We start from the raw sequence: 57671 nt of genomic DNA, 5'->3' as shown, positions 1-57671 counted from the left end.
CACCTTGATCTCCGTGTCGCTATCGGAAATCTCGACGCTCGGCCAACCAGCACTGAAGGCGGTGCCGCTGCCAAACGACGGCAGGCCGGAACCGAAACCGCGGAAGACGTCGTCGAACAGACGGTTCACCTCGCGATGCAGCGACAGGAAGGGATCCCGATCGTCGTCGCGCAGGACACTCGGAACCTGGCTGCCATTGTTGCGGCCCCAGGGAATCAGATCACGAACACTCATAGTTTTCTCCTTTCTGTTGGTTCAGTGAACAAAGCTTCTCCGGTGGCGCCGGACGATGTGCCCGGCGCCGTCTTTGCTGACTGTGCTGTTGTTGGAGCTTAAGCCGCCTGCATATCGGCCGCGATCTGCTTCGTCTCGGCCTTTGGCAGAACCATGTCGGTCGAAATCGCGATCTGGCGCGGCTTCATCGCTTCCGGGATTTCGCGCTTGAGATCGACGGTCAACAGACCGTTGGCAAGGCCGGCTCCGACGACCTTGACGTGGTCGGCGAGCTCGAACCGGCGCTGGAACGAACGGCCCGCGATGCCGCGATGCAGATACTGCACATCGTCGGCATTTGCCTTCTGGCCCGATACGAAGAGCATGTTCTGCTCCTGGGTGATCGTCAGTTCGTCCTGCGTGAAGCCTGCCACTGCCATGTCGATGCGGTATTCGTCCTCACCGGACTTGACGATATCGTAAGGCGGCCAGTTGTCGATCGTGTCGACGCGGCTTGCAGCCTCGAGCGCATTCAACATTCGGTCGAAGCCGATGCTCGACCGGAATAGGGGAGAAAAATCGAGGTTTGTCCTCATAGCCATATCCTCCTTGTAAGCAACATGGATACAAGGAGACGCCAAGAGCACATGGCGCCTCCTGGACTATTCGATCCCCATCGGGCAATCGAACAATATTGATATAATTCAGCGGCTTGCAGTTTCAAGAGCTCTGGAGTTGCCGGGCGCAAAAAATTGATTTTTTCGTTTCAGTCTCCAGATTCGGGTGAGGCCAGATACAAATAAGTCCAGAAAGGAGCAATGGATATGACAATGACTTCCGACGACGTCATCGCCATCCTTGGGCCGGTCGATGAAACGCTGGTGGCTGAGGTCATCGCGACGGGTGCCACACAGGCTGAACTCGCCGAGGCATTGGCCTGGACCAAGAACGATGAAGCCTTGATGAGTGAGGGACGGCCGTTGCCCTCTGGCAGGACTGCCGCCCTGGTCGATCTGTTGGTTTCGGACGAAGACGAGCCGGAATAGGCAAGGCGGCAACTATGCCGCCTTGCAGATGCTGCCTGGTCTATGCCGTCGTGAGCACACGGATATCGCCGCGGCGGTTGACAACGTCGACCACGACACGGCGGCCGGATCGGCGGACCGCAACATCGGCTGAGCTATTGCCGACCTGCAGGCGCCGCAAGGTGACCTCGTTAAGGAAGGAGGGCAATTGCGGCTCGTTGAAGCCGATGCAGTGAGCATTCGGATCGAAGTCGAGGCCCAGGCAGGATTGCAGCAGGAAGAGTGGAGCCGCTGCTGCCCACGCCTGTGGCGAGCAGGCAACCGGATAGAAGGTCGGCCCTTGTGCGCGCTGACGCGGCAATCCGCAGAAGAGCTCCGGAAGCCGACGCAGGTCGATATAGGTCGAAGCCGCAAACAGGCCCTCGAAGATCCGCGCCGCTTCAGCGCGATAGCCATAGCGGGCAAGCCCGCTGGCGATCAGGGCATTGTCGTGTGGCCAGATAGAGCCGTTGTGATAGCTCATGGGATTATACCGCGCCTCGGTCGATGGGACCGTGCGGATACCCCAACCGCAGAAGGAGGAGGCGCTCATCAGCGTGCGGGCGACCTGTGCGGCTCGTTCAGGATAAGCGATTCCGGTAAACAGCGCATGGCCGGCGTTGGAGGAGCGGACCCTGCAAGGCTGTTTGTCCGCGTCGAGCGCCAGCACGTAGGTGCCGAGGTCCTCGTCAAAAAAACTCGCATCAAAAGCACGACGTAAGCCCTCTGCCCGGGCCAGGAACTTTGCCGCCCGTTCCGGCCGGCCAAGCTCCCGAAATATCTCGGCCGCCGCCTGCCAGGCGCCGTAGACATAGGCCTGAACCTCGGCGATCGCGATCGGTCCCCTCGCCAATGTGCCGTCAGCATGGAAGACCGCGTCCTGACTGTCCTTCCAGGCCTGGTTGATCAATCCTTCTTCCGTTAGGCGTCCATATTCGACAAAACCGTCGCCGTCACGATCGCCGTGCTCGTCGATCCAGGTCAGCGCCGCCTCGATATGCGGCAGGAGCCGCTCGATGGTGGCGAGATCTCCGGTCCGTTTGAGATACTTGCCGGCCAGCATCACGAAGAGTGGGGTGGAATCGATGCTGCCGTAATAGCGGCGGAAAGGAACCTCGCCGAGTTCGGCCATTTCGCCGCAGCGCACCTCATGCAGGATCTTTCCGGGCTCGGCATCCGAGGCGGGATCGACCTCCGTCGCCTGGTTGGCCGCCAGATGCCCGAGCACGCCGCGGGCGATCTGCGGGTCGAGCCAGAGCGTCTGAAGTGCGGTAATCAGCGCGTCGCGGCCGAAAACGGTGCTGAACCAGGGTATACCGGCATAGGGACATGGCCCTTCCGGCTTGTCGGTCATCAGCATGTAGAGATCGGAGACGTTCCGCCGCGCGACCTCGTTGAAGATCTCGTTGGACGTCACGATCGACGCCGCGCGCGAGGATGAGGCTCTCAACGCCCGGCGGGCATCTCGCAGGGCAAAGAAAAAAGAGCGATAGCCTGGGCGCTGGGTTGCCGTCTGGTCGCAACCGATCTCGATGAAGAGCGACCGGGTTTCGTGTGGCGCCAGGTCGAGATCATAGACGACATGATCGCTGCTAAGTTCATCCGGCTGCGGATCGAAGGACAGCCGCGTCGATCGTTTGCGGTTGTCCAAGCCTATATAGGAGAGCAGGATCGCATCCTGCTCCACGATGGCTGGAAGATGCCGTCCCCTCCTGGCTCTCACCGTTCCCCGCACCTCGAACAGATCGGCAAAATCAGCCCCAAATCCGATCTCGATGCGGACATGCTGCGGTCGATCGTCATAGTTCCTGACCGTCAGCCGCTCGTAGCAGCATGCATTCCAGAGGAAGCGGGTCCTGCGCAGATGGATCAGGTCGTGGCCAAGGGTGAGCTTGCCCTTGTCGTCGAAGTGATCGGGATTGGTCAGGTCGCACCTCAGGGTGGCGTTGTCGTCGCGCAATGTGGACGACAGCAGCAGTGGCCGCTTGCTGTTGATCGTCAGGTAGAAATGGGAGAGATAGCGCGTATCCCGGTGAAAGAGGCCTTCCGGGCTACCCGGCCCAGAAAGTGCATCACCATTGTGGTCGAAGACGGCGAAGGTATCGCCGTGCTTCAGGGTGCACGGCCGCCGCTCCTGCAACGAGGCGGCCGCCGGGATGAAGAATTGTGCCACCGGCGCGGCTGACCCTACCGATCCACCGGATGGCTTGCTGCCTACGGAAACGACCGACATGCTTTGTCTCCTATGCCACGACCTGCAGATCCAGATCTTGGCCGCTGGCGCGGCGAAGCGGCGCCGCCTTCGTGCAAACGCCAGGCAAGCTGCGATAGATATCGAGATAGTCCCGCGCCATCCGCTCTGCGCTGAAACGCTTCTCGAAGGCCGCACGAACTTTCCATCGATCCATCCTGAGCGCCCATTCGACGTTCTCGACCGCTTCCGTCACGCTGTCGACGAGAATGCCCGAGGCACCATTGTCGATGACCTCCGGCACGGAGCCGCATCCGAACGCGATCACCGGTGTACCACACGCCATCGCTTCGATCATGACCAGCCCGAAGGGCTCAGGCCAGTCGATCGGGAACAGCAGCGCGCGGGCGTTGCCGAGGAAGTCGGCTTTCTGGTGCTCGTTGATCTCGCCGATGAATTCGACATTCGGATGGCTCCTGACCATCGGTTCGATCACTGTTTCCCAATAGGCCTTGTCGGCATCATCGATTTTGGCTGCGATCTTCAGGGGCATGCCGACCTTTGCGGCGATCTGGATGGCCCGGTCCGGCCGCTTCTCCGGCGATATCCGTCCGAGGAAGGCAAGATAATCGCCTTTGGGTTTTTCGATGAAAGGCAACAGGTCGACCGGCAGGCCATGGTAAACCGTTCCGGCCCAGTTGACCGGCGGCATCGGGCGGCGCTGATCGTTGGAGATCGAAACCAGCGGAATATCGGGAAAAGCCTTGTAGAAGGGCTTGAGGTCCGGCAGGTCGAGGCGCCCATGCAACGTCGTGACCGTGCGGTCTGCGAAATCCCGAATCAGCGGAAAATGCAGGAGATCAATATGGAAATGCAGCACGTCGAATTTGTGCGCCCGCCGGCGGATCTCCTCCAGCATCACGACCTGATGCGGCAGGTGATCCCTGACAGCCGGGTTGAGCCTGAGTGCGACATCCGAGCATGCTACCAGGGTGGCCTCGGTAGTGGAGTCACCGCTAGCGAAAAGCGTGACGTCGTGTCCCTGGCGGACAAGTTCTTCAGTGAGATAGGAAACAATGCGCTCGGTTCCTCCATACAGCTTGGGCGGAACGCTTTCGGCGAGCGGTGCGATCTGAGCGATCTTCATCGGCAAAACCTCCTCAAATGAGCAAAGAGTCGTCGGCAAAAATCAGGGTCGCGTCCTCGAAGAGACGCGCGTCAAGTCAGATGGAATGTCTAGATCTCGAATGGCTGTCTGCGACGTTCTCCTTTCCGGTAGCTGCACAAACCGAGACCGCCAAACCGGCGCACTTGCGGTCGCCGTCTGCGGGTCCCGTGGACATTGAAGGAGCTGGGCGAGCCTTGCTCTCCGGATTGTTGATCGTCTTTATCCAAGGTCTTCAGCGCTTTGATGATTTCGTCATAGGAGACGGCCTCATCGGTACCCGGATACAGCCTAAGGGCTGGAACGGACTCGATGGCGAAGATGTCGGAAGCCCACGAGGCGAGAATAGCTCGTTTCTCTTCCTTGCCGATGCCGTCGGCGGCAAGCACGTCACGCGGGTGATCGAAATGTTTAGCCGGATGAAGCAGATGCCCGGCGCTGATCGTGGCGGTGGCTTCCTCCGGTATCGAATTGATGTTTTCCTTTCTCATAGCTTTGCTCCATTGATCTTGACCGATGGAACCCGAATGGTTGGACGGCGCGAAGAGAAGGCCCCGCCGGCAGAGGGCGCGGGCCTTCCCGACCGCTCTAGAAGTCCATGCCAGCGCCAGCCGGCAGTGCCGGTGCCGCGTCCTTCTTCGGCTTTTCGGCAATCATCGCTTCAGTCGTCACCAGCAGGCCCGCAACAGACGCGGCATCCTGAAGCGCCGTGCGCACCACCTTGGCCGGGTCGATGACGCCCTGGGCATAGAGATCACCATATTCGCCGGTCTGCGCGTTCCAGCCATAGGAGAAATCGGCCTTTTCCCGCAACTTACCGACGACGACCGACCCCTCGGCGCCCGAATTCTCGGCGATCTGACGAACCGGTGCTTCGATCGCCCGGCGAACGATGTCGACGCCGACGCGCTGGTCGTCGTTTTCGGTCTTCAGCCCGCCGAGCGCGTTGACGGCGCGCAGCAGCGCCACGCCACCACCCGGCAGGATACCTTCCTCGACCGCGGCCCGCGTCGCATGCAGTGCATCGTCGACGCGATCCTTCTTTTCCTTGACTTCGACTTCTGTCGAGCCACCGACGCGGATGACGGCAACGCCGCCAGCGAGCTTGGCAAGGCGTTCCTGCAGTTTTTCGCGGTCGTAATCGGAGGTGGTTTCTTCGATCTGGGCGCGGATCTGGGCAACACGCGCGTCGATCTCAGATTTCGAGCCGACGCCGTCGATAATCGTCGTGTTTTCCTTCTCGATGGTAACCCTCTTGGCCCGGCCGAGCATGTTCAACGTCACATTCTCGAGCTTGATGCCGAGGTCTTCGGAGATGACAGTGCCGCCCGCCAGGATGGCTATATCTTCGAGCATCGCCTTGCGGCGATCGCCGAAGCCCGGAGCCTTGACGGCAGCGATCTTCAGGCCACCGCGCAGCTTGTTGACGACGAGCGTAGCAAGGGCTTCACCTTCGACGTCTTCAGCGATGATAAGGAGCGGCTTCCCCGACTGTACTACGGCTTCAAGGATGGGCAGCATGGCCTGCAGATTCGACAGCTTCTTTTCATGTATGAGGATATAGGGATCCTCGAACTCGACCCGCATCTTTTCGGCATTGGTGACAAAATAGGGGCTGAGATAGCCGCGGTCGAACTGCATGCCTTCGACGACTTCGAGTTCGGTTTCGGCGGTTTTGGCTTCCTCGACCGTGATCACGCCGTCGTTTCCGACTTTCTCCATCGCCTCGGCCAGATATCGGCCGACTTCGGCATCGCCATTGGCGGAAATCGTACCAACCTGGGCAATCTCGGAATTATTGGAAATCTTGCGGGCATTGGTCTTCAGCTCCTTGACGACGGCTTCGACCGCGACATCGATGCCGCGCTTCAGATCCATCGGGTTCATGCCAGACGCGACAGCCTTGGCGCCTTCCTTGACGATCGCCTGGGCGAGCACGGTTGCTGTCGTGGTGCCGTCGCCAGCGATGTCGTTGGTCTTCGAAGCAACTTCGCGCAGCATCTGTGCGCCCATGTTTTCGAACTTGTCTTCGAGCTCGATTTCCTTGGCGACGGTGACGCCGTCCTTGGTGATGCGCGGTGCGCCGAAGGACTTGTCAATCACGACGTTACGACCCTTCGGGCCGAGCGTAACCTTCACGGCATTAGCGAGCACGTCGACCCCACGCAGCATGCGTTCACGTGCATCGGTGTGGAACTTGACTTCTTTCGCAGCCATTTCTTCAACTCCTCAATAGGCAGCTATCTGACTGGTGATTTCGGGTAGATGGCTCAAGCGGCAGTCTTCTGCTCGGCCTGGGTTTCGATGATGCCCATGACATCGCTTTCCTTCATGATCAGCAGATCTTCGCCATTGATCTTGATCTCGGTGCCGGACCATTTTCCAAACAGGATACGGTCGCCGGCCTTGACATCGAGCGCCTGGATCTGGCCGGCATCATTGCGCGCGCCGGGACCAACTGCGATAACCTCGCCCTCCTGCGGCTTTTCCTTGGCGGTGTCCGGAATGATGATACCGCCCTTGGTCTTTTCTTCCGATTCGACCCGGCGGACGAGAATGCGATCGTGAAGTGGTCGGAACGACATGTTTTCCTCCGATGGACAAACAATAGTGACGTTGTTCCCCTGGCCGGACCGGATGACCAGTCCGGGCGGGTGCAAAACCTCTTGTCGAGCGTTTGCGCAAAATGATCTGGTTTTGCGATTTTTCGAATTCAAGAGGCGAAGCGAAAAAATTAGCACTCATGTTCGTGCGCTGCTAACGCACTGGAAAGGAACAACAAACTGAGGGGCGGCGTTAAAAATTCCGTTGATGGCCACAAAATTTTGCGCCACCTTCGCAGTGTCATGAAACAGAGATGAAGTATGCAATTCTCATCGGATCTGGAACGTCAGCTCAATGGCTATGGGCTGACAACCGCGCACATTCTCTACCGAATTCCCGATTTCGAATCCGGCTCCAGACCTACTCTGGCAGGACTACTGTCTGGCTCCCGATTTTCCTGAGATGCACAAGTTCCTGGAGTTCTGGCAGGCGAGCCTGGATGGCCCGCTGCATTGCGTCCGCTATACCCATCAGCGCCTGATCGGACCCAATGAATGGCGCCGTGTCGAAGGCGAGTTCAAGCTTCACTGATCTTGAAACCGAAATTTTCCCTTCCTAGCTGTTTCGCAGCTGAGGCTCGATGAGCTCGGTCAGTATCGCACGTCTGTTCAGAGTGAGACCAAAATGGAAGAGAAGATCAAAATCATCAAGAACTTGAGCATCGAGGAACGCGAAGAGGTCTTTGTCGACATCGCGCGCGTCCTGGAGGGGACCGCACACGAGGCCTATGTCGAAGGCAACCGGCACTTTGCCGCGCTGTCGGCGAACATGGCTCAGGCAATCCGCATCAATGCCGATGAACTGGCGCGCGACGATGTTGAAAACGCCGAGCGGGTGTTGCTACAGGCCACGTCCATGATCTCGCAGTTCAATGCCGTTCATCCCTACCGGATGGTCAGTAAGGCCGTGCACTGACGATCACGGTGCCTTCCCTTCCTCGCGTGATCGTCGCACTATGACGATTGCGCTTTGGAAAGCCCGACCAGCGTGGCATGCAGGCCTCGCTTCGCCGCTGTATCCCTAATGACAGCGAGGACCAGATCCGGTGATCGGGGGATGACCAGGCGATTGACGACGTGAGCGATAATCTCCTTCCGGGAATGACCGCACATGACAGTCGAAGTTTTTTCTGCTGGCGCTCTTGAATCCGAAAATCGCAAAAACCAAATCGATTGCTGCCAGCCGCTGAGACAGGGCTGGCCGTGCTGGGAGCGGCGCTTTCGGCGCTCCCATACCCATGTTGCTTCAAGGAGGATATGGCTATGGCAACATCTTACGATTATGCACCCCTCTATCGTTCGAGCGTCGGCTTCGACCGGGTTTTTAATGTTTTGGAAAACGCCCAGCGCGCCCGTTCAGTCAGCGACTGGCCGCCCTACGACATCGTCAAGACCGACGATGACAGCTATCGGATTTCGATCGCTGTGGCCGGTTTCGAACAGAACGATCTCGACATCACCTTCCAGTCCAATCTTCTCACCGTCACCGGCAAGAAGCAGGAGATGGCGGCCGAAGGCTACCTTCATCGGGGCATCGCCGGCCGGCCGTTCGAGCACCGGTTCGAGCTCGCCGACCATGTCAGGGTGAACGGCGCCAATCTGAAGAACGGTCTTCTATCGATCGATCTGGTTCGGGAGGTCCCCGAAGCGCTGAAGCCGCGGAAGATAGACATCCAGACCAACCCGGCTCGGACCCAACCGGCTTCCCCGGCGCAGATCGAAGCGCAGAAGGCTGCTTAATCAGAACTGAGGAGTAAAGGGTGCCGTCGTGACGGCACCGCGTCGACATTCCGGGTTGGGAAGGAGAGCGTCATGAAACCCGACATGTTCAAGCAACCAGTGTCCATCCTCGTCGGCCTTGGCTTTCCGGCCAAGGTCCGCGGCGTCATGGATGCGTACAAGCGCCTTTGCGAATGGCCTGAATCGCTGAGGGATACCGCCCACTCCGTGGCACTGAAGGCGTGCGGTGCTGCGCTGCTCGGCGAGATCGAAGCGGAGACCGCGCGCGGTCTGTTCGCCGCATTTGCTGAGAAACACGATCTACTGGCGCCGGAGATCGATGCCATCGCCGCGTCTCACCTTCGGCGAGACAGAGATCCGCACCTGCGCTAAGGAGGGGTCGGAACAAGAGCGGTGCGAAATCGTACGCGGCCTTCATCAACCAAAGACAGCCACGGCGGATTAGATGGTAATGCCTCGGCTATGACTACGGCGCATTTGGCGGCCGGTAGCAGCGCGGATGACCTGCTGCAATTGTAGTGCAGGAGGTACGCGTGGCAGGCCAGGATCCGTCCGCGGCGAAACCGGAGAAGTTCGCAGAAACGGAGCCGACCGACGGGTTGTGGATCGACGACCAGAACCGCATCTATCTCAGCACCATGCAAAACGACGGCGTCAAAATCCTGGGCCGGACGGGAAGGTAACGCCAGTCCTCCAAGATAGTCCGGCTCCGCTGGCCCGATACCTTCTCGCAGGGACCGGATGGCACAATGTACATCACCGCATCGCACATCCAGGATTCGCCCTGGTTTCATCAGGGATGGAGGGATGATTCATTTACGTTGTTCAAAGTCACGTCGCGGAGATGAGTTGGGATAGAGAAGGAGGTTCTTGTCGGCTGCGATCGGAGCGACCGGGCTCATCGAACGTCAGCTACGATGATCCGGTCCTGGCAATCGATCGATGAGGGAGGACAAAGCCATCTCGAAATCACAGACAAGCCCGGTATGGGCGTAGTCCGCCACAACATGTCCTCCGAGTTCTGACGTCGTCACCGCCTTTATAAGGCGAGACCCAAAGCCCTGACGCGACGGAACAGTAACCGAAGGGCCGCCGCGCTCCTCCCATCGCAGGTTTAGCACTGGCCCGTCCGGGTCGCTGCTGTTGGCAACGGACCATCGAAGGAGTACCTGGCCGCCATCGACAGATAGGGCTCCGTACTTGGCCGCGTTGGTTCCAAGCTCATGAAGCACCAGGCTAAGCGGAAGAACTGCGCGAGCATTGACGAAGACCTCGTCACCTTCAACCTGGATGCTGTCCTCGGGATAGGGCGACATTGCTTTGCGGACGATGTCGTGCAAGCTCGCGCTCTCCCAGTTGGAAATCGTCAGGAGATCGTAGGCCTTGGCCAAGGCTTCCAGTCTGGCCTGAAGCACTGCCTCCTGACTATCTGGGGCAGCGGGACCTAACGTCTGGCGAACCACCGCGTTGACCGTTGCGAGCACATTTTTCACCCGATGCGTCAGCTCCCCAATCAAAAGGTTCTGCAGCCGCTCCGCTTCTTTTCGTTCGCTGATGTCTCGTGCGATCTTCGAGGCGCCGACAACGTATCCATTTTCATCATAAATCGGCGAGACCCTCAGCGAGACATGAACCTCGCTGCCGTTTTTATGGAGTCGCCGCGTCTCGTGCGGCTCCACATGGCCACCGGCCTTGATGCTGTCGATGATGACATTCTCTTCGTCGACGATGTCAGGCGGGAGGATGAGAGTGGCGGGCCGTCCGATGGCCTCCTCGGCAGAATAGCCATAGAGCTTCTCCGCGCCTCGGTTCCAGCTGCGTATGTTCAAGCCAAGGTCGATGCTGATGATGGCATCATCGGAGGAAGCAATGATGGCTGCGAGCTTACGCGCCTCCTCCTGGGCCCGTTTCCGTTCGGTCACATCTACGGTCACCGTCACGGCCTGTATTATCTGGCCGCTGTTGTCCCGGATGACGGATACCGAGTTGGACACCCATACAAGAGTGCCATCCCCTCGGACGTACCGTTTTTCGATGTCGAAGCTGCTGCCGGTCTCCACCATTCGATGGAATTGCTCAAGGTAGCCGGGCAGGTCGTCCGGGTGGGTGATATCCTGCATGCGCAACTTAAGCAGTTCCGTCTCCGGATACCCAACGATCTCGCAATACCTTTGATTGACGGTGACAAAGCAGCCATCGAGATCGGTCAGGGCTATGCCGCCCGTCGTCTGCGCAAAAATGGCTTGCAACCATGCGTCATTCTGCGTCAATCCGGCCTCCGCGACAGCACCCATCAAGGTGTAAGCAGCTTAAATGCCTACATACTAAGGACTAATTCCGACATCGAAGACATCGGGTCAAGCCCGCGATCCGTTTGATATCGATCATGCAGTGAGTTTATGGGCCCCTGTCGTTTGGCACTTAAACGGGCTCTTCCTCACTTTTGTGTGGTTAACAACTCGTTGGTGGTGACGGCGCTATGGCCGACGAAGCATCACGAAATGGCTAACGTTTGATTCCGCACCCGATCGACGCAGGCGCGCGCTAAAGCTTCGACTCTGGCCCGCACCATTGAACAGTCCTCTCGGGGGGCCCGGGAGTAGCTTCGACTTCACGACTTGAGGACTGTGCAGCTGAAAATTTCGGAGTAGATTCAGTCAGATGGGGTCGACAACCACAGATCTGCGGTTCAAGGCGACGGCGCGTATCGCTAATAGCCGTTGCTGCCGTTCATGATCCTCGTGTTCGTCGCCAAGACGGGTCGCCTGGTCGTGCTGCGGCTGGCCACGTTACAGTTCCTGGGGTGACCGCTTCCGGTGTGGGAACACCATCCGGTCGACTGTCTCGTCACGGACGATGAGCGTGTGCCAGGCCGCCGCGGCAAGGTGCAGCGCGACCATCGCCAGGATGATCCTCGAACCGATGACGTGATAGGGCGCGATCCCGAACCAGAAGTAGCTCGCGACGAATCCCATGCAGGCCTGCGTGATGATCGCTGCGTAGAAGGCGTGATGAAGTATCGCTGCCGCCCGCCCGGCCCACGTGCTGGGCGGGCTTGCCTGCGGCGGCTGGATGATACGAAGAGCCAGCCGTACGACCATCAGCAGGCCAATCGCCATTCCCGCGTAGTTGTGAAGATGGTGCTGGAGGACATCCCAATGTGATGGCGTCATGCCCATGTGCACGGCATGATGGGTTCTCTCGATGCTGCCGCCCGTCAGATACTGGACCGGCACCAGGAGGGCGACCAGCCAGTGAAGTCCTATCTGGGCCAGCGAATAACCGCCTTTCATCGATCCCCCCGCGCGAGAGCCGCAGACTAGCCGACGGCGGTTAACGTTCCATGCTCGTGATGGCGGCGTGATCGGGGACGGCGTCCGCCCTCTTGCTGCCCAGATGAGAACGAATATCCCGTGAAGCAACGGTACCCATAACAAAGTGACATGGCGGATTGGAACGCAACGTTTATGAGACAGACCACTTGCGTGAACGGGTTCGGATTCCTTGCCTTGATGGGCGCGTTCTTGACGACAGCGGTCCCGACGCCCGCCGCCGAAGACGTCGTCGCCCTTCGGCAGGTGGACATGAAGGCCATGGCCGCGCGGCGAAGACGATCTCGGGCATGTTCAAGGATCCGGCGAGCTACAAGGCCGCCGAGTTCAGGTGGGCGGCAGACACCATTCGCGACAGGTCGGGCGTTGTACTCGTCGGACACTTCGCATCCAAGGCCGCTAACCCCCAGTCGAAGGCCAAGCCGAACATCCTCGAGGAGCGCGATCGGTTCGACCGCCTCGCGGACGACCTGCGCGACTACGCCGTCGCTCTGGACGCCGCGGCGGAGAAAAATCCTGGGCCGATGCCCGCAAGCATGCGCATGAAACCTGGAGAGGCCATGGGCGGCGGCCCGCTAGGCACTCACGTCCGCGACCAGCAGGAGCTGTCGGGGATGCCGGCGGAACACGCGTTCCACCTTATGCTCCAGACCTGCACGACCTGTCATGCCAGATTCAGGATGGAATGACGGGACACTCGTCGCGTGGATTGCTCGCCTTGTGCAGGCCGTGGGTTGGCAAGTGGTCGGTAGCTGCCGACTGCGATAACCGGTCATCCAGTTTGCCCGGTGCCGACATCTATGACGACCATAAGGCCGCCGCCACCGTCCGTCTCGACGTTGTTATTCGTCGTGTGATGCGAGATATGACAGTGGATCAGCCACTTCCCTGGCTTTCGCGCCTGCCAGAGAACGTCGTACCGCTGACCCGGAGCGATGTTGACGGTATCGGCCATATATCGCGCGGTGGGCGCCAACGTCTCACCGTCGATCGCGGTGACCTCGAAGGGACCGCCATGGATATGCATCGGGTGGATGGCTGTCGTGTTGGTTCCGATGAACCGCACTTTCAGAGTCTGGCCGACCTTCATTCGGACTGTTTCCGTGGCAGGAAACGATTTGCCGTTGATCGTGAAAATAGTTGGGAAACGACTCTTCCATGGGCATGGATGGGAATGTGAGCCATTCCCGCCTTGTCCATTCCTGAAGCTGGACCACGTATTCCGCGTCTACTGCGATGGCGTCCGCCGGGTTTTTCGGATCGATGATGAGGGCTCCGTAGAGCCCCAGCGCCTGCTGGCGGTCGACGTGATCGTGCGTGTGGTAGAAGTAGGTCCCCCGTTGACCGACCGTGTATCCGTAGGAATAGGTCTGACCGGGTTCGATCGGCTTCTGCGTGATGTTCGCCGCTCCGTCCATTTCATTGGGCAGGATCAGGCCATGCCAGTGAACGGTCGTGCTCTCGGGCAGTTCGTTCCTGACGTTGATCCTGACGCGGTCGCCCTCTGTGACGCGGAGCGTCGGACCCGGCACTTGGTCGTTGTAGGCATAGGCGTCGACGGTCACGCCCGGAAGGATTGTCCAGCGGATGACCGAGGCGGTGAGATCGAATACCTTCACGCCGCCTTCCATCCTGGGCTCCAGAGCGGCAGCGCCACGGGCGTCGGCGGGCGCCTCGAAGCCGACGTCGCGCGGATCGACGGCCGCCATGTCCTTCATGGCGTCTGCAGGCGTATCGAACGTCATGATCATGCCGGGCGCCATGATCGATCTTCCAACCTCATGGGCACTGAGGCGCATGTTGACCAATGTGAATGGATAGGCGTAGCCCGCGGCCAGCATAATCAGAGTAAAGCACGCCATCGTCGCGAGCTGGGTCCGGGTGGGAGCGAGGGCCGGGGGCAGCTTTGTTCCGTGCTGGTGACCCCCATGAGACGCAGACGACCGCCGTGACGCGTGCTCAGCATGGTGAGCTTCCGGCGGATGGCCCATGCTGCTGCGGTCGGCCGGATGTTCGGAAGGCTCGCGGCTGGTCGCATCCCTTTTCTGATCGTCGCTGCGCGCCGTCATCAACCCATGCTTCAGCTCCTTGGAAACCAGCCAGACGTTGAAAGGATAGGCGGCAGCGAAGCCTATTCCGATCCCGAATGTCATGACACCCCAGAAGAGCATCTCTCCCGGCCACATCGCCCGCATGTCGCGGCCCATCATCAGGATCGCCATGACCGGCGCCATTCCCGCCATCATCGCATTCATGCTGATGAATTCGGGCATGAAAGAGTTGCGGACGTTCTGCCAGTAGCTTCCGCCCATCATGTTCTTCATGAAGAGCGCCTGGAACACGAACAGACCGACGGCGAATCCGGCAATATACTCGACGATGATGTCCAGCCACATCGGCAGACCGATGACAGCGGTGATCACCGCGGCAATGATGATCCCTGTTGCGTCGCCGGCGACGCAGTGGATGGTACTGCCGATTCCCTGTTTCCAGAGTGGCTTGACGAATTCCTCGTGGGTGTTCGGCCGAGGTTCCTTGTCCGCAAGCACGTAGAGCAGAAGGCCAACCGGACCGAGGTACAGCGTGACGAGGATGAAACCCCACTTCATCACGGCCGGTTCGGGATTGTTGCGGAACTGGTCCCAGGCGACGTAAGCGGTGCTCAGCGCAGCGAGGAGAAACCAGGCGGCAAGAAGATAATCGATCGGCTGGATGAACAACAGCAGTTCTCCTGGACGTTATCTGCACAGGTTGCGGCTTGCCATCATTGCAAGGTCAAGAGAGTCTGCCAGGGGAAATAGGGCCTTTGGATTGACCGAAAAGGTGAGCTTCACCGTTTCATGACTCTCGATCGCGGAGATCACATTAGCCTGGGCGACGCTGCGCGGTCACCATAGCGGCGATCGCGGGCGTTGCTCATCTGGTGGCTTGGTTCGCCCCCAGGACTGGAGCTATCCCGGATCGAGCGTCACAGCCATGTTTGTTTAGCGCTCCTCCGGCGGTTTGTGATGTCGGAACTGCAACAACAACAGCAAATCGTAGGAGATCTTTAATGTGGCGCAGATGACGAGCGGCCAAGCGCGGTACGATGCGGCGAAGAGAGCCCCTGCAAGCGCGGGGCTGGCCGCCGCGGCAAGGCTGCGCGGCACGGATGTGAAGCTCGCAGCCGCGGCTCGCTCGGCCTCGGTTACGACCGCCATCACATAGGAAGAACGCGTCGGCACGTCCATCTGCGAAAGCGCGGCGCGGATCGTCAGCAGTAGCAGGACTAAAGGCAAGGTGGGCGCGAAGGCCGCCAGCATCAGCGCGATGCTCGAGGGTATATGAGTGAACACCATGGTGTTGATGAGACCGATCCGCCGCGATAGCCATGCGGCGACAGGGAACGAAAATGCCGACAACACTCCCGTCCAGAAGAAGAAGACCCCAGCTTCCGAAAGCGACAGATTGAACCGCTCGAACAGCCAGAGAGCGAGCAGCGATTGAACGACGAAGCCACCGGCGAAGGCGTCGAGGCTGAAGAGGGCTGCGAGCTTCAGGACGATGGCGCGCGAAGGACCGAGCGCGGTTGCAGCTTCGGCTGCCTGGCGGTTTGGCTGCCGTGTCGGGATGCGGGAATAAAGAACGGCACCCGCCATGCCCACAATCGCGTAGAGCACGAACATCAGCTTGATCGAGGTCAGGTGCCCAAGCCCGACGAACGCCCTCGCATCGGGCAGGGCCGCCGCGAGGGCACCGACGGCGCTTGCCAGTGCGCCGACAAGGCTGTAGCGCGCAAACATCGTCGTACGGTCGGCATTGCCGACATCTCGAGCAAGAACTGCGTGTTCCAGCGGCACGAAGACGCTGACGCTTCCGGCGGATGGATTGACCGTGCCGGCGCATGCGACCACCAGCAGAAGGGCGTAGTCGGTGACGACGGACATGGCCGCACCCGTGGCAACCATCAGGCACGCTGCGGAAAGAAGCAGGCGGCGCAGATCGTGGCGTACCCCGAGTATCCCCACGGCGATGGTCAGCAGTGCCGAACCCAAAAGCGATGCCGTCGCAAGCACGCCGACCTGCAGCGGCGAGAAACCCAAGGCAAGCAGATAGACTGGCAACAGGATGGCTACGAAACCATCACCGAAGTCCCGCAGGGCGCGGGCAGCAAACAGATATGTGGGCGGGCGAATGGGCTGCACGGGGTTTCCCTAGCTCGGATGGCGGACGGTTTCGGTCGCAGAAGGCACCTACGCCGAGCTAGAGCCATCCCATGACAAGGCCGTAGGCCAGGCCGAGAACCGAGCAGGCAGCCAGCACGGTCAGCATGCCGACCTTGAAACGAAACACCGCAATCATCGCACCGAGCGTCAGGATCAGTGACGGGATATTGACCGAGCTCAGCACCGGGATATCGACGGCCATGCCGAATCCAAGCGCTTCATGGAGATCGCGGAACAGCACATGCAGCGCGAACCACACCGCGAGATTCAAGATAACACCGACGACGGCGGCGGTGATTGCCGCCAGTGCCGCGGAGAGTGCCTTGTTATTGCGCATCGTCTCCATGAACGGCGCGCCCAGGAAAATCCAAAGGAAGCACGGCACGAAGGTCACCCACGTCGTCAGCAACCCTCCAAGCGTGCCGGCGAGCAAAGGATTGAGGACGCCTGGAGCGCGATATGCGCCCATGAAACCAACGAACTGGGTGACCATGATCAGCGGGCCCGGCGTCGTCTCCGCCATGCCGAGGCCGTCCAGCATCTCGCCGGGCTTCAGCCAGTGATAGTGGTCCACCGCCTGTTGAGCGACATAGGACAAGACGGCATACGCGCCCCCGAACGTGACCATGGCCATCTTGGAAAAGAAGATCGAGATGTCCGTGAAAACGTTGCCCTGTCCGAGAAACACTAGCAGCGCCAGGACCGGCCCACCCCACAGCAGCAGCCCGACCGCGGCGACCTTCAGTGACCAGCTTGCCGGCGGACGGGCGTGGGCGGGAACCTCTTCGCCAAGCAGACTATCGGCGTCGGCGACTTGCTTGCCTCCGACCTTGCCGTGGCCGTTGCCTGCCTGAAACGCCGCCCAGCCGGCCCGGCCGCCAACATAACCGACGATGCCGGCTGCGAGCACGACGAGCGGGAAGGGAGCGTGGAACAGGAAGAGCGCGAGGAAGGCCGCCGCGGCGAGGCCGATCATGACATTGTTCTTCAGGGCTCGTCGTCCGATGCGGAGCACGGCCTCGAGCACGATCGCCAGAACCGCGGCCTTCAATCCGAAGAACAGCGCCTGGACAGCGCCGACATTGCCGAAGATGGCGTAGATCCAGCTCAGCGCCATGATGGCGACGACGCCGGGGAGCACGAACAGGATGCCCGCCACCAGCCCGCCCTTCGTCTTGTGCAGGAGCCAGCCGATGTAGATGGCAAGCTGCTGGGCTTCCGGTCCCGGGAGCAGCGTGCAGTAGTTCAGGGCATGCAGGAACCAGGTCTCACCGATCCAGCGCTTCTCCTCGACGATGATCCGGTGCATGACGGCGATCTGGCCGGCAGGACCGCCGAAGCTCAAGGCGGCGACGCGCGCCCAGACGCGCACCGCTTCACCAAACGATATCCCGTGAGCCGGGACATCGTTGCGCCGGATCGGCGTGGAGTCGAGATGTTCGATCTTGCTCATGCTTGCTTCCTGTGTGTCAGTCGCGCTGGGCGCGGAAATATTGGTAGAGATTGTCGAAGACCGGGGCGCCCTGGGCGAGCCTCTGCTCGTCCTCGGGATTGGCCGCCGTGACGCCGGAGAGCAGACTGGCGATGCCGGTCGCCTCTTCGCGGCCGAACTTTCCGTCCTTCAGGTCAATGTCATGGACGATCTCGGCGATTGCCTGCAGCGCCGGATCGGTGAGACCGGCGCGCGTCAGCAAGACCTCGAAGCTACAGCGATCGCCTTCGTGGGTGATCTCGCCCTCGAACATGTCGAATCGCAGCTCGCCAGCATTCGGGATATAGCCCTTGCCCGGTACGAAACGGATGATGGCGTCGGGGTCGATGAAGCGGCGAATGAGCCAGGCACAGGCAATACGGTCGACATAGATCCCCTGACGGGTAACCCAGGTCCGCCCTTGCAGGTCGGCAGCGGTCTGCGGGGTCGTCTTCTCCGGATCTTCGGTCATCTCGGTTTCCTCCGCGAGCCGTGCCTCGAGTGCGGTGATGAGTCCCTCCGCCGAAAGGCGGGCGGTGGCGTCGAAGAAGTCGATCGCGACGATCTCAGCCAGCCGCTTGCGCAGGCGGGTGAGTTGCGGTCGCAGCTCCGTCGTCTCGTCGACACTCGCGGCGGCCCCGATCTTCTCTTCCAGGGCGCGGGCATCCTTGACGATCGCGTCGTAGTCCTCGTCGCGCGCCGCATCGAACAGCGCGCGCGCCTGCGCATCGGAGAGGCCGTCGATCAACCGGGCCTCGCACACCATGGCCTCGCCGCCGCCTTGAACGATTTCCTTCAGCAGCCACTCGAAATCTTCCTGCGTCTCGGCATTAGCAGGCAGCGCATAGACGGTGCTTTTGACGGCGACCGCGCCGATGCCCTGCAGGCGGCGCCAGATTTTAACCCGGAAATAGGCTGGCTTGCTCGGCAACTGGTGGATCAGCAGCAGCCAGCGCTGCTCGGTCGTTGAATCTGTGATCATCAAAAGACTGTATCATTCGGAAAGAGAATCGCAACACTTGTATCATTTCAGATTCGAGCTCCGCTTTTCGATTTTGGGTGTTTACCAGCGGACAGTCGGCCTTCGACCCCAAATCCGTTATTCCAAGCGGGCAAAGCCGATGCCAGCTATGGAGAATTTCGAATGGATAACTCTTGTAACAACAGGGTCGTCGGCTCGTATCGTTTCAGGCGATGAACCCGCATTTTTCGTCCCCGGCTGGCGCCGGTCACTGTCGCTGCGCCAAGTCACCGTTGCGCGGCGAGATATTCGCGTCGATGAGAATGGAGGTTTCCATTCTGAAAGTAGGGCGCTCCACGTGTCAGCCGCATCAAGATAAGCCCCGCGAGCTCGCCGCATCTCACTCTTTACTACGGGCTACGGCACGGGCCAACGTTCAAATAGGATGTCAAAGCCCGCATCGCTTCCGCCGCGACCATTTCGTGCGAGCTGCCGCTGGACACGACCGTCACGTCGGCCAGAGCATAAGTTGGATAACGGTCATCGATCAATTTGCGCAGGACGCCTTCAGGATCGAGTGTTTGCAGCAGCGGCCGGTTGGCCTGTCGGCGCACGCGGCGGATCAATACGTCGAAATCAGCTTTCAGCCAGATCGACACTCCTTGCTCCGCAATCCGCGCGCGGGTCTCAGCATTCATGAAGGCGCCGCCGCCGGTCGCCACCACTTTTGGCCCGTTGGCCAGGAGCCGCGCGAGCATCCGCCGCTCGCCGTCGCGGAAATAGGGCTCGCCGTGCCGGGCAAAGATTTCGGGGACCGTCATACGGTGTGCTGCTTCGATTTCGGCATCGACGTCGGCAAAATCGAGCCCCAGCCGCGCCGCGAGCGGCCGGCCGACTGATGTCTTGCCTGAGCCCATCATTCCGATGAGCACAATGCAGCCTCCACCGAGAGCAGTAAGCAGAGCCGCTTCCGGCTGCGAACTGTGAGATATGTTCATGGCGTCCTGATAAGCTTGGTTCCAAATCGCCTGTAATCTGGCTGGGCTCGCTCGGCAGCACTTATTGCGGTAGCCGGAAGTGGTCGTCGACATGCCGGCGGTCGCGCGTATCCTTGTGCCAGCCGATCGCCTTCCTGTAGCTGCCAAACAGACCGCTCGCGCGTACGGCCTCAAGCGTCAACCCGTACGTTACCTCCGGATCTGGATCAACGTAGAGCGCGTCGACGGGGCAATAGAGTTCGCACATGAAACACGTCTGACAGCTGTTCTGACGCAGGATGACCGGCGGTCCGTCCGTAACAGCCTCGAAAACGTTGGTCGGGCAAACCTTAACGCAGAGATTGCAGTCCGTGCATGTTTCCGGATCCAGAACTTCGATCATTATACCGCTGCCTCCCTGAACACTCCAGGATCGACCGCCACTTGTCGGACGGTGATTGTGTCGAGGCCGCTGACGACAAGCCGGTGATGCTGGGCGGGATCCTGCGTCGGGAAATCATCGCGGCGATGCATGCCACGTGTTTCGGTGCGCGACAGCGCAGCGCGGTACATGAAGCGGGCGGTGGCGGCCATCGCCTGGGCCTGGCGAAGTTGCAGCGCCTGACTTTCATCAGCAACCGTGACCGACGAAATGACTTGCCACAGCTGGTTGAGCCGCTCGAGCGAGGCCGAGAGGACGGAATGGGTACGGAAGTAATTGACGTCGAGCGGGAAGACCTCGTCCTGAACGGCCTTGATGACGACTTGGGGGTCGATAGGCTTGGTATTTTCTGTTGCTCCAAGTACGGGTTCTGGAAGCCGCGTTTTTGGCTTGGCTTCGTTTGAAAGAGCAAAGGCCGCAGCGGATGCGCCGGCAAAGGCGCCGGTCGAGATCGCCCAGGCGGCATTGTGGCTGCCGCCGCCGGTAAAGCCCCCGCAGATCGGTTCGCGCGTGGCGTTGTCGCCAGCGGCAAAAAGGCCGGGCACGGTGGTGGCGCAGTCGAGCCCAGTCAACCGCAAGCCACCTGTGCCGCGCACTGTCCCTTCAAGGCGAAGTTTCACCTCGAAGAATTCGGTAAAGGGGTCGATGCCGCGGCGATCGAAGGGGACGAAGAAGTTCGGCTGGGCGCGGCGCAGGATGGCTTTCAGCTCATTGGTCCCGGCAAGATCGAGGCGGGCGTAGACGGGTTCCGACAGAAGGATGCGGGCGATGATCGAGCGGCCGCGGGCGGAGCCTGCCCCTTCGATCAGCCTATGGTCCTTGCGGTAAAACTGCGCGAAGCGATAAAGCGCTGTCTTGGTGATCGAGGCGAAGGCCGGCGAAATGGCATAAGCTGACGAAAATTCCATCCCTGAAAGTTCGGCACCCGCCTCAGCGCCCATCAAATATCCATCTCCGGTCAGGACATCGCAGCCGAGCGCCTTGCTCATAAAGGCACAGCCGCCTGTTGCCAGCACCACCGCGCCGGCTCTGACCGTCCAATGGCCACCCTCCTGCCGGCGCAGGCCGATTGCGCCGATGACCGTGCCAGCGCCCGTCAATAGCCGTGTCGCGGGGTGATGATCGAGAATGGAGATTCCGGCGTTCTTCACCCGCCGGCGCATCAGCCGCATATATTCCGGCCCTTGGACCGAAATGCGCTGCTGCTCTCCCTTTTCGTCCCGCGGGAAGGGATAACCCCAATCCGCCAGTCGGTTTACGCTCTCATAGGTCTTGTCAAGAACGGGCACCATCCAGGAGCGTTCGGAGAGGTAGCCGCCCATCGCTTCGCGACTTGCCATGGCCGCTTCCCGCTCGTCAGGATCCGGCGGCACGTACCAGATCTGCGTACCGGCCGACGCGGTTGCGCCGGAGCTGCCGCAATAGCCCTTGTCAACGAGCAAGACCTTGGCACCGGTCGCCGCGGCCTCCAGTGCAGCCCAACAGGCAGCCGGACCTCCGCCGATGACGAGCACGTCGCACCGGATTTCCGTCCGGGACAGTGGGTCTGAGGCCGAAGGCGTCTTTCGAGGCGACGTGTCCATAGGAAGTATCCTTATTCGAAGAAATCCCGTTGCGATTTAAATCTATGCATTGCATAGGGTTTTTGATCGATCATCCGGAGTTTGCCCCGTGTCCTTCGCCAGTCTCGCCATGTATGTCAGCCCGCCACCGGTTGCGGAGGCGACACGGCTCTTCTGGAGGGCGCTGGGTGCGCGCATTCGCGCTTTGGGGCTTGACGCGGCGGCGGAACTCAACGACGAAATTCGTTATGACGAAGCTTGGCTTCGGCCAGACTTGCTGTTCGGCCAGACCTGCGGTTACCCTTACGTCCAGCACCTGCGTGGCAAGGTGCAGCTCATCGCTTCGCCTGTTTATGGGCTGCCGGGTTGCGACGGGCCGCTGAAATGTAGCTTCATCATCGTCAACGCCGAGTCTCCGGTACAGTCGATCGAGGAACTGCGCGGCGCGCGGGCGGCGATCAATGAGCCCGGCAGCAATTCCGGCTACAACCTGTTTCGGCATTTCATCGCGCCGCATGCGATCGACGGACGATTCTTCTCGGCGGTCATCGAGACCGGCGGCCATCGGATGAGCATCGATGCCGTTTCGAGCGGAGAGGCGGATGTCGCGGCGATCGACTGTGTCACCTTCGGCAATACCTTGCGTTTTGATCCCGATCGCCTCGCTGGAGTGCGCATCCTGGCGGAAACTGCCAAGGGGCCGGGCCTGCCGTTCATCACCTCTGCCGAAACGTCGGCGCAGGATCTCGCCATTTTGCGCCGTGCGTTGGTCGAAGCCATTGCCGATCCGGACCTTGCCCAGGTCTGCGACACGCTTTCCCTGCGTGGCATCAGCCTTCTCGGTGATGCCAATTACGAGGTGCTGGCCGAGTTCAGTCGAGAAGCCGCGCGGCATGGCTACCCCGCAATCGCTTGAATTATCACAGCGGGCGTCGTTGCCACCGGAAAGTGGCACGCAACACTGCGATTGCCCGGGCCAGCCTGAAGCACAGGCGTATCACTCTCGCACTTCGGCTGCGCCAGTGGGCAGCGCTTGTGAAACCGGCAGCCAGAGGGCGGATTGCTGGGGCTCGGGAGTTCGCCCGACAGCACGATGCGCTCGCGCCGGCGGCTGGGGTCGAGCGTAAGATTGGCAGAGAGCAGCGCCCGCGTATAGGGGTGGGCGGGAGCGCGGAACAAGGTGGCGGTCGGCCCGCTCTCGACGATCTGGCCGAGATACATCACCGCCACCCGATCCGTGACACGGCCGACGACGTTGAGATTGTGCGAGATCAGCAGGTAGCTGAGCACCAGGCGGTCGCGCAGAGCCCGGAGCAGATTGAGCAATTCACCCTGAATCGAGATATCGAGACCGGCGGTCGGCTCGTCGGCAACGATGATCGAGGGTTCGGCGGCCAGCGCCCTGACCAGCGCCACGCGCCGCGCCTGCCCACCGCTCAGCTGGTGCGGATAGCGCGAAAGAAGCTGCTCGCCGAGGCCGATGCTTTCTGCCAGCGCCACGATGCGCGACCAGCTTTCGGGCGTGTGCACCTTGCGGATTTTCAGCGGCTCCGCGAGGAGCGCGCCAACGGTCATGCGCGGCGAGAGCGAGGCGGCCGGGTCCTGGAACAGGAGCTGGACCTTTCGCTGCAGATCGAGGCGGCGCCCTGCCGATGCGTCCTGCAGCGTCTCGCCTTCAATCGTCAACGTGCCGGCGGCGAGCGGCTGCAGCCCGACGATGGCCCGCGCGACGGAAGACTTTCCGCAACCGCTTTCGCCGACGAGCCCGAGCGTTTCGCCACGCCGCAGCTCCAGCGAGACTCCGTCGACGGCGGTGAGCCGGTGATAGCGGATGACGGCATCTTTCAGGGCGAGGGCAATCGTCACGCAACCTCCAACCAGCAGGAGTAGCTTTGACCATCGCGCGCGTGCCGTTGCGGCGGCCTTTCGCCGCAGCGGCCATGGCGGGCAGGACAACGGCCGGCGAAAATGCAGCCTTCAGGACGGCGCGCAGGATCGGGCACGGCGCCGGGGATCGTTGCAAGATCCTGCGACGGGTCGAAGGCGGCAAAGGGATCGAGCTCGCAGGCGAGCAGCGCGCGGGTATAAGGGTGGCGTGGGTGGTGCAGCACATCCGCCACCCGGCCGTTCTCGACAACGGTTCCCGCATACATCACGACCACGCTGTCGCAGAGCTCTGCAATCAGCCCCATGCTGTGGCTGACAACCAGCATCGAAGCAGACGTACGCTGCCGCAGCCGGTGCAGCACCTCGACCACCTGCGCCTCGATCGTCGCATCGAGCGCGGTCGTCGGCTCGTCGGCGATCAGCAGCTTCGGTTCGACCAGAAGGGCCATGGCGATAACCACACGCTGGCGCATGCCGCCGGAAAATTCGTGCGGGTACCGGTGCATGCGGGTGGCCGCATCCTGCACGCCGACATCGGCGAGCACTGCTTCCGCCCGTGTCCAGAGCGAGCGCCGGTTCTCCTTGGGAAAGCGCCGTCGCTGGATATCGACTAGCTGCGCACCGATGGTGAACATCGGGTTCAGCGCCGTCATCGGGTCCTGAAAAATCATGGCGATATCAGTGCCACGCAGTGAGGCGGTTTCGCCCGCGGCAAAATTCCGCTCGCAGCCGTCGAAGGTGGCATGGCTTGCGGAAACCTCGGCATTGTCGGCAAGCAGACCGAGCAGGGCGAAGGCGACGGTCGATTTGCCGCTGCCGCTTTCGCCGACGAGCCCGACGGACCGGCCGCGACCGATCTCGATATCGACGCCGTCAAGGATGTGGGCCGCCCGGCCGTTGCCGCGATAGGAGACGTTGAGGTTTTCGATGGTGAGGAGGGTATCTGTCACAAGGTCTTCCTCAGCTTCGGATCGAGCGTGTCGCGCAGTGCCTCGCCAAGCAGCGCGAAACCCAGCGTGGCGAGGATCAGCGACAGGCCGGAAAAGGTGGCGAGCCAGGGCGACTGGTCGAGATAGGTGTAGCCGTCGTTCAACAGGTTGCCCCAGCTGGCGAGCGGCGGGCGTACGCCGAGCCCGAGGAAGCTCAGTCCCGCCTCGATGGTGATGACGACGGGGATATCCATGCAGGCGAGCACGAAGATCGGGCCGATGATGTTGGGTGTCACATGATGCAGGATCACCCGCCATGTTTCGGCGCCGAGCACCTTTTCCGCCTCGATGAAGGGGCTGTTGCGGATGGTGATGGTCTGCGCGCGGGCAACGCGGCCGAAATGGGGAACGAAGACGATACTGACGAGCAAGACGACATTGCCGAGGCCGGGGCCGAAGACGGCGACCAGAGCGAGAGCCAGGATGATGCTTGGAAACGAGGTGATGATGTCGAAGATGCCGACGATGGCAAGATCGACAGCGCGGGACGAAAGTGCCGATAAGATGCCGAGGATGACCCCGGTCGTGAGCGAGATGGATATGACCGCCAGTGAGATGCCAAGCGCGACGCGGGTACCGAAAATCAGGCGGCTCAGGATATCGCGGCCGAGCTGATCGGTTCCGAGCCAGTGCTGAAATGATGGGCCGATCAAGCGGCTCGCAGGAGCAATTGCATTTGGACCATAGGGCGCGATGACGGGGGCCGCGATCGCGACCAGACAGAGCAGCGTCACCGCAAATAGTGCAAATCCGCCGCCAGGCCGACGAGAGAGATCGACGAGCACCGCCATGTCACGTCACCCGGCCGGAAGCGAGGCGAGCACGCTCGCGTGGATCGATCAGGCTCTGGGAAAGATCAGCAATGAGATTGGTGAGAACGTAGACTAGGACAATTATGAACACACCGCCCTGAACGACAGGGTAGTTGCGCGTGCGGATCGCGTCATAGATGAGCGAGCCCAGCCCCGGACGATTGAAGATAACCTCGGCAAAGACCGCGCCGCCGAGAAGCTCGCCAAATCCCATGCCAAGTATCGCGAGCGTCGGCAGCACGGCCGGCTTCAGGGCATACTTCATGAGGATCTTGGCTTCGCTGACGCCATAGGCGCGCAATGTGCGAATATGGCTCTCGCCCAGGACCTCGAGCAGCGAAGATCGGAGCAGACGGGCAATATAGCCCACCCAGCCGGCGGCAATTGCCGTCGTTGGCAGGACGAGATGCCAGAGCTGGTCGCCGAGATCGCCGCTCTCGCCGGCGCCGAGCACTGGAAACCAGCGCAGCGTCACGGAAAAGACCATCAGTAGGAACACAGAGACGACAAAGCTCGGTGTCGAAATGAACCCGACACTCAGGAAGGCAATCAGACGATCCAGGCGCCCGCCGGACCGGCGGGCGGAAAGCAGGGCAAGCGGCACCCCGAGGGCGATGGCGAAGAGCATGGCAGAGATCGCGAGCGCTGCTGTGTTCGGCAGCGCCGCCGCGACAAGTCCGAGGACCGGCCGTCCATTGAAGACATCTTCTCCCAGGTCGCCGGAAAGGAGCCGGGCGAAGAAAACAACGACCTGCTCGATCAGCGACTTGTCCAGACCGATCCGGGCATTCAGCGCCGCCACCGCCTCCGGCGTAGCGCGTGAGCCAAGGATGACCGTTGCCGGGTCGCCGGGGATCAGGCGTGCCAGCGCGATCAGAAGCAAGACGGAGCCGGCAACCGCGAGAGCCGCCGTCGCCAGCTTAAATGCCAGATGCATGAAGAGAGACGCGCTCCTCATCGCAGCGCGTTCCCGTATGTCGTTCTGATCGCACTCACCGGATCAGGCCGTTGTTTCCGAAAACGCCGTATAGAGCCAGTTGTTGCCGTTCGGCAGGACGCCGGGCTTCAACCATTTGCGCGAGGCGAAAGCGTTGAGGTTGTGAGTGATCCAGATGAAGGCAGCGGATTCGTCAAGCAGCTTCTGCGCCTCGATATAGATCTTCGCACGTTCGGCCGGGTCGATTGTGACGCCGCCCTTTTCATGCAGTGCGTCGAACTCGGCATTCTTCCAGCGCTGCCAATTCCACTGGCCGACCTGCGCGGAGGTAAACCACTGGGTTTGGAAGCCGGGGTCGAACTTGCCGTTGTACTTGATCAGCGACAGCTCGAGATCCTTGCTGGCGTCATTGTTACCAAGCGCCCAGTACGCCGCAGACTCGAGCGCCTCGATTTCAACGTCGATGCCGACCTCGGCAAGGTTGGCCTGGATGATCTGGGCAATGGCCTCGTAGCGCGCGTTGGCCTCGATTGTCAGCTTCGTCTTGAAACCATCGGCGTGGCCGGCCTCAGTGAGCAGAGCCTTCGCCTTTTCGAGATCACGGGCATAGACCGGCGCGTCCTTCCAGTAGCCGAGCAAGCTCGGAGCGAGCAGGGAGTTGGCACGCGGATAGAGGCCGGAGTACGCCCCCTGCAGGATCGCATCGATATCGACGGCATAACGCAGCGCCTGGCGCACGCGGATATCGTTGAACGGCGCCTTTTCGATGTTCGGGCCGAACCACACGTAATCGATAGCGGGAATCTGCGTAACACTTGCATCCGGCAGCGCAGAGAGCGCTTTTCCGTTTTCGGGGTCGATGGCGGTAAAGTCGATCTCACTGGACTGGAAGGCGATCTCGGCAGTCTTCTGCTCACCGATCGGCTTGCCGACGATCTGCTGGAAGTGTGGGTTGATCGGCCCCTTGTAGTTCGGATTGATTTCGAGGACGAATTGGTCGCGAGGCGTCCATTGCTTGAGGACGTATGGCCCACTGCCGATCAGCTTTGTGGCGATTTGCTTTTCGCCCAGCGCTTCGAACGCCTTCTTTGAGATGATGCGCCCTGAACCGTCCGCCAGCGCGATGGTGTAGAGCGCCGGTGCAGGATGCTTCAGGATGATGCGACCTTCGAGCGACCCCGTCAACTCGACGCGATCGAGAGCCGACCAATCCTTGGCATAGGTAACAGGTTTGCCTTCGGCGTTCGGCTTGATGAACCGTTCGAAGGAGAATTTGACGTCTTCGGCGGTGAGTTCGCCGTAGCCGTCGGTGAAGACAAGGCCGCTGCGCAGCTTGAAACGTATTTCTGTGGGGCTGACCTGCTCCAGCTCTTCGGCCGCATCAAGTTCCCATTCGGTCGAGCCAGGCTTGAACGAGATCAGGCCCTGCTGCACCGACCAAAGAACGTTGAGGTCGATCGGGCCGGACCGGTTGGCGGGATCGAGATTCACCAGATCCTTCTCGACACGCACGACGATCTTCGACCGGTCGGCAGATGCAAAGGCCGGATGGATCCCGCCAAGAGCGACCACCGTTACGATTGATGTCCCGCCCACCAGCAACTGACGGCGTGTAGTTTTGAAAGTCATTTCGATCCTCCGCGTTTGCCCAGCCAGCGGCGGGTCAATCTGTCGATGCGCGGATTAAATTCAATTCTCTACCAAATCGATAGAGTAAATATTCCCTGTTTACGTCGATAAATATGGATTTTTTCTTTTTTGCTCTGCTGTGAGGAAAACCCGTGCGGCGCGAGGGAGAGGCGGCGCGAATTATAGTGCCGGTGATATGATTCAGCCTCTCCTCCGGATTGACGATGCCAAACTCAACGTCTTCAGATAATTCCCTCGAGCGCCCCAGCCAGCTCCTGGTGGCCCCTGTTGAGTGGCAGACGATGTTACTTGCTTTCGTAATTTACGTCGGCTTCCTGTCGGTTACCTGGTTCTGGGAGTCCATCCCTATCATACTCGTGATGGTCGGGGGCGGGTGGTTGGTGGCTTGGCAAGGCTCGCTTCAGCACGAGCTTATCCACGGCCATCCCACCCGGAACCAATCGATAAACGACGCTATCGGCTGGCCATCTTTGTCCCTTTGGTTACCCTATGCCATCTACCGGGAGGGGCACCTTGTCCATCATCGGGATGAGCATCTGACAGATCCGATCGAGGACCCGGAATCCTCCTATTTCACGCAGGCGGCGTGGGAACGTATGGGCCCATTCGGCAAGAAGATTGCCGAATGGAATACGACGCTTCTCGGACGATTGACGATCGGTCCGCTGGTCATGATCATCAGCTTCCTTGCACAGGAAGCGGCTCTCGTCATGGATGGCAGCCGTGAGCGCGTGCTGATTTGGCTTCGGCACGGGCTGTCGGTCATCGCCATTCTCGTCTGGGTAATTCTTGTCTGCAAAATGCCGATCTGGCTTTACTTGCTCGGCTTCGTCTATCTCGGGGCTGCGTTGACCAGGCTTCGGTCCTATGCGGAACACCGTTACGCCGACCATCACGACGAGCGAACTGCCATTGTCGAAAACAGCCCGGTTTTCGGGCTCCTGTTCCTCCACAACAATCTCCATGTGCTTCATCATCAGCGCCCGGCGGTACCCTGGTATCGGATCCCCCAATTCTATCGCCGCGATCGCGAACATCTGGTGGCGATTAACGGCGGTCTCGTTTATGATGGTTATTTCGACGTTGCCCGGCGTTTCCTTCTTAAGCGGCACGATGATCCTCGCCATCCACGCTACGTGCCGAAAGATCTATCTTACATATTGCTCGATGCCAGAACGGTTGCAGATGCAAAAGCGGAAGGCGCCGAGGCTTAGGTTGCGGGCAGTTCCTGATTTAAGTTGTCTCGCCGAAAGCTGTCAGGAGGATGAGCAGTTTGCGGGTTCGCGTTTTACATGGACGCCAATGTTTTCAGGCAACGAAGCGTCGTGCCCTCCTCGCCCAGCCCCCGGAAAGGGAACGAGATGAACATCGAATTCCTGCTATGGCTCGGTGTCGCCATGGCAACGTTTCTGAGTGCCGCGACTGCCTCGCGGGCATATGTCGCCACGAACAATATATGGCTTCTCGCCGCCTCGCTCCCGCTCTACTGTATCGGGAACCTCATCATGGTGCGTCTGATGAGGGAAGGCGGGCTCGGGCTGGCTATTTCGGCTTCGGCGGTCGTTCAGCTCCTGTTGATCAACGTCATCGCCTTCTGTGTGTTTGGTGAGCGTCTGGCCGCTTCACAAGTCGTAGGAATAGCACTGGGTTTGATCGCGATGATCCTGCTGCTGTTCCCGACCGGGCAGCAAAGCTAATCGCAGCAATCTCTTGACGATTTCGCAACGACCCAAATCGTGTGACAGATAGCTGAGCGCCGGCGCAGAAGCGAAGTACAGCCGGCTCGGGGCTATCCGATAGCAAAGCCTCCGACTACAATAGCCGACCTACGACGATCGCCGAGGGAATAGGATCGCGACCAATCATCCTGCGATCTGATTGCGCAGTCGGCCGCTATCGAGCAGGATCTTTACGGTCTGTGCTGCGTTATGGCGCATTTCGATGGCGGCATGGTCGGAATAGAATGCGTTATGCGGTGTTATCACCAACCGCCCCTCCAACCAGTCAGCCCGGTCGCGCCATGCCGTCAACAGGGGATGAGGGCGCGGAGGTTCGTGCGCAAACGTGTCGATTGCGGCGGCTGCGACATGTCCACTGCGCAGGGCGTTCTCATGCGCGTCGAGATCGTCGAGCAATTCTCCACGCGCGGTGTTGACCACGACTGCGCCGGGCTTGAGCTGGAAAAGTCCATCGCGGCCTAGAATGCCGCGTGTCTCGTCGTTTGCCGGGCAGTGCAAGGTCACGATGTCCGCTTGGGCGAAGAGTTCGCCCAGCCGGTCGATACGCTGGTAGCCGATCGCCTTTTCATGTCCGCGCGGTTGGCCGGGATCATAGCCTAGAATACGAAAACCAAAAGGCTTCAGCCGGTTGACGACGGCCGTCCCAATCCGTCCGACACCGATCACACCAACCGTCGCCCGGTTCGAGCGAGAAAGCGGCTTGAGGCTGTGCGCTTGCCACCCAGAGCGATAACCACGCGCCCGGGCGTCATGCTCCCATAGTCGCCGATGCAGCGAAAGGATCATCGCAAGCGCATGGTCGGCGACTTCTTCCGTGCCGTAGTCCGGGTTGTTGGCAAAGGGAATCCGCGCCGCGGCCAGCGCCAGGAGATCAATCTTCTCGTAGCCGACGCCGTAGCGTACGACGCCCCTGCATCGAGAAAGATGGGCAATGCTCGTCGGTCCGAGCCGCGCGCCCCAAACCATCAAGGCGTCAAGCCTGGCTAGACGCTCAGGTTCGAAAGATGCTTCGTCGGTCGTCGCGAAGAACTCTATCTCGACGTCATCCCCCAGTATCTCCGCTTCGAGATTAGGTGTGCCAATCATGTGGTCGGTGATCCCGACCACAAATTTTCTTGCGGTCATATTCCACCCTTCGGGATTCGAGACGCACGTGGGTAAGCCGACGTTGCGTGATAAGCGTATCTTTGTGCGATGGAACCTATTCCGCAGCGATCGCGGCGGTGGTCGAGCCGGATTTCACAAGAACCGAGGCTTCAGCCAGAGCCTGGTCCACGCGGGCCTGGATGGTTGCTGACGGGATGCCATCGGTAAAATCGCGGCCCGATGTGTAGATCGCCGTCGGTAGAACAAACGCCTCGAAAAACGCAAAGAGAGGCCGGAGCTGATGTTCGACGACAAGGGAGTGGCGATCGCCGCCGCCGGTCGCCGTCAGAAGCACAGGCTTGCCCCGCAAGTCAGATGGGTCGAGCAGGTCGAAGACATGCTTGAACAGGCCGGTATAGCTTCCCTTATAGGTTGGCGATCCGATGACGAGCGCTTCGGCACCGACAATCGTGCGGACCACCTCGCGTGCGGCAGGATGGAGATCGGCAACCGATCTTGCTGCCGCCAGAGATGATCCGAGATCCTCGACGTCGAAGACCACATGCTGCAGCCCGGCTTGTTTCGCCAGCGCTTCCGCCACGCTTTCCACGAAGCGTCTTGTGCTCGAGGGGCGGGAGATATTGCCGGAGAAACCAACGATCAGATTGTTGCTCATTCAAGTTCCTTTCAAAAGCTCAGGGCCCGTCAGGCCGTCTTTAGAACGGGGACGCTCGTCGGGCCCCCGGATTGAGCGGCCTCGGTCCGATTCCACCGGTCGAAGGCAGCGCGACCCAAAATCGAGATGGATGTATCTTCCTGTGGAGCGTGGACGAGGACGGACTGAATATCGCGAAAATGCCGCTCAAGGCCGACGTCCGCATTGAGCCCCGGATTGCCAATGCCGCGAACGGCGATCTGCACGGCGTCGCGGATTTGCCGGCCGGCGAGCAGCCTCGCCCTGATCAGCCTTTCCGCTTCGCCATGGTTGCTTTCCAGCGCAGCGAAGATGACCTGGCGGGCGCCGGAGACGAGGAGGTCGATTTCGCCGGAAAGCGTCACGAACCGCTCGGTGCGGGCGATGGGATGACCGAGATTGGCAGGCACACGTTCATGGGCGAAGCGGATGAAGGCTGCCTGTGCGGCTTCGGCGGCACCGAGATAGATGGCGGTCAGTGCCAGGGTCATGGCCGCATGCGCCCGGTTGTCCTGCTGGGCTACCGATGGATCGACGAGATCCAGCACGTTTTCCGCCGGAATCTCGACGTTGGCATATTCGACATCATGCGACCCTGAGGCGCGCATGCCGAGGCTTTTCCAGTTCTCGATCACTTGAATGCCGGGCAAACCGTTCGGCACCACGAACGTCCCGACGCGCGCGGGGGTTTCATCCGTATGCGCCCAGACAAGGAAATGGGTGAGGCCATATGCACCGGTCACGAAGCGCTTGCGGCCGGTGATCGACCAGCCGTTCGCCGTGCGGCGTGCGAGCGTCGCAGGCAGCCCGCCACGCGCCGGCGACCCCAGTTCCGGCTCGACACGGGCGGCATTCAGCAATAGCGGCCGCTGCTTCGCTTCGTTCAGCAGGCGGCGGTAGAGGCCGTCCGGCCACTGATTTTTTGCCGCCTGGCCGAGATGGGTAAAGATCGTCATGGCGCTGATCAGCGCCACCGACGGATCGCCCCGTCCGAGCGCGGCCAGAATATGGGCGGCATCGCTGAGCGAAGCGCCTCTGCCGCCGTAGCGGGTCGCGACGGTGCTTTCAAGCAGCCCAGCCTCGTGCACGGCTCGAATGCCGGTCCAGGGAAATTGTCCGTTTTGATCGGCATCCGGCGCGGCTTCCGCGACGATGCGCACGGTAGCGTCGATGAGGGCGAAATCATGGGACATGCGGCTCGAACTTTCTGGCTGTCGAGGAGAGTCATCCCTCACGGGCGGATGGCTCCGGCTGCGCTTGGAGGAAGAAAGTGGTGGATCCGGCGGGGTGGCCAGACCGCGCACCTCACGCAGCGCTCTTCTTCTTATCTTCTCGTTCGCGGATGCCTTCGCGCACCAGCGGAAGGATGTAGCGCCCGTAATCCACCGCATCGTTGTAGTTGTCATAGCCGCGGATCGAGATCAGATCGGCGCCAAGATCGATGTAGTCGAGGATGGAGTCCGCGATCGTGCGCGGCGAGCCGACGAGAGCTGTGGTCGCGCCGCTTGCATTGGTGGCGGTCACCGTCGGATACCAGAGGGCGCGGTCATGCACATCACCGCGTGCGGCAATGTCCAGGAGGCGTTGCGAACCGACATTGGCCGGCCGTGGGGCATCGACGGGTGCGCGCGCCAGGCCTTGTTGCCGGTTTTCGTTGAGGCGAACCAGCACTCTGTGAGCCTTTGCCCACGCCAGCTCGTCGGTTTCGGCGACGATCGGACGGAAGGTGACCCAGATGCGAGGGCGATCCTTTCGACCAGCCTTTGCCGCTTCCGCGTAGATACGCTCGATCTGCTGTTTCGTTTCCGCCAGCGGCTCGCCCCAGAGGCCAAAGATGTCGCAGAGCGAACCGCCAATGCGATAGGCGGCGTCCGATGAGCCCCCGAGCGAAATCGGAATAACCCCATTGGTCGGGTGCACGGCGCTGCGAAACTGCTTGAACTGATAATATTTGCCGTCGAAATCGAAAGGCTCTTTCGATGTCCAGACCAGACGCAGGATGCGGATATACTCCTCCTGCCGTTCGTAGCGTTCCTCCTTGTCGAGGAAGTCGCCTTCGCGCGCCTGTTCTTCGTCGCTTCCGCCGGCAATGAAGTGAACGACGACGCGGCCGCCGCTCAACTGGTCAAGGGTGGCGAGCGCTTTGGCGGCAACCGTCGGATATACGGTGTTCGGCCTGAGCGCCACGATGATCTTGATGTTCTTCGTGTGCGCGAGAACCGTGGCACCGAGAGTGAAGGGGTCGAAGGACGACGAGGAGTAGGGGATCAGCGTGTAGTTGAAACCGTAGTCGTCGAGCGCGCGCGCGTACCGCTCCAGAAAATGGAGATCCACAGGAGCGTCAGGAATAGGATCGAGGTCATTCGACGCGTTGGGAAAGCTGACGCTGATGAATTCCGCGGCCATGTGAGCTCCTTTTGGTTTCCGAACAGTGAGGTGACGTTACGTTCCGGCAGCGGTGTGAGGAAGACAGGTCTTTCTCTTTCTACTGAATATATAGAAAATATTCTCTAAGACGACAGATGAGTTAGGACCGAGCCACCGGCTATGGCCTTGACAGGACTCAGGGCGCCGCCGCAGGTGACCATCCAAGCGCCGGAGCAACCGTGTCGGCCAGATCGGTGAGCAGCCGCACGTTTTCGGCAAGCCCGAAGGCAGGAGGCAGAAACAGCACGATCTCATCGGCGGCAGCGAGGCCGGGATCATTGAAAACAGCCTCGATCACCTGGTCGGGCGTCCCCTGGAAGACCGGCGAAATCAAAATGTCGGCAGACTGCCTGGCAGGCTCGAGCGCGCCTTTGGGGCGCGACGCGGCAATTCCCTTGGTGCGACGCTCAAGGTCATAGGCGGCATATTTTTCTCGCAGTTCGGCGGTTGTGCCGACGAGGATGGAGGCCGCGACGGCCACGGCCGGCGGCTCGGTTGCCCACCTCTCGCGCCAGGTGAGGCGGAAGGTCTCGATGATCCGGGCCTGATATTCACCGAAGGTCTCGCCCTGGGCCCGGTCGTGCAGGACGGTTCCCGAAATGAGCCCAATTCCAAGTTCGGCCGCCTGAACGGCCGAGCTTAGACTTGCCGACCCTTGCCGAATGCGGCTCCTGAGCGTCGGGCTATGCGGCGTCACGCGCAGCTCGGCGCCCTCAGGCGCGCCCTGGCCCGGCTCGATGACGGTGTGCAGGACGTCGCCCGCGACCGCGGAGAGAAAGCGCGCCTGGCGGCGTTTGGCCTCCGTGCGCGCGTCGGTGTCGACGGTGCCGAACACGGCATCGAATGCGCCGTTCGCACCGGTCGAGATGGCGAGCTCTAACCGGCCGTCGATCAGCAAGTCCGTCGTGCCGGCGGCCTCGGCGAGCAGGATGGGATCCTGGTAGCGCATCGGGATGACCGCGGAGCCAAGCGTGATATGCCTTGTATGCTGGCCGGCGGCGGCGAAGAACGGAAGCGGTGAAGACAGGTAGTGGTCGAAGTGACGCTGATAGGCCCAGCCCGACTGGTAGCCCAGCTGTTCGGCGTGCTTGAACAGCGCGATCCCGTCACGTAAGCCCTGAGCCGGGCCAGCCTCGTCGTTGAACGATACTCTGGTGTTGAAACCCAGCCTCTGTTTCGGGCGGAAAGATGCGGGGACAGTGCCGGCGAGTGCCGCGATGGTCATGCGATGCGTTCCTCACGGAGAATATGTCGGGTTTGTAGCTGTGGTAGCTGGGCGGCGGGATCGGCGATGCCGGACGGGATCGAGTCCAGCAGCGAGGCGGTATAGGGGTGCTGCGGGTTGTCGAAGATATCGATGACGGTTCCATGCTCGACGATGCTGCCCCGCTGCATCACCGAGACCGTGTGCGCCAGCTGACGGACCAGCGCCAGGTCATGAGATACGAACACATAGGTCAGACCCAGCCTGGCCTGGAGAGAAAGCAGCACTTCGACGATGTCGGCCTGCACGCTGACATCGAGAGCGGAGGTGGGTTCGTCCAGCACGATCACGTCGGGCTTGAGGACTAGCGACCGGGCGATTGCCACGCGCTGCCGCTGGCCGCCAGACAGGGCCCCGGGCTTGCGGCTAAGCAGGTGGTCGCCGAGCCCGACATTGGCGAGCGCCTCGCGGACTTGTTCGGCCCGCTCCTTGGGCGTTCCGATCTTGAACCGGTCGAGAGGCTCGCGCACCAGCTGCTCGACTTTCCAGGTCGGATCGAGCGAGGTAAACGGGTTCTGGTAAACGAGCTGAAGATGCCGCCACACCGCACGTAGCGACTGGTGCGAGCGACCGGCGAGCTGCTCGCCGGCGACCGAGATGGTTCCCGTGTCGGGTTCGTCTAGCCCGAGCAGCAGCCGGATCGTCGTCGTCTTGCCCGAACCCGATTCACCGACCAGCGCATGCGTGGTGCCGGCCTGAACGGAGAACGACACGTCGTTGACGGCAGTCAATACCTTGCCGTCGACCGCGAAGCTCTTCGTGACGGCGCTGACCTCGATCTTCGGCGTCTTGCCGGCCTCGCTCCTCAGCAAACGGAAGCCCGGGTTGCGCAGCACGGCATAACGGTCGGGATTGAGGGCCGGAACGTCGGCATGCAGCTTCTTCGCGTAGGCCGAGCTCGGCGAGGAGAAAACAGTCGCGGTGCGACCGGCCTCCTGGACGGTGCCATCCTTGAGCACCACCAGCGTGTCTGCCCGCTCGGCGGCAATCGCCAGATCGTGGGTGATGAGGAGCAGGCTGATATCCAGCTCGTGCTGCAATCGTGAGAGCAGGTCGAGAATTCGCTTCTGGATCGTGACGTCGAGCGCGGAGGTGGGCTCGTCCGCTACCAGCAGCAACGGCCGTGGGAGGACCGCAAGGCCGATCAGCACGCGCTGCAGCATGCCGCCGGACAATTGATGCGGATAGGAGTCGTATACGCGTTGGGGATTGTCGAGCCCCACCTGGGCGAAGGTTTCCAGGATGAGAGCCTTGCGGATCGCCTTGTTGGGCTCATCGATGAGTGCCGCCGCCTCCATCGCCTGGACACCGATCGTCCGCACGGGGTTGAGCGAGTTGCCGGGGTCCTGCGGGACGAAGCCGATTGCTCGTCCCCTGAGCGGCCGGAAACGAGACCCGGAGAGCCCCAACACCTCCTGACCATCGAACTCGACGCGGCCTGTGGCGTGTCCGCCGTCGGGGAGCAGCCGCAGGACCGCGCGGGCGATGGTCGACTTACCCGAGCCCGACTCCCCGATGAGGGCAAGGCTCTTGCCGCGGCCGAGTTTGAACCCGACGCCGGCAACGACCTGGTGCGGCCCGTAGGATACAGAGAGGTCGTCGACCCGCAGGAGGGGGACTGACCCGTGCGGTGGCGCGGTGGTCCCGGCGGGGTTGAGAGTGGCGGTCAGTCTATCTTGCGGAGCCATCGGCTGATCCTGTTCACAGAGAGGACGGTCGCGATCGTGACAAAGGCGGGTGCGTAGACCAGCCATGGCCATTTGAGATAGTCCTTGCCGATCGAGATCAGCAGGCCCCAGTCGGAGGCCGGCGGCGGGTCGCCGTACCCGAGAAAGGCAAGGCTGGCGATCACCAGGATCGAGTCGCCGAACTGCAGCACGGCAAGCGGCAATACCGAGCGCGATGCGTTTGGCAGGACATGGCGCCATAGGATGTGCCAGCGTGACCCGCCCAACAGAAAGGAAGATTCGACGAAGGTCGCCTGCCGCGTTTTGATGACCTCGGCGCGCATCACTCGGGCGAAAAGGGCCACAGCCGATACGCCCGTCGCGATGGCGGCGTTCGTGGTGTCGAAACCGATCGCGGTGACGACGATCACGGCAAGTAGGAATTTGGGGATTGCAAGCAACACGTCGACCAGACGGGCGAAAGTGGTGTCTACCCAGCCGCCGAGGAAGCCGGCCAGAAGACCAATGAGGCCACCTGCCACAACGCCTATGATCACAGCAATCAGTGCGCTCGCCACCGAGGAGGCCGTGCCATAGACGACGCGTGCGTAAAGATCGCGACCCAAGTGATCGGTGCCGAACCAGTGCGCCGCACTGGGGCCGAGCAGCTTCTGGGCTGGTACGCCGTTGACCGGGCTATAGCTCGTGAACAGGGTGGGGGCGAGCGACCAAGCGATGGCGAGCGCGACGACGGCGAAGGACAGCGCGACAACCGGCGGGACGCGCAGCGCCGTCAGCCGGCTGATCGCGGTGACGCGCGAGGGAGAGGAGAGGGAGGCGAGGGTCATGACGTCACCGCCTTGGAGATGTCGACGGAACCTTCGTCGGCTGTGGTTGGACGACGCCCGGGCGCGCCGAGGAGTTTTACGCGAGGGTCCAGCAGCGGGTAGGCAAGATCGGCGAGCAGGTTGACGACAACGAAGACCACGGCCGCCAGCGAGACGACCGCCTGAAGGACGGGCAGATCCTGAGTACTCACCGACCGCTGCACCAAACTGCCGAGACCGGTGCGCCCAAAGACTGTCTCGGTGATCAGCGAGCCCCCGAGCAGTTCACCGATCGTCAGCGCGACGACGGTAATGACCGGGAGCGAAGACGGCTTCAGTAGATGCTTGACGAACAGGGGCAACTGCCCGAGACCGCGGCCCCGCGCGACTGCGGCATATTCCTGCCTCGACTCATGGTCGAGGTTGGCGATCAGCACTTCGGCGATTTGCGCGGAGATGGGGATGCCGAGAGCGATGGCCGCAAAAAGGGTCGCCCAGAAACTGTCGGGCTCGATCACGCGAAAGACCCCGAGCTGGAAGCCGAAAAGGTGGATCAGTACCAGGCCGATCACGAAGTTCGGCACCGACAGGAACAGCGACGGGAAGCCTCGCAGCAGGCCCTGGCCATACCGTTTCGGCAGAAACTGTGTGCCATAGGCAATCACCGCCGCCAGCAGCAGTGCGACGACGAGGCCTGCAGAAGCAAGGAGCAGCGTCGATGGAAGCACTTCGGCGATCAGGGTTGTCACGGGGCGGTTGGTCCGCATCGACAGGCCGAGATCGCCGGTCACGAAGCCGGAAAAGGATGTCCAAAGCTGGACCGGGATCGGCTTATCCAGGCCCTGGGCGGCGATGATCTCCTTGATCTCCTCCTGCGTGAACCCGTTCTGGGGGTTGTTCAGCACGTTGGTGATCGGATCGCCGGGCAAGATGCTGACGACGACGAAGGTGAAGACATAAGCCAGCAGGATCACGACGATCGCCTGCACGAGGCGTTTTGCGGCGTAGTTCAGGTAGGCTTTGCTCATGCCTATCACCTTCTCGCGTTATCAGGTCGAATTGCGGATTATTCGCTCTTCGTCGCCGTGTAGTAGCTGGCATAGGCGACACCGTTGTAGACCACGCCCGTCAGCTTGGGAGACTGCGCATAGATCCGCTGGACGATCTGCGTACGCGGAATGAAGTAGCCCTGGTCGAGGACGTATTTCTGCAGTTCGTCAAGGAGCGGTTTGCGGCTTTCGATGGAGCCGGCGCTGGCGATCTTGTCGCGGAGATCGTTGAGGGTCTTATCGCTTTCGTCGAGGGCGAACCAGTTCTCGCCATTGTTGGCGTTCGTCAGGATGCTGGCAACGGTGCCGGCGTCGATGAAGCTGCGCGTCACCTCGTAGGCAGGCACAGCCGGACCGCCATACTTGACCTTCTGGCCGAACGTTACGACGTCATAGGCGCGGATATCGACCTTCCAGCCGATCTTGGCGAGTTGCTGGGCGATCAGTTCGTCGATCGATTTCGAGGTTGCGAGGTAGGGGTTGGAATTAAGCGTCAGCGACAGTTGCTTGCCGTCCTTCGCGCGGATGCCGTCTGCGCCTTTGATCCAGCCCGCCTCGTCGAGAAGCTTCTCGGCCTTGTCGGGATTGTAGGCCAGCAGGGCGCTTTGGTCAGTCGCTCCCGGCACGTTGCTCTGGATGAACGATGTCGCTAGCTTCCAGTCGGGTGTGTAGACGGTGTCGATAATTTCCTGGCGATTGATGCCGGCCTGGAGGGCTTGGCGCACCTTCACGTCATCGTATGGTGCGAGTTTGGTATTAATCGCCCAGCCGTTGACGAAGCCGAGATAGCGTGGCGTCGCGATGGTGAAGCCGTCTGCCTTGAGAGACTCCAGCTCCTGCGGAGAGGCGTTGTAGGCGACGTCGGCCTGTCCGGATTGAACGGCGGCAACGCGCAGCGACGGCTCTGACACCAGCTTGTAGGTGATGGTGTCCAGATAGGCCGGACCGGTATGACCAACCGCCGCAGGCCCCCAGTTGTAATCCTTGCGCTTGGTGAGCTTGACGAAATCGCCCTCCTTCCAGGAATCGACCACGTAAGGGCCGCTGCCGGAAGTCTTGCTCAGGTCGGCCTGCTGTGAAGCGGGCTGCGCAATGGTCTTTGGGGAAATCAGGATCGAGCCGTGATAGCCGAGCGTCGGGATAAAGCCGAGCGTCGGTTTCTTGAAGAAGACTTTGACCGTGGTCGGGTCGACCGCCTCGGCGTGGTCGTAGGTTTTGGGGAAGAGACCAATCGGGTTGATGCCTTCGCTCTTGCGCCCCGCGTACCAGATATCGAGATTGGCGACGACCGCCGCCGCATCGAGCGGCGAGCCGTCGGAGAACGTCACGCCGCTTTTCAGATGAAGCGTGAACTCGGTGGCTTCATTATTCTGCTCCCAGCGCTCGGCGAGCCAGGGGCTGACTTTGCCCTCGGCATCGACATAAAGGAGCTTGTCGGTCACATGGCCCCAGATGTGGCCCTGGAAGCTGGAGATCGCGCTGTTGTTCGGAATCCATGTGTCGCCGAGCGAGTCGATCAGGAAGGTGATGTCGCCGCCCTCGCGCGGACTGTCGGCAGCTTGGGCCGGAGTGAGCCCCTTCGTTGCGAGCAGAACGGCGGCTGCCGCGGATGTCGTGATCAGCAGACGGCGCCTGGAAAGGGAGAGCAAGGTAGAGCGTTCGGCCATGAAAGGTCCCTGGGTTTAAGAGAAGATCATGGCGATAGCCTAACAGGGCGGCTTTAGGGAGAAAGACCAGTTGTTCTTTTTCTACTAAAATTATGGATTATTTTCCCGTGGTTCTCGACGGTGTTAGGATCAGCTTTTCGAGGGAATTTCGATGGCCGGATTTGTCGGGGATTTTCCGAACTTCATCGCCTCGAAAATCTGCACCGGCGGCAGTTCTCTTTCGAGGCGTTCAACCTCCACCCTGGTGATCTGTCCGGTGGAGCCCTGGGCCAATCGGGATGTCCCGACATCGCGCGTGAGAACATTCGGGTTCCCGTGCACGCACATGGCTTTCTCTGCCGTCGGGTCGTCCGGTTCGAACCATGCGCCCGTTGCGAGCTGCATCACGCCCTTTCGCACGTCCTCGCTCAACCGAGCCGCGGCAAGGCAGCTGCCTCGCGCGTTGAAAAGTCGTACGATATCGCCGTCCGCAATGCCGCGCGTGGCCGCGTCAACCGGGTTGATGCGAACCGGCTCTCGGCCCTTGATTTTGGTCGAGCGGCTGAAATCGCCGTAGTCCAGCTGGCTGTGCAGGCGCTGATGCGGCTGGTTGCAAACCAGGTGCAGCGGATAGTCGTTTTCGCCTGTTTCCATTTCTTGCCTGGGTGGATACCACCGCGGATGGCCGCCGCAGTCGTCGTAGCCAAAGTCTTCGATCGTCTGCGAGAAGATTTCGATCTTTCCCGATGGCGTATGCAGCGGAGACGCCATCGGGTCCCGGCGGAAGGCGCGCGCCGGTCCGCCATCGTCGGGCTTGAGTGGGAGGCGAAGTTCGCCTCGTTCCCAAAACGTTTCGAAAGCGGGTGCATCATGGCCGCAGGCCGCGAGCGCCTTCCGTGTGGTCTCGAACAGGAAGGCAAGCCATTCCCGGCCGGATCGGTTCTCGGTAAATTCCGCGTGTTTCCCAAGACAGCGGGCTATCGCAGCAAAAATCTCGTAATCGTCCCGGGCCTCACCGACCGGCTCGATCAGCTTCTTCATTGCGATCATGAGCTCGTCGCGGTCTGCCGCGCCGATATCGTCACGTTCGAGTGTCGTCGTTGCAGGCAGAACGATGTCCGCATGACGGGCGGTCGAAGTCCAGGCTGTCTCGTGAACGATGATCGTTTCGGGCCGTCTGAAGGCCGCCCGCAGCCTATTGATATCCTGATGATGGTGAAACGGATTGCCACCTGCCCAATAGACGAGGCGGATGTCGGGATAACGCAACGCTTGGCCGTTGTAATGGAACTCCTCGCCCGGATTGAGGAGCATGTCGGCGATACGGGCGACGGGGATGAAGTCCGTCACGGGGTTCTTGAATTGCCCGAGCGTCGGCAGCGGCGTCGCCAATTGCTGCTTGCCGATATTGCCGAGCGCCCCGAGGGAATAGGAGAAGCCGCCGCCATCCAATCCGATCTGCCCGAGCATTGCGGCGAGCACGATCCCCATCCAGACCGGCTGCTCGCCATGATCGGCGCGCTGGAGCGAATGGCTGACGGTGATCAATGTCCGCGTGGTGGCCATGGCGCGTGCCAGAGCTTTGATGACATCTGCGCCGATGCCGCAGATACCTGCAGCCCATTCGGCGCTCTTTGGCAATCCGTCGGCACGGCCGAGCAGATAGTCCTCGAACCGCGCGTAGCCCACCGTATAGCGATCGAGGAATGGGCGGTCATGCAGCCCTTCACTGGCAAGCACATGTGCGAGCCCAAGCATCAGCGCCACGTCGGTTCCGGGCACGATCGGCAGCCATTCAGCGTTCAATTCAACGGGAAAATCGTCTTTCAGCGGGCTGACGAGCACGAAGCGGGCGCCGCGTGCGCTGGCGCCAGAGAGCTTCTGCCGGACGATATGCGTACTGATGCCTCCGCCGTGCACGTCCGCATTCTTGATCGCCATCCCGCCGAAGGCGACGACCAATCCACTGTTTTGCTCGATGGCATCCCAAGTGACGCTCTTACGGTCGAACTGGTCATATGGTCCAAGGACATGCGGGATGATGACCATGGCGGCGCCGGAACTGTATGTGTTGACGGATCGCACATATCCGCCCAGCACATTCAAGAAGCGGTGGATTTGACTTTGCGCATGATGGAATCGTCCGGCGCTCGACCAGCCGTAGGATCCACCGAACACGGCACGAGGCCCGAAATCGCCGTAAACGCGCTGAAGCGCTTTCGCGACGAACTCCTCCGCCTCGGGCCAGCTGACCTCCAGATAGTCGTCCGCTCCGCGTCTCTGTGCGTGACCAGATCCGCCTTCCAGCCAGCCGCGCCGGATCGCCGGGCGCCTGATACGAGCCGGGCTATCGGCAATCGCCGGAAGGTTGCCCAGCAATGGCGAGGGATGCGGATCGCCCGGATGCGGCCGGATTTCGAGCTTGCCTTTTTCGTATCGGCCGGAAAACGCGCCCCAATGGGAGCTGTGGGTCTTGAACGGGTTCATCTCGGGCGTCCTCGGCGATCGATGCGTTTTCATAGGAGGCCGACTAGACCTAGCTCGGCAGGGTCTTTCCCGGGTTCATGATGCCGGCGGGGTCGATGGCATTCTTGATGAGGATCATGAGATCCACGGCATCGCCGTGCTCCTGGCGCAGATAGCCGATCTTGCCCGTGCCGACGCCATGTTCGCCAGTCGATGTGCCCCCGACCGAAATTGCATACCCGACCATCGTCTTGTTGATCGCCGCAACCTCGTCCAGTTCCGCCTGGTTCGCCGGATCGACGGCGAAGACGACATGGTAGTTGCCGTCGCCGACATGGCCGAGAATGGCGGCGGGCACGCTGCAGCCGCGCAGCAGTTCCCGTGTCCTGAGAATGCAGTTGCTCAACTGGGAGACCGGAACGCACACGTCGGACGACCAGCCCTTGGCGTTCGGCCGCTGTGACACGACGGCGTAGAACGCATTGTGGCGCGCCTTCCATAGCCGGTTGCGCTCCTCGGCTGCATTTGCCCACTCGAAGTCCTTGCCGCCCTTATGCTCCACGATGGCGGCGACCATCTCGACCTGTTCCTGAACGCTTGCCGGCGAGCCATGAAACTCGAAGGCAAGCGTATCCTCGATCTTCAGGGAAAGGTTGGAATAGGCATTGACGGCCGAGATCAGGCCACGGTCCATCAACTCCATGCGGGCGACGGGAATGCCGAGCTGCACGACGGCGATCGCCGCGGCAACTGCCTGTTCGACGCTTTCGAACGAGCAGAGCGCAGCTGAAATCGTTTCGGGGATTCCGTAGAGCCTGAGCGTCACTTCGGTGATGATCCCGAGCGTGCCTTCCGAGCCGACGAAGAGCCGCGTCAGGTCATATCCGGCCGACGATTTTCGTGCTCTGCCTCCCGTCTGGATGATCTGGCCGCTCGGAAGGACGACGGTGAGCCCAAGCACGTTCTCCCGCATCGTGCCGTAGCGAACGGCATTGGTGCCCGATGCCCGGGTGGAGGCCATCCCGCCGATCGAGGCATTGGCGCCCGGATCGATCGGAAAGAACAGGCCTGTGTCGCGCAGATGGGTATTCAACTCCTCGCGCGTGACGCCCGCCTGGACTGTGCAATCGAGATCCTCGGTGCCGACGCGGATGATTTTCGACATGCGTGAGAGGTCGATCGACACACCGCCGCGCACCGCCGTCAGATGGCCTTCCAGCGAAGTCCCGGCGCCAAACGCGATGACCGGAACGCCTTCGGCTGCGCAAAGGCGGACAATTTCGGCCACCTCTTCGGTGGTCTCCGCAAAGACGACGGCATCTGGAACTGCCGGCGCATGATGGGATTCGCCGCGGCCATGCTGTTCACGCAGGATTTGCGATGTCGAAAACCGATCCCCGAAACGGCTGCTCAGCATCGCCAGCCATTCGGTCGAGACGAAGTAACGGGGCAGGGAAAGCGACATAGCAAACTCCGGAAGAATCGTCTGGAAGCCTTTGAAGGCCACCTGCCGCGCAGGTGTCGGGACGGAATCAGGCGACCAGCTTCGCACCCTTAAGATGCCGTTCGAGGAAAGGCAGGCTGTCCTGTCCCCAATAAAGCTCGTTTTCATAGCGGAAGGTCGGAAGCCCGAAGACGCCCGATGTTTTGGCCGTCTCGTAATTGGCCTTCCAGATTGCCTGCACTGCGTCGCTCTGGCCCTGCTCGTCGAGTGCCGCGCCGTCAAAGCCGGCGGCATCTGCGAGCGCCCGGCGAACCTCGGCGTTGCCGATGTCTTCGCCGCGTCCCCAGAAAGCCTGCTGAAGGGCCTGTGTCAGTCGCAGCCAGTGAGCGCCGTTTTCGATAGCAGCAATGATCATGAAGCCGGCCGGCGTCGGGTCCGAAAGGGCGGCGCGGTTTTCGAAGCTGAGCACCTTGCCGCGCACGGCGGCCCATCGCTTCAGGTCCTTCATCCAGTAAGCGCGGCGGGCCTCCGGTCGATTGCGGGAATAGATCGCACCGTTATCCTCGATGAGCGGAATGAGATAGGGGCGGATATTTGCGCCGTGTTCACGAGCCAGTTCGGCAAACGGCTCAAGACCGATGAAGGCCCATGGCGAGCCGATGCCGAAGAAGTAATCGATGGTCTTTGTCATGTTCTGCTCTTTTTTGAAGGCTTGGTTGAGTGGATCGCCGCGTCGAACACGGAAAGTGCGCAGTCGCGGGCAACGAGTACCGACTGCGGATCGCGGCCGACCGCCACGGTAGCAAGTGCCCCTTCATAGAGAAGGGAGAGATGAGCTGCTGCGTGATCCGGACGACCGCCTGTTCTCGACATGATGGCGGCGAATATGTCTTTCACCATGGCCTTGTGCGTTCGCGCCACGGACACGACGCGTTCGGAATCGCCGTGTTCGGCGACCGCAAGAGCAAAGGCGCAGCCGCGGAACTCTGGGCTGTCGGCTTTTTCGTGCAGCCGTTCGAAAATCACCTTGATCTGATCGCGTGGATCGCTCGTCGCTTCAAGGACGTCCTGCAGCGAGCGAATGACACGATCGTGGCGATCCTGGAGATAAGCGGCGACGAGGTGATCTTTGGATGGGAAGTGCCGATATAATGTCGCCTTGGCGACCTTCGTTTCTTCGATGATACGATCGATCCCGACGGCTCGGATGCCCTCTTTATAAAAAAGCGCGCCGGCCGCGACAAGGATATGATCTGATATGGCTTCTCTCATGGGGTGCTTCAGGTTGAGGGGTTTCATTGTTGCGGGATTAGCAGGCAGTTGATCACGCGGTCTCGACGAGGCCGGCGTCAATGTCTTGGCGAGATCTGTCGACAAGCGAGCGGATTGCGTCAAGCGGCATTGGGTTTGAAAAGCCGCCTTGATGCGCCAATCGGCCGGCAAGTGTTTGAACCGCCTCATTATAAGGTGTCGGAATATTATGGAGGCGACCAAGCAGAACGATTTCGCCGTTCAGAAAATCGACCTCGCTCGAGGTGCCGCGCGTAAAGCTTTGCCACGTCGATTGCTGGCCGGCCGCTATGCCGCTGTTCTGTGCTACCCGCCAACCTGAAATATCGATGGTTCGCTCAGACGGGGAAGCCAGATGGTACCCGGCAGCTTCGAGAGCCTGGCGAGCCTCATTCACCAATGCCTCGCCGATCAAACCGCGCAAATCCGCAGGTCCGTTGAACAGTTCCAGCACGTTTCGGACGTTGTGAAGGAGTTTGGCCGATTTCCAACGGCGGATATCGGCACTGGTTTCCGCAAGATATCCTGCGCGGTTCAGGTCTGCGGCAATGCGTTCGCTCGTTTCGTCATGCCCTTGCGGGAAACGCCCGACTGTGATCACACCGACCTCAGGATCGCCGCCCGCAACGACCTTGCCAATCTCCGTAAACCGTGCCGGCGTCAGGATGCTCGCCCCATAAACCCGCGCAAAGGTTCTGAGCGCAAACGCTTCCGTGGCCAAACCATTCTGGAAGGTGACGAGGGGGAGACGTGCCGCCGTTGCGTTCGCCACTTCCGATACAGGCCGCCATGACCAGAAGGCTAAGGCGCTGGACGCGTCCTGCGACTTCACCGTCAGCAAAAGGACATCGTTTGCTGTCAACTCGGGTGGATCGGCCACATCGAAGGCGTTCAGCCTGACCTGCCGCGTACCGGATGGGCGCCGGTAGCTCAAGCCGTGCTTCTTCACATGGTCGATCTGCGCGCCCCGTCCAACCAATGCATAGCCGATATCGGCAAGCTCGAACTGCGCAGCCAAGCTTGCACCGACCGCTCCCGCTCCAATGATGATATACCGGCTCATGTCCGCTTTGCCTCAGGACCTAGATTGCTTCGACCGCAACAGTCCGCATGCGCTGTCCTGCTGGATGGTGCAGGAAATCTAGATTACGGCCATGTTCCGAGAAAGACAGGTCATTCTTTTTCTACGAAATTAGTAGAAAATAGTTCGCCTATCGAGCCATTTGTGACGGAGCCGTGCTCAGCGGCGGTTCAATCACCACAAGAATCCAAAGCTCTTCATACGGTAGGAAATCGGAACGTAATAGTCATCCCAAGTCCCAGCAGACTATCGTCAGGCACATTCGGCAATCACATACCCCTTCCCAACCCAAGCGGCGTTAGGCGGGGCAGGGTGTTGGTGCTTCCGTGTTCATAAAGCAGTTCGAGGCAATGGCGCTTCAGCCGCGAGAATTCGTGCGACGCGACGATATCGGTCGAACGCGGCCGTGGGAAGGCGCTCACCTCACCCCTTTTATTACGAACGAGCCAGGCCTGATTACCGAGAAGCTTGATGCCGCTCTCCCGATCCTGCGCATAGAAGACGCGGATAACCGATCGCCTGTTGGTGAGATGGATCGAACGCATCATTTCGCCGACGCCTGTACCCCCTGGATCGACCACAAGCTCGTCGATCGCAACGAGCAGAACGACTCTCTTGTGGTTGAAGACCGGGCAACCTCCAGACTCTCTGGCAGGACGGGTGCTTGACATGCATCAAGTGTGATAGCGAGTAAAGCTTGTAAACAGGCTGCGTTTCAACCTCCTAGTCGCTTCTATGGTCACCCTATCGTTTGTTCTGACGTCCAACATCATTTTGCTCTCGCCGGGTCCCACCAACACGGTTCTCGCTGCGTGCGGCGCCTCCTTCGGATTGCGACGAGCGGCCATCATGCCCCTCGCAGAAGCGATGGGGTATATCGTCGCGGTGTCAGTGTTTGTGACACTCGCGGATTCGGTTCGTGGTAATGCTGTGGCTTTTGCCATGATAAAGCTGACGGCAGCGGGCTGGCTGCTTTATTCGGCTGTCAAACTCTGGAGGATGTCGTTCTGCACGGATGCTCGGCCTGTGCGGGAAGCGTTTATTCGAGTCTTCCTGACCACGCTGGTCAATCCAAAGGCGATGCTGGTCGGTATCGTTCTCATTCCTGTAGGTGCGGTTCATCTGGAGATTTGGGTCTTGACCTATGTGCTTCTTTCGACGCTTGCCGGTTTGGGATGGGTCGCATTCGGGGCAAACCTGCCGTTCGGTGTACGTCGCCACACGTACAAACTGGCATCGCTGGTATTGGGCGGATTTTCGTTGGCGGCGGTTGCGAGTGCGTTATCGATCTGAACTTCGCGCGGCCTGAAGGCGGGCTATTGGGGTCGAATTGCCCGAGCGGGCGAGAATGCAGCCTCTCCATCGACAACCGGCGTTGGTGGCGCGTATGATATGAGACCGTGCAATATGTCATGCCAGCCACGTGCGCACCACGTTCTGCGCCTGTGGTCGCCGACGGTCGAAAACTGAAATACTCAGGTTCGTCCGATCTTCGGACTCATGGAATTGTTGCGGGGTAACCGTTTTTTGGAGCCGGTAGTAGATCCGGCCGAGGAGAATGTGATGCTTGCGCTTCTCTCATTGGATGCCTATTCCAGGGGAGACCTACCGCAACTTACCTACGAAATCCAGATCAGGTCGGGACTGCTATGGTCCTGGCTAACTCCAAAGGCATGGCAGGCTTTCATTTCATGCCGCAAACGCGCACGCCACCGATTTTTCGGGCTTCTGGTTTCAAATGGACGCCATATAAATTTCAAATCGCCGTAAGTTGACTTTCAATCAGTCAATGCCATAGTTTCAAATGGTCACAAGGAGCAAAACTATGGCGATATATCCAAGGCTCGCCGAGCAGCGGATTAATGACGCCATGTCGGATGCGCGCGTCGTATTGATCGTCGGCCCCCGACAATCCGGCAAAACGACACTGGCCAGGAAGATGGCCAGTCCAGAGATGGAATATTATACACTCGACAATGCGACGACTCTGGAAGCAGCTCAGCAGGACCCGGTTGGTTTCGTCAGAGGAATGAACCGGGCCATCATCGACGAGATTCAGCGCGCTCCCAAGCTGCTGCTGGCAATCAAAGAAAGCGTGGATACCGACCAACGTCCGGGACGTTTCCTCCTGACGGGCTCAGCCAATCTGATGACACTACCACGCGTGGCGGACTCACTCGCAGGACGCATGGAGGTCGTTCGATTATTGCCACTCGCTCAAAGCGAAATCAGGTCGGCGGGCGGCAGATTTTTGCTCGACGCCTTTCGCAACGATGCCAAAGCCGGTGATTCCGTCATCGGCGACGACTTGATGGCTGCAGTTCTGGCAGGTGGATATCCCGAGGCATTGGGCCGCAAAACCTCGGCCCGCAGACAAGACTGGTATGCGGATTATATCCAGGCGATCGTTCAACGCGATGTTCGCGACGTGGCACAAATCGAGCAGATCACTCAAATGCCGCGGTTGCTACGCATTCTTGCGGAGCATTCAGGTCAACTCGTGAACCATTCCGGCATTGGTGCCGCTATCGGGATGAATCACATCACAACACAAAAATACGTCGGCATATTCGAGAGTTTATTCCTCGCTCGAACCTTGCAACCTTGGTTTTCCAATAAGCTGAAACGCCTCATCAAGACACCCAAAATACATTTTCTTGATTCTGGTCTTCTCGCCTCCCTCCGGGACCTCTCTCTTGACCGGCTGCGGGCAGAGAGGGGGCAGTTTGGACCATTGCTGGAGACTTTCGTCTTCGCCGAAATTCTTAAACTCGCGAGTGGCGGGGAAGAACGCTTTGAGTTCTCGCACTTTCGCGACAAGCAGCAGAACGAAGTCGATATCGTTATCGAAGACAGAAGAGGACGTATTGTCGGCATTGAGGTAAAGGCGGCAGCTACCGTCTCGAGCGCCGATTTTTCTGGATTGCGAATTCTGGCCGAGGCCTCCGGAGAAAGATTTGTTTCCGGCTTTGTCTTGTACGACCATCAAAAGGTAGTCCCTTTCGGAGAACGTCTATGCGCCGTGCCCATTTCCGCATTGTGGCGTTAGCGCTGGGACCTTGGTTCAATTTCCAGACCCGTACATTCTTGAAAATTTGACGGTTTCCAATAACGGGACTCTAGTTCGAATCCCTTTCAAGGCAAAGTGACTGTGAAATGCCGGGGCCGGCGGATCGTTTCCCTTTTAAGAGCGAAGTATGAACAACTGCAGGCAGAGGTGATTCAGGGTTATCGGCCAAACTTAGCCATAAGAAGAAACAAGCCGTGCCACCTGAGAACGCATCCATTGGTTGGCGGGATCATTGTCGCCTGCCGCCGACCAGACCATCGATATCGGGCTCACCGTCAAATCGAGGGGAACTTCGGCCATCGCCAAGCCGAACAGACCGGCATACCGCTTCACAATTCTGGTCGGCAGGGTGGCGATCAGGGGCGCTTCGAGGACGGCGGTCAGCACTGTGAGGAATTCCGGCGCTGCCACAGACACGTCGAGCCGCACGTTGATCCGCTTCAACGCATCATCAATGCAGCCTTCGATGGCATCCTTCTGGGAAACCAGGGCATGCTTCAGGCCGAGATAGCTGTCGCGGTCCAAAGTTTCGGGAAGATCAAGAAGCTTCGGATTGTAGCAACACATCAGCGATTGCTCGAACAGCAGGCTCCGCCGGTGTCTGTTGTTGCCGTCATCGTAGCAGCCAACGCCAAGGTCGATGACATTGTCGTCCAAAAGCTTATGGACCAGCTCGGGGTTGACCGCTCGCGCAAGCACTCTGATACCGGGGGCCATCTCATTCGACATAGCGGCGAGACGCGGCACGAGCAGCACCTCAAGCTCGCTGGAAAAGCCGATGCGGAATATCTGCTCGGCCTCGCCCGGCTCGAAGGTCGCAGGCGTTACGATCGCCAGCTGCGTGCGACTGAGTATGTGCTCCACGGCTTCGGCGAAGCGCAGCGCCCGATGGGTCGGCTGCATGACCTGACCGACACGTACGAACAGCTCGTCTTGAAGCAGGGTCCGGAGAGTGCCGAGATTGTGGCTCATGGCGGGCTGCTGGATTTTCAGCCGGACAGCCGCCTTCGTCACGCTACGCTCCTTCATGAGCGCATCGAAGGCGACGAGCAGGTTGAGGTCGAAAGACCACAGATTGAAATGATCGATGGAGACAATTTCATTCATCGATTTGATCGTTGCACGAATTTTCCCTACTGTCCATAGCCATCAGACAGCGCTGTCCCGGTTCCAGTTCAACTCGAAAGGAAGTTCCATGAGCGATCTTGGAAAGGAATATCGTATTGCCGGCGTGACGGTCAGAAAGGTGCAGGAGCAGTATCTGCACAACGTTCCGCCTTCATTTCTCTACCCGACTGCCGGATCCGAGGAGATCATGGCGATCGAGCCACGTCTTTCCGCCGTCGATATGGAAGAGGGCCGCGATGCCCTTGTGGTGAGCATCCATAGCTGGCTTGTCAGGATGCCCGACCACGTCATCCTTATCGATACGGGTTCGGGTAACGATAAGGAAAGACCGCGCAATCTCGCCTTCCATCAGCAGACCATTCCGTTTCTCGACAGGTTGCGCCAGGCAGGTGTCGAGCCCGAAGATGTCGACTTTGTCATAAATACCCACCTCCACGTCGATCATTCCGGCTGGAATACCGTACTCCAGGATGGAAAGTGGGCCCCCGCTTTTAAAAACGCGCGCTACATCTTTCCGCGCGTCGAGCAGGAGTACTACTCGTCGACAGCCAGCCACAACGACGTGAATATTCCGAGCTCCGGCGTCTACGAGGACAGCGTCCAGCCGATCATCGATGCTGGTCTTGTCGATTTCATTGACAGCGAAGGTGGTCCCTTCCTGGATCGATTTACCTTCTTGCCGACCCCGGGGCACAGCATTGGTCATATGTCGGTTCTGCTGGAGTCGGACAATGAGGCGGCGATATTTGCCGGAGACGTCATGCACCATCCGATCCAGGTAGAGCGTCCCGACCTGAATACGGTCTTTTGCGAGTTTCTTGAACAAGCGGCCCAGTCCAGGAGGCGTGTGCTCGACCTCGCGGCAGACAATCCCGCCATGTATTTCTCCACTCATTTCCCCGGCTCGTCTGCAGGATACATCACCCGCGACGGCGAAAAGTTTAGGTGGTCCTATGTCTAAGAATGAGCTTACATCTTCGGGCTTTGACACAAAGGAAATCGCCTTCGAAGAACACTATGTCGATAGCGATACCGCCGGCATCAAACTCTATGTCCGCAACAAGCGGCGGAAAGACCATAAGACCTTTCTCGCCGAAAAGACGATCGTGATGGTGCACGGGGCGACCTTCTCGTCTGGAAGTCTCTACGACGTTCCCTTCAACGGAATGTCCTTCATCGACTTCCTCGCTCATCGAGGCTTCGATGTCTTTGCGGTTGATGTCCGGGGCTATGGAAAATCGACCCGCCCGCCGGAGATGCAGGCGGCGCCCGATCTCAACCCCCCGCTTGTCGCCACAGACACCGGCGTCGCCGACTTCGCGACGGCTATCGATTTCGTCCTTGGACTTCGCGGCCTGAAGGCTGTGAACGTCTTTGCAATGTCGTGGGGCGGTACCGTGGCCGGTGCATATGCTGCGCGCAACCCCGACAAGGTCGTCAAGCTCGCCTTGCTCGCGCCGCAATGGCTGAGTGACGTTGCCATCCCCATCGATCAGGGCGGCGCGCTTGGCTCCTACAGGCTTGTTCCCGTCCACGCGGCCCTGGCGCGTTGGCTGGGCACCGCACCCGAATACGCGCGTGAACGTCTTGTGCCCGAGGGCTGGTTCGACCTCTGGGCCGCACTGACCCTCTCGGAGGAGCCGTCGCAGGCCGACAGAGAGCAAGGCAAACTCCGGGCCACCAACGGGCCGATCCAGGACATCCGCACCTACTGGAGAGCTGGAGCCCCCTATTATCGGCCAAGCGAGATTCGCGCGCCGGTGCTGCTGTTGCACGCCGAATGGGACATCGACGTCCCGCTCGATCTGGCGCGGGCCTATTTCGAGCAACTGACCGGTGCCTCCTACAGGCGATGGGTGGAAATCGGGGAGGCGACGCATCTCGCCCTCATGGAGAGCCAGCGCATGCAGGTCTATTCCGAGGTTGCCCGCTTCTTCGAGGAAGATTTCAAACCGGAATAGCGTCTGAACGACGTGGCTCCGGGATCGGATCCGGAGCCCGCTTCCTCCATCAAGCCGGCCGCGCGTTCACCGTCCATCAAACCAGCCGTTCCCATGACAATTCTGATCACCGCCATCCTGGATGCCGGACGAAGTGCCGTCGACATCGCCATATTCACCTTTTTGCCGCTGATGATTGTGACATTTTCGCTGATGCGCTATGTCGAAAACATAAGCGCACTGCGATGGCTCGCCATCAAAGCCAATCCTGTCTGCAGAGCTTTCGGTCTGGATGGCTTGGGGGTTGTGGCCGTCCTGCAACTCAGCTTGGTAAGTTCTGCCGCTCCAGTCGCGGCTTTGTCACTGATGACACACAAAAGGGCGTCGGACAGATTTCTTGCAGCTGCCTTTGCTGGTGTGCTTGCCGCGGCTCCCGCAAATGCGAGCTTGCCGCTAGCGGCTATCGGTATCGATCCTGCGCTGATTATATTGAACGGTGTCTGCGGCGCACTCGTTGCCTCAACCTTCGCATACTGGATCGTCGGGCGTCGTTCTCTCTCACCTTCGAGCATCGTTGTTGGCGACGACGATGTGGATAATCACGGTGAAGGAAGGCTCGATCTTCTTTCGGCAATCAACCGCGGGGGCGCTGATGCCATCAAGGTTATCTCCGCGGTTTTGCCCGTCCTCGTGATTGCGCTTGCACTCGTAAAGCTGATCCAAAGTGCTGGCGCAATTTCAGCTTTCACGTCCGTCGCTCAACCATTGCTTCAAATGCTCCATCTTACTCAACAAGATATCCTGCTGTTTATGACAAAGTGCCTAGCAGGATCGAGCGCAGCGGTGGCACTGCTTTTCGACCTTCAAAAGGAACTGCCCCTTCAAGATAAGCAAATCATTCATAGTTCAGCACTTCTGCTCAATCCACTTGATCTTCCGGGTCTTTCCATTCTCATCGCATCAGTGCCGCGGTTGCGGCCCGTTGTGGGTGCCGCCATCCAGAGTGCGTTGGTCGGAATAGCTGTTAGAACGGCAATATCGTCATGTTTCTAGGCTTCAGTGCCAGTTTGCCCCGAAGAATTGTGGTTCGATCCCCCGTAGGTTCGCATCTCTTCAACTGCAGCCAGACATTGGATGGTGGGATCCCAGGTTCTGCCCCCATCAAGGCGAGGCAGACCTCCACGTATCGCCGGTTGTAACTGTCAACCTTTGACGGGGCGTCTTTCAACAGGGTGACGCCAACTGGAACCTGCAAGCTGTTACGCCTCGGTATCCGTCCTTTTCATCGATGCGGAACGACGAGGCGTATGCGGAGACCGGGCAGAAGGTCGTTTGTGGCTATCTTTGCTCGTACCATTCATGAGCCGCTAAAGCGGCCTCATAGGCGATCCCTTGTTCCTTGGGCAGATTGGTGTCCCTGAATTGAGGGCTATCATCTCTATTATCCCAGCCGCGAACAGTAGGGCAACGTTCGACTTCGTTACGCACTTTCTCGTAACGTGCGGGTAACCACATTATATCTTTGAATTCGTTTACTTCGCGGCTCGCGTGTAAGTTGCTTTGAGAATGCGTCTGAAATCAGATGGTGCTCCAATGATGGATAAGATTTCGGTCTATTCCAATACCCAAAGTACAGTTCACAGCTGGCTTACCAAAATTCCCAATAGAACCTTCTGCGCTCTCGACAAGGCTATCGAATACGCAGGTGAGCACGCCGGCGAACTGCGCGCCCTCGAAGTCTTCGTTCATGTTGACGACCATCGCTATGACATCATCTCTGGCGATGAACTCGCAGCGCTTATCACCAAGGTTTGCCAGCGACATTGATGAGACGGTAGCCGGGACGAATCAACGAGCTTGGCATCCGAAGATCGGTCGCGATTCGTCTATTCGGGCGTCATTTCGGCATGGCAATAGCCATGGCGTGCATGGCTCGGACAAGCCTGTAAACCACAGGCGAGCCTGGAGGCTGACTTAGGTGATCGCGGGACGTAGAAGCGACAGCCGAATTGATAATCCACCAGGCGTCCATGACCGCTCGATATCGATGCCAAGGCTTTGCGCTATCTTTTGCTCCAGGATGCTGCCAAAGCCGGAAGAGGGCTGGGTCCGATCTGCATCTATCGGTCCGTGCGCCTCAAGCCAAACCAAATCGATTGTGTCCGGTGAGATAGTCAATGTGATATCGACGGTCCCGTCGCCGACGGAAAACGCGCCGTACTTCGCAGCGTTGGTTGCGAGCTCGTGAAACAGGAGCGCGAGATTGGTGATCTTCGCGCGGCTTATCTCGACGTCATCGCCGTGCAGTGTCCACTGCCGGTGGTCGTCTTGCCCATAGGGCGCAAGGATATTCGAGAGAAGCTGAAACAGCGTCGCTGGGGGATCTTCAACGGACTGGCCAGCAAGGCTTGGCAACGTTATCTCGTGCGCGCGCGCCAATGCCATGAGCCTATCCTTCATGCTGGAGGCGAGATCGGTGGGCGTAACCGCGCTTCGGGCAGCGAGGGTGATAATGCTGGCGACGACCGCAAAAAGGTTTTTTACTCGGTGATGCATCTCCCGAAGGAGCATTTCCCGGTGCTCGGCTTCCCGCCTGCGCTCCGAGATATCGCGAGCGATTTTCGATGCTCCGATAATTTTGCCGCTGTCGTCTCTGATCGGGGAGATTGTCAAAGAGATGTCGATTAGGTTGCCGTCCTTGCGACGTCTTACCGTTTCAAAGTGATCGACGCGTTCACCGGCTTGAATGCGCGCGAGAATGGCGGGTTCTTCATCAAGACGATCCGCCGGGATGACGATGGTGATGGGCTGGCCGACTGTTTCGTCCGCGGTATATCCGAAAATTCGCTCGGCACCCTTGTTCCAGGTCGTGATGATGCCGGACAAGCTCTTGCTGACAATGGCATCGTCTGATGATTCGACAATGGCCGCGAGAAAGGCCGCGGCATCAGATGCTGCCGGTTCGGCCCCGGCGGTGGCCTGTGTCTCTCGATCACCCAAACCCATCGTGGTCGCCCCAATTGCATGCCTGAAAAAGCGACTCTCGCAGCCGCAATTTGGAGCATATCGTATCATCATTTCAACCCGAAGTGCTTTCATCAAACGCAACAGATGCCTTGGTGCCGTCGGAAGCTTGAAGCACTAAGCTGCAGCTTTTATGCGCAAATTTGACCTAAGGGTTCATTTCGGCAAAGGGGCGGGAGCCGTTGAGAGGCTGGGGACTGGGCGAGGTTCACACGAATGCGGTCGCGCACTGGAACGGTTTGGCACACTCGTCGCATGGCTGGCGGCCTGGTGGCGATGTGGTGTCCCTTGCTGTCGCCGGGAAGCAGCAGCCGGCGCAATACCAGGTGACTGCGAAGAGTGCTGATCGTCTGAACGGTCGATCTGCAACCAAGCCGTCAAACTGACCTGATGCTGCAATTCACGAGGGCCCGACCTCCGCTTAAAGGTAAGCTCGCGAAAAGAACACTGTTGTTGTCAAAACGGCGACCGCGAGGGTTAGCACCCGGACGACCGGTGATGGCAGCCTCCGTCCAATATGCGCTCCGATCCAACCGCCGATAACGGCTCCGGTCGTCATCGGAATGCACTCTTGCCAGACGATCGCCCCAGCCAGGACGAAGACGACCACGGCGACCGCATTTGCCGCAGTTACCATCACCATTCTTGTCGGGTTCAGACTCTTGATCTCCTCGCCCCCGAGCGCGCTCCATGCCGCGAGCATCATAAGACCCACTGCGCCGCCGAAATAGCCGCCATACAGACCAAGAAAGAACTGAACGGTCGCAAAGGCTAGAACATTCGGACGCGCCTGCGTTCGGAGCTTGGCGCTGAGCCTTGGACCTGCGGCAAGCATGAATGTAGCCACCAGCAAAAGCCATGGCAGGAGACCATCGAGAACCTTGGATGAGGTTAGAAGTAATAAAACGCTTCCGGCGACACCACCTACCACCGTCATCATAGCAATGGCTACGGCATTGACGCCGCACACACTCTTTATCCCGTCACGATAAACCCACGAGCTCGCCATGCCACCGGGGAACAAGGCGAAAGTGCTGGTCGCGTTTGCGGCAACCGACGGCACTCCGACCGATATCAACGCAGGCGCGCAAATGGCTGGATCTGGCACCAAACAGCGATTGAGAATGGTCGCCTTGAAGTTTTTGAAGTCGAATCATTTTTAGCTCTCCTGCCCCTCCGGAACAAACAGTCGACATCCGCGATTCATTCGCACCGAGAGCGGTGGAAACGCGCCGTATCGGGATGCGCTGGGAGATAGTGATGAGCGATGACCAATTGGACGACAGAAGTGCGGTCGTTGAACCTTCGAAACCGCGACTGTTGGAGATACTGGGGCCTGGCCTGGTCACCGGCGCCTCGGACGACGATCCGAGCGGGATCGCGACCTATTCTCAGGCGGGATCGCAATTCGGCTACATTGTGAGTTGGACGCTGATACTGACGTATCCGCTGATGGTCGCCGTGCAGATGATCAGTGCCCGCATCGGCCGGACCACAGGTCGGGGGTTGGCGGGCAGCATGGCCCAGTGTTATCCGCGCTGGGTCGGTGTGAGCGTCACCGTCCCGCTTCTGCTCGCGAATGTCATCAATCTCGGCGCCGATCTTGGAGCGATGGGAGACGCGGCTCA

Annotated in this window: 52 protein-coding genes and 4 pseudogenes (1 of these 56 running past the window's edge); 17 read left to right on the top strand and 39 right to left on the bottom strand. The window is 60.1% G+C overall.

The genetic code is table 11. The features are described from left to right. Positions 1-234, bottom strand: partial view of an Hsp20/alpha crystallin family protein gene (locus PH547_RS29520; RefSeq protein ID WP_285170208.1) — the beginning only. 276 nt of this gene lie to the left of the window's left edge; only the first 234 of its 510 coding nucleotides appear in the window; its start codon is at positions 232-234; its stop codon lies off the left edge, out of view. A 98-nt stretch (positions 235-332) separates the two neighbouring features. Next, positions 333-809 (bottom strand): Hsp20 family protein, encoded by a 477-nt coding sequence (locus tag PH547_RS29515; RefSeq protein WP_285170207.1) that lies wholly within the window; start codon positions 807-809, stop codon positions 333-335. A 228-nt stretch (positions 810-1037) separates the two neighbouring features. Between PH547_RS29515 and PH547_RS29510 the strand changes: the two genes are divergently transcribed. Then, complete coding sequence (locus PH547_RS29510) at positions 1038-1259, top strand: hypothetical protein (RefSeq protein ID WP_285170206.1); 222 nt, start codon at positions 1038-1040, stop codon at positions 1257-1259. A gap of 40 nt (positions 1260-1299) precedes the next feature. Here the strand turns inward: PH547_RS29510 and PH547_RS29505 are convergent, their stop codons facing one another. The 5 genes from PH547_RS29505 to groES all read right to left on the bottom strand — a co-directional run bounded on the left by PH547_RS29505 (position 1300) and on the right by groES (position 7218). Continuing rightward, positions 1300-3510 carry an amylo-alpha-1,6-glucosidase gene (locus PH547_RS29505; RefSeq protein WP_285170205.1) on the bottom strand — a complete coding sequence of 737 codons (2211 nt, stop codon included), beginning with the start codon at positions 3508-3510 and terminating at the stop codon, positions 1300-1302. Positions 3511-3520: 10 nt separating this feature from the next. Continuing rightward, complete coding sequence (locus PH547_RS29500; protein WP_285170204.1) at positions 3521-4615, bottom strand: glycosyltransferase family 4 protein; 1095 nt, start codon at positions 4613-4615, stop codon at positions 3521-3523. An 89-nt stretch (positions 4616-4704) separates the two neighbouring features. Continuing rightward, the gene (locus tag PH547_RS29495; RefSeq protein ID WP_285170203.1) at positions 4705-5124 is read right to left on the bottom strand and encodes a hypothetical protein; all 420 of its coding nucleotides are present in this window, start codon (positions 5122-5124) and stop codon (positions 4705-4707) included. Between the two features lie 97 nt (positions 5125-5221). Further along, positions 5222-6850 (bottom strand): chaperonin GroEL, encoded by a 1629-nt coding sequence (gene groL, locus PH547_RS29490; protein ID WP_285170202.1) that lies wholly within the window; start codon positions 6848-6850, stop codon positions 5222-5224. A gap of 53 nt (positions 6851-6903) precedes the next feature. Next, the gene (gene groES, locus PH547_RS29485) at positions 6904-7218 is read right to left on the bottom strand and encodes a co-chaperone GroES (RefSeq protein WP_285170201.1); all 315 of its coding nucleotides are present in this window, start codon (positions 7216-7218) and stop codon (positions 6904-6906) included. A gap of 279 nt (positions 7219-7497) precedes the next feature. Between groES and PH547_RS29480 the strand changes: the two are divergent. The 5 genes and pseudogenes from PH547_RS29480 to PH547_RS29460 all read left to right on the top strand — a co-directional run bounded on the left by PH547_RS29480 (position 7498) and on the right by PH547_RS29460 (position 9659). Further along, positions 7498-7768: pseudogene (locus PH547_RS29480) on the top strand (usg protein). Between the two features lie 93 nt (positions 7769-7861). Then, positions 7862-8152 (top strand): hypothetical protein, encoded by a 291-nt coding sequence (locus tag PH547_RS29475; protein WP_285170200.1) that lies wholly within the window; start codon positions 7862-7864, stop codon positions 8150-8152. Positions 8153-8499: 347 nt separating this feature from the next. After that, complete coding sequence (locus PH547_RS29470) at positions 8500-8976, top strand: Hsp20 family protein (protein ID WP_285170199.1); 477 nt, start codon at positions 8500-8502, stop codon at positions 8974-8976. A gap of 72 nt (positions 8977-9048) precedes the next feature. After that, on the top strand, positions 9049-9348 hold the full coding sequence (locus tag PH547_RS29465; protein ID WP_285170198.1) for a DUF982 domain-containing protein: 300 nt from the start codon (positions 9049-9051) through the stop codon (positions 9346-9348). A 161-nt stretch (positions 9349-9509) separates the two neighbouring features. Then, positions 9510-9659 carry a hypothetical protein gene (locus PH547_RS29460; protein WP_285170197.1) on the top strand — a complete coding sequence of 50 codons (150 nt, stop codon included), beginning with the start codon at positions 9510-9512 and terminating at the stop codon, positions 9657-9659. Positions 9660-9884: 225 nt separating this feature from the next. On the opposite strand, the gene PH547_RS29455 is transcribed toward PH547_RS29460, so the two are convergent. Together PH547_RS29455 and PH547_RS29450 are read right to left on the bottom strand one after the other, a co-directional pair. Beyond that, positions 9885-11246 (bottom strand): PAS domain S-box protein, encoded by a 1362-nt coding sequence (locus tag PH547_RS29455; RefSeq protein ID WP_285170196.1) that lies wholly within the window; start codon positions 11244-11246, stop codon positions 9885-9887. A 519-nt stretch (positions 11247-11765) separates the two neighbouring features. After that, positions 11766-12269 carry a cytochrome b gene (locus PH547_RS29450; protein WP_285170195.1) on the bottom strand — a complete coding sequence of 168 codons (504 nt, stop codon included), beginning with the start codon at positions 12267-12269 and terminating at the stop codon, positions 11766-11768. Between the two features lie 219 nt (positions 12270-12488). Between PH547_RS29450 and PH547_RS29445 the strand changes: the two are divergent. Next, positions 12489-12997: pseudogene (locus PH547_RS29445) on the top strand (c-type cytochrome). 83 nt (positions 12998-13080) lie between these two features. On the opposite strand, the pseudogene PH547_RS29440 reads toward PH547_RS29445, so the two are convergent. The 7 genes and pseudogenes from PH547_RS29440 to PH547_RS29410 form a co-directional block, all read right to left on the bottom strand. Next, positions 13081-15028 (bottom strand): annotated as a pseudogene (locus tag PH547_RS29440) (multicopper oxidase domain-containing protein). Positions 15029-15292: 264 nt separating this feature from the next. Further along, positions 15293-16492 carry an MFS transporter gene (locus tag PH547_RS29435; protein ID WP_285170194.1) on the bottom strand — a complete coding sequence of 400 codons (1200 nt, stop codon included), beginning with the start codon at positions 16490-16492 and terminating at the stop codon, positions 15293-15295. Positions 16493-16550: 58 nt separating this feature from the next. Next, complete coding sequence (chrA, locus tag PH547_RS29430) at positions 16551-17966, bottom strand: chromate efflux transporter (protein ID WP_285170193.1); 1416 nt, start codon at positions 17964-17966, stop codon at positions 16551-16553. A 16-nt stretch (positions 17967-17982) separates the two neighbouring features. Further along, positions 17983-18966: a chromate resistance protein ChrB domain-containing protein gene (locus PH547_RS29425; protein ID WP_285170192.1), complete on the bottom strand. Its 984-nt coding sequence runs from the start codon at positions 18964-18966 to the stop codon at positions 17983-17985. Positions 18967-19355: 389 nt separating this feature from the next. After that, on the bottom strand, positions 19356-19877 hold the full coding sequence (locus PH547_RS29420; protein ID WP_483315594.1) for a shikimate kinase: 522 nt from the start codon (positions 19875-19877) through the stop codon (positions 19356-19358). 127 nt (positions 19878-20004) lie between these two features. Continuing rightward, positions 20005-20325: a 4Fe-4S dicluster domain-containing protein gene (locus PH547_RS29415; protein WP_285170190.1), complete on the bottom strand. Its 321-nt coding sequence runs from the start codon at positions 20323-20325 to the stop codon at positions 20005-20007. Then, the gene (locus PH547_RS29410; RefSeq protein ID WP_285170189.1) at positions 20325-21947 is read right to left on the bottom strand and encodes an FAD-binding protein; all 1623 of its coding nucleotides are present in this window, start codon (positions 21945-21947) and stop codon (positions 20325-20327) included. Before PH547_RS29410 ends, PH547_RS29415 begins: the two co-directional genes overlap by 1 nt. 88 nt (positions 21948-22035) lie before the next feature. Here PH547_RS29410 and PH547_RS29405 point away from each other — a divergent pair, with 88 nt between their 5' ends. After that, positions 22036-22842, top strand: a complete 807-nt coding sequence (locus PH547_RS29405; protein ID WP_285170188.1) for a phosphate/phosphite/phosphonate ABC transporter substrate-binding protein — start codon at positions 22036-22038, stop codon at positions 22840-22842. Here PH547_RS29405 and PH547_RS29400 read toward each other — a convergent pair. The 5 genes from PH547_RS29400 to PH547_RS29380 form a co-directional block, all read right to left on the bottom strand. Further along, positions 22824-23792 (bottom strand): oligopeptide/dipeptide ABC transporter ATP-binding protein, encoded by a 969-nt coding sequence (locus tag PH547_RS29400; protein ID WP_285170187.1) that lies wholly within the window; start codon positions 23790-23792, stop codon positions 22824-22826. The genes PH547_RS29405 and PH547_RS29400 overlap by 19 nt on opposite strands. Continuing rightward, a complete protein-coding gene (locus PH547_RS29395) occupies positions 23789-24763 on the bottom strand; it encodes an ABC transporter ATP-binding protein (protein WP_285170186.1) in 975 nt (324 codons plus the stop codon). The genes PH547_RS29400 and PH547_RS29395 overlap by 4 nt, the downstream gene beginning before the upstream one ends. Then, complete coding sequence (locus PH547_RS29390) at positions 24760-25593, bottom strand: ABC transporter permease (RefSeq protein WP_285170185.1); 834 nt, start codon at positions 25591-25593, stop codon at positions 24760-24762. The genes PH547_RS29395 and PH547_RS29390 overlap by 4 nt, the downstream gene beginning before the upstream one ends. Position 25594: 1 nt before the next feature. Beyond that, entirely contained in the window at positions 25595-26551 is a 957-nt protein-coding gene (locus PH547_RS29385; RefSeq protein ID WP_285170184.1) for an ABC transporter permease, read from the bottom strand. A gap of 63 nt (positions 26552-26614) precedes the next feature. After that, entirely contained in the window at positions 26615-28180 is a 1566-nt protein-coding gene (locus tag PH547_RS29380; protein WP_285170183.1) for an ABC transporter substrate-binding protein, read from the bottom strand. A gap of 302 nt (positions 28181-28482) precedes the next feature. On the opposite strand from PH547_RS29380, the gene PH547_RS29375 reads away from it, so the two are divergent. Together PH547_RS29375 and PH547_RS29370 are read left to right on the top strand one after the other, a co-directional pair. Then, entirely contained in the window at positions 28483-29415 is a 933-nt protein-coding gene (locus PH547_RS29375; RefSeq protein ID WP_483315593.1) for a fatty acid desaturase, read from the top strand. A gap of 147 nt (positions 29416-29562) precedes the next feature. Beyond that, positions 29563-29898 carry a hypothetical protein gene (locus PH547_RS29370; protein WP_285170181.1) on the top strand — a complete coding sequence of 112 codons (336 nt, stop codon included), beginning with the start codon at positions 29563-29565 and terminating at the stop codon, positions 29896-29898. A gap of 165 nt (positions 29899-30063) precedes the next feature. Here PH547_RS29370 and PH547_RS29365 read toward each other — a convergent pair whose 3' ends face one another. From PH547_RS29365 to PH547_RS29295, 15 genes are all read right to left on the bottom strand, one after another. Continuing rightward, positions 30064-31065, bottom strand: coding sequence for a C-terminal binding protein (locus PH547_RS29365; protein WP_285170180.1), 1002 nt, complete (start codon positions 31063-31065; stop codon positions 30064-30066). 76 nt (positions 31066-31141) lie between these two features. Continuing rightward, entirely contained in the window at positions 31142-31702 is a 561-nt protein-coding gene (msuE, locus tag PH547_RS29360; RefSeq protein WP_285170179.1) for an FMN reductase, read from the bottom strand. 29 nt (positions 31703-31731) lie between these two features. Continuing rightward, positions 31732-32913 (bottom strand): acyl-CoA dehydrogenase family protein, encoded by a 1182-nt coding sequence (locus tag PH547_RS29355; protein WP_285170178.1) that lies wholly within the window; start codon positions 32911-32913, stop codon positions 31732-31734. A gap of 112 nt (positions 32914-33025) precedes the next feature. Further along, on the bottom strand, positions 33026-34126 hold the full coding sequence (locus PH547_RS29350; RefSeq protein WP_285170177.1) for an LLM class flavin-dependent oxidoreductase: 1101 nt from the start codon (positions 34124-34126) through the stop codon (positions 33026-33028). A gap of 157 nt (positions 34127-34283) precedes the next feature. Continuing rightward, positions 34284-35372 carry an LLM class flavin-dependent oxidoreductase gene (locus PH547_RS29345; RefSeq protein WP_285170176.1) on the bottom strand — a complete coding sequence of 363 codons (1089 nt, stop codon included), beginning with the start codon at positions 35370-35372 and terminating at the stop codon, positions 34284-34286. Further along, the gene (locus PH547_RS29340) at positions 35369-37099 is read right to left on the bottom strand and encodes a dipeptide ABC transporter ATP-binding protein (protein ID WP_285170175.1); all 1731 of its coding nucleotides are present in this window, start codon (positions 37097-37099) and stop codon (positions 35369-35371) included. Before PH547_RS29340 ends, PH547_RS29345 begins: the two co-directional genes overlap by 4 nt. Continuing rightward, the gene (locus PH547_RS29335; protein WP_285170174.1) at positions 37078-37926 is read right to left on the bottom strand and encodes an ABC transporter permease; all 849 of its coding nucleotides are present in this window, start codon (positions 37924-37926) and stop codon (positions 37078-37080) included. Before PH547_RS29335 ends, PH547_RS29340 begins: the two co-directional genes overlap by 22 nt. Continuing rightward, a complete protein-coding gene (locus PH547_RS29330) occupies positions 37923-38933 on the bottom strand; it encodes an ABC transporter permease (RefSeq protein ID WP_285170173.1) in 1011 nt (336 codons plus the stop codon). The genes PH547_RS29335 and PH547_RS29330 overlap by 4 nt, the downstream gene beginning before the upstream one ends. A 38-nt stretch (positions 38934-38971) precedes the next feature. Further along, a complete protein-coding gene (locus PH547_RS29325; RefSeq protein ID WP_285170172.1) occupies positions 38972-40621 on the bottom strand; it encodes an ABC transporter substrate-binding protein in 1650 nt (549 codons plus the stop codon). A gap of 129 nt (positions 40622-40750) precedes the next feature. Further along, positions 40751-43087, bottom strand: coding sequence for a molybdopterin-dependent oxidoreductase (locus PH547_RS29320; RefSeq protein WP_285170171.1), 2337 nt, complete (start codon positions 43085-43087; stop codon positions 40751-40753). 49 nt (positions 43088-43136) lie between these two features. Then, on the bottom strand, positions 43137-44483 hold the full coding sequence (locus tag PH547_RS29315) for an FAD-binding oxidoreductase (protein WP_283054317.1): 1347 nt from the start codon (positions 44481-44483) through the stop codon (positions 43137-43139). A gap of 115 nt (positions 44484-44598) precedes the next feature. Further along, a complete protein-coding gene (locus PH547_RS29310; RefSeq protein ID WP_283052779.1) occupies positions 44599-45201 on the bottom strand; it encodes a 2-hydroxychromene-2-carboxylate isomerase in 603 nt (200 codons plus the stop codon). Beyond that, complete coding sequence (locus tag PH547_RS29305) at positions 45198-45782, bottom strand: TetR/AcrR family transcriptional regulator (RefSeq protein ID WP_283052777.1); 585 nt, start codon at positions 45780-45782, stop codon at positions 45198-45200. Before PH547_RS29305 ends, PH547_RS29310 begins: the two co-directional genes overlap by 4 nt. Positions 45783-45834: 52 nt before the next feature. Next, positions 45835-46863, bottom strand: a complete 1029-nt coding sequence (locus tag PH547_RS29300; protein ID WP_283052775.1) for a ketopantoate reductase family protein — start codon at positions 46861-46863, stop codon at positions 45835-45837. Between the two features lie 287 nt (positions 46864-47150). Beyond that, the gene (locus tag PH547_RS29295) at positions 47151-47429 is read right to left on the bottom strand and encodes a hypothetical protein (protein ID WP_285170170.1); all 279 of its coding nucleotides are present in this window, start codon (positions 47427-47429) and stop codon (positions 47151-47153) included. A gap of 301 nt (positions 47430-47730) precedes the next feature. Here PH547_RS29295 and PH547_RS29290 point away from each other — a divergent pair, with 301 nt between their 5' ends. Both PH547_RS29290 and PH547_RS29285 read left to right on the top strand, forming a co-directional pair. Further along, positions 47731-48174, top strand: coding sequence for a threonine transporter (locus PH547_RS29290; protein ID WP_285170169.1), 444 nt, complete (start codon positions 47731-47733; stop codon positions 48172-48174). 532 nt (positions 48175-48706) lie between these two features. Then, complete coding sequence (locus tag PH547_RS29285) at positions 48707-49930, top strand: ATP-binding protein (RefSeq protein WP_285170168.1); 1224 nt, start codon at positions 48707-48709, stop codon at positions 49928-49930. 192 nt (positions 49931-50122) lie between these two features. Here the strand turns inward: PH547_RS29285 and PH547_RS29280 are convergent, their stop codons facing one another. Continuing rightward, positions 50123-51058, bottom strand: coding sequence for a LysR family transcriptional regulator (locus tag PH547_RS29280; protein ID WP_285170167.1), 936 nt, complete (start codon positions 51056-51058; stop codon positions 50123-50125). 88 nt (positions 51059-51146) lie between these two features. Here PH547_RS29280 and PH547_RS29275 point away from each other — a divergent pair, with 88 nt between their 5' ends. The 4 genes from PH547_RS29275 (at position 51147) to PH547_RS29260 (ending at position 54846) form a co-directional block, all read left to right on the top strand. After that, positions 51147-52040 carry an MBL fold metallo-hydrolase gene (locus tag PH547_RS29275; protein ID WP_285170166.1) on the top strand — a complete coding sequence of 298 codons (894 nt, stop codon included), beginning with the start codon at positions 51147-51149 and terminating at the stop codon, positions 52038-52040. Next, a complete protein-coding gene (locus tag PH547_RS29270) occupies positions 52033-53040 on the top strand; it encodes an alpha/beta hydrolase (protein ID WP_285170165.1) in 1008 nt (335 codons plus the stop codon). Before PH547_RS29275 ends, PH547_RS29270 begins: the two co-directional genes overlap by 8 nt. A gap of 93 nt (positions 53041-53133) precedes the next feature. Then, on the top strand, positions 53134-54072 hold the full coding sequence (locus tag PH547_RS29265; protein ID WP_285170164.1) for a hypothetical protein: 939 nt from the start codon (positions 53134-53136) through the stop codon (positions 54070-54072). A 543-nt stretch (positions 54073-54615) separates the two neighbouring features. Further along, on the top strand, positions 54616-54846 hold the full coding sequence (locus tag PH547_RS29260) for a hypothetical protein (RefSeq protein ID WP_285170163.1): 231 nt from the start codon (positions 54616-54618) through the stop codon (positions 54844-54846). Positions 54847-54993: 147 nt separating this feature from the next. Here the strand turns inward: PH547_RS29260 and PH547_RS29255 are convergent, their stop codons facing one another. Both PH547_RS29255 and PH547_RS29250 read right to left on the bottom strand, forming a co-directional pair. Next, positions 54994-56025 (bottom strand): PAS domain S-box protein, encoded by a 1032-nt coding sequence (locus PH547_RS29255; RefSeq protein ID WP_285170162.1) that lies wholly within the window; start codon positions 56023-56025, stop codon positions 54994-54996. A 439-nt stretch (positions 56026-56464) separates the two neighbouring features. Beyond that, positions 56465-57136, bottom strand: a pseudogene (locus PH547_RS29250) (sulfite exporter TauE/SafE family protein); the annotation flags it as partial. 167 nt (positions 57137-57303) lie between these two features. On the opposite strand from PH547_RS29250, the gene PH547_RS29245 reads away from it, so the two are divergent. After that, the coding region (locus PH547_RS29245; RefSeq protein WP_285170160.1) for a divalent metal cation transporter at positions 57304-57671 on the top strand (368 nt) is incomplete at its 3' end.

Source organism: Rhizobium cerradonense (assembly GCF_030182455.1).
Lineage (GTDB): Bacteria > Pseudomonadota > Alphaproteobacteria > Rhizobiales > Rhizobiaceae > Rhizobium.
This window is presented reverse-complemented; position numbering and strand designations above follow the sequence as displayed.

Bases quoted from the DNA above. Each gene is read 5' to 3' on its own strand.
- PH547_RS29515 (WP_285170207.1), bottom strand. From the start codon at position 809: ATGAGGACAAACCTCGATTTTTCTCCCCTATTCCGGTCGAGCATCGGC.
- PH547_RS29510 (WP_285170206.1), top strand. From the start codon at position 1,038: ATGACAATGACTTCCGACGACGTCATCGCCATCCTTGGGCCGGTCGAT.
- PH547_RS29505 (WP_285170205.1), bottom strand. From the start codon at position 3,510: ATGTCGGTCGTTTCCGTAGGCAGCAAGCCATCCGGTGGATCGGTAGGG.
- PH547_RS29500 (WP_285170204.1), bottom strand. From the start codon at position 4,615: ATGAAGATCGCTCAGATCGCACCGCTCGCCGAAAGCGTTCCGCCCAAG.
- PH547_RS29495 (WP_285170203.1), bottom strand. From the start codon at position 5,124: ATGAGAAAGGAAAACATCAATTCGATACCGGAGGAAGCCACCGCCACG.
- groL (WP_285170202.1), bottom strand. From the start codon at position 6,850: ATGGCTGCGAAAGAAGTCAAGTTCCACACCGATGCACGTGAACGCATG.
- groES (WP_285170201.1), bottom strand. From the start codon at position 7,218: ATGTCGTTCCGACCACTTCACGATCGCATTCTCGTCCGCCGGGTCGAA.
- PH547_RS29475 (WP_285170200.1), top strand. From the start codon at position 7,862: ATGGAAGAGAAGATCAAAATCATCAAGAACTTGAGCATCGAGGAACGC.
- PH547_RS29470 (WP_285170199.1), top strand. From the start codon at position 8,500: ATGGCAACATCTTACGATTATGCACCCCTCTATCGTTCGAGCGTCGGC.
- PH547_RS29465 (WP_285170198.1), top strand. From the start codon at position 9,049: ATGAAACCCGACATGTTCAAGCAACCAGTGTCCATCCTCGTCGGCCTT.
- PH547_RS29450 (WP_285170195.1), bottom strand. From the start codon at position 12,269: ATGAAAGGCGGTTATTCGCTGGCCCAGATAGGACTTCACTGGCTGGTC.
- chrA (WP_285170193.1), bottom strand. From the start codon at position 17,966: ATGAGCAAGATCGAACATCTCGACTCCACGCCGATCCGGCGCAACGAT.
- PH547_RS29425 (WP_285170192.1), bottom strand. From the start codon at position 18,966: ATGATCACAGATTCAACGACCGAGCAGCGCTGGCTGCTGCTGATCCAC.
- PH547_RS29415 (WP_285170190.1), bottom strand. From the start codon at position 20,325: ATGATCGAAGTTCTGGATCCGGAAACATGCACGGACTGCAATCTCTGC.
- PH547_RS29410 (WP_285170189.1), bottom strand. From the start codon at position 21,947: ATGGACACGTCGCCTCGAAAGACGCCTTCGGCCTCAGACCCACTGTCC.
- PH547_RS29390 (WP_285170185.1), bottom strand. From the start codon at position 25,593: ATGGCGGTGCTCGTCGATCTCTCTCGTCGGCCTGGCGGCGGATTTGCA.
- PH547_RS29385 (WP_285170184.1), bottom strand. From the start codon at position 26,551: ATGCATCTGGCATTTAAGCTGGCGACGGCGGCTCTCGCGGTTGCCGGC.
- PH547_RS29380 (WP_285170183.1), bottom strand. From the start codon at position 28,180: ATGACTTTCAAAACTACACGCCGTCAGTTGCTGGTGGGCGGGACATCA.
- PH547_RS29375 (WP_483315593.1), top strand. From the start codon at position 28,483: ATGTTACTTGCTTTCGTAATTTACGTCGGCTTCCTGTCGGTTACCTGG.
- PH547_RS29370 (WP_285170181.1), top strand. From the start codon at position 29,563: ATGAACATCGAATTCCTGCTATGGCTCGGTGTCGCCATGGCAACGTTT.
- PH547_RS29365 (WP_285170180.1), bottom strand. From the start codon at position 31,065: ATGACCGCAAGAAAATTTGTGGTCGGGATCACCGACCACATGATTGGC.
- msuE (WP_285170179.1), bottom strand. From the start codon at position 31,702: ATGAGCAACAATCTGATCGTTGGTTTCTCCGGCAATATCTCCCGCCCC.
- PH547_RS29355 (WP_285170178.1), bottom strand. From the start codon at position 32,913: ATGTCCCATGATTTCGCCCTCATCGACGCTACCGTGCGCATCGTCGCG.
- PH547_RS29350 (WP_285170177.1), bottom strand. From the start codon at position 34,126: ATGGCCGCGGAATTCATCAGCGTCAGCTTTCCCAACGCGTCGAATGAC.
- PH547_RS29345 (WP_285170176.1), bottom strand. From the start codon at position 35,372: ATGACCATCGCGGCACTCGCCGGCACTGTCCCCGCATCTTTCCGCCCG.
- PH547_RS29340 (WP_285170175.1), bottom strand. From the start codon at position 37,099: ATGGCTCCGCAAGATAGACTGACCGCCACTCTCAACCCCGCCGGGACC.
- PH547_RS29335 (WP_285170174.1), bottom strand. From the start codon at position 37,926: ATGACCCTCGCCTCCCTCTCCTCTCCCTCGCGCGTCACCGCGATCAGC.
- PH547_RS29330 (WP_285170173.1), bottom strand. From the start codon at position 38,933: ATGAGCAAAGCCTACCTGAACTACGCCGCAAAACGCCTCGTGCAGGCG.
- PH547_RS29325 (WP_285170172.1), bottom strand. From the start codon at position 40,621: ATGGCCGAACGCTCTACCTTGCTCTCCCTTTCCAGGCGCCGTCTGCTG.
- PH547_RS29320 (WP_285170171.1), bottom strand. From the start codon at position 43,087: ATGAACCCGTTCAAGACCCACAGCTCCCATTGGGGCGCGTTTTCCGGC.
- PH547_RS29315 (WP_283054317.1), bottom strand. From the start codon at position 44,483: ATGCTGAGCAGCCGTTTCGGGGATCGGTTTTCGACATCGCAAATCCTG.
- PH547_RS29310 (WP_283052779.1), bottom strand. From the start codon at position 45,201: ATGACAAAGACCATCGATTACTTCTTCGGCATCGGCTCGCCATGGGCC.
- PH547_RS29305 (WP_283052777.1), bottom strand. From the start codon at position 45,782: ATGAGAGAAGCCATATCAGATCATATCCTTGTCGCGGCCGGCGCGCTT.
- PH547_RS29300 (WP_283052775.1), bottom strand. From the start codon at position 46,863: ATGAGCCGGTATATCATCATTGGAGCGGGAGCGGTCGGTGCAAGCTTG.
- PH547_RS29295 (WP_285170170.1), bottom strand. From the start codon at position 47,429: ATGATGCGTTCGATCCATCTCACCAACAGGCGATCGGTTATCCGCGTC.
- PH547_RS29290 (WP_285170169.1), top strand. From the start codon at position 47,731: ATGCCCCTCGCAGAAGCGATGGGGTATATCGTCGCGGTGTCAGTGTTT.
- PH547_RS29285 (WP_285170168.1), top strand. From the start codon at position 48,707: ATGGCGATATATCCAAGGCTCGCCGAGCAGCGGATTAATGACGCCATG.
- PH547_RS29280 (WP_285170167.1), bottom strand. From the start codon at position 51,058: ATGAATGAAATTGTCTCCATCGATCATTTCAATCTGTGGTCTTTCGAC.
- PH547_RS29275 (WP_285170166.1), top strand. From the start codon at position 51,147: ATGAGCGATCTTGGAAAGGAATATCGTATTGCCGGCGTGACGGTCAGA.
- PH547_RS29270 (WP_285170165.1), top strand. From the start codon at position 52,033: ATGTCTAAGAATGAGCTTACATCTTCGGGCTTTGACACAAAGGAAATC.
- PH547_RS29265 (WP_285170164.1), top strand. From the start codon at position 53,134: ATGACAATTCTGATCACCGCCATCCTGGATGCCGGACGAAGTGCCGTC.
- PH547_RS29260 (WP_285170163.1), top strand. From the start codon at position 54,616: ATGGATAAGATTTCGGTCTATTCCAATACCCAAAGTACAGTTCACAGC.
- PH547_RS29255 (WP_285170162.1), bottom strand. From the start codon at position 56,025: ATGGGTTTGGGTGATCGAGAGACACAGGCCACCGCCGGGGCCGAACCG.